Origin of the sequence: Caballeronia sordidicola, assembly GCF_000729995.1 — a bacterium.
GTDB classification, from domain to species: Bacteria; Pseudomonadota; Gammaproteobacteria; order Burkholderiales; family Burkholderiaceae; genus Caballeronia; species Caballeronia sordidicola_A.
On the sequence record NZ_JNFG01000020.1, the window covers coordinates 172124 to 229794 of the forward strand.

A 57671-nucleotide genomic window follows, 5' to 3' on the forward strand; every position below is an offset into this window, starting at 1 on the left:
AGGCTTGCAACGCCGACTGCCGATCTCGCATGCCGGCCGCTTTCACCGAAGATGTCGTGGAGCAGGGTCGAGGCCTCATCCATGACCTGGCTGTGGTTCACGAAGCCGGGCACGGCATTGACAAAACCGCGCAGGAACAGGATGCGTTCGACCGCGGTCGCGGCCGGCAGCGTTGCAACGAGCACGCTCAGGGCGCGCAGCACGCAGGTCCGTGCCGCGTGCCGGATGACGTCGGGCGGCGTATCGTGATCGACCGGCCCGGCAATGATTTCGTCGCCGACACGGCTGACCTGGCCGCTGATATAAGCGATGCCATCGTGGATCACGGCACTGACGTAGGAGCCTCGCGGCAATGGCGCAAACGGCAGCGTCAAGCCTAGTTGCGCCAGCCGGCCGGTGATATCGATCGTCATGACGGCGTTCCGGCGTGCGCTTCGAAGCAAACCGGGCCGCCGAGCCAGCAGCCGTCCGGGCGGCCAGGCTCGAGACCTGTGTCGAAACTGAAGCGCACCGAGATTTGCGACGGGCGTTTCATCGCGCGTCCCTGACGGATCGTGATGGTCCGTTCGGACGATTCAACCATGCCATTGGTCAGGAGGCCGAAAGAGAGCGCAGAGGCCGCGATTCCGGTGGCTGCGTCTTCCGGATAACCCGAGGCACGCGGAAACTGACGGGCGTCGAAGATTTGTCGGTCCGCGTCGAAAATGGCGTAGGGATAAAGGCCAGTGGACCCGATCCGCTCGCACAGTGTCTCGATCTTCTCGAAGCGCGGCTGAAGGCTGTCGAGATCGGCGGTGGTCGTGAGCGGAATCAGCGTCTTGACCCGGCTTGTGCAGGCGTTCTGGATTGGCAGGGGTGCCAGCTGGGCGCGGCTGATGCCGAGTACGTCGAGGATCTCGTCACGGCTGAGTTGCCCCTCCGTCAACGACTCGATACGGCCCGCGGGTTGGGAAATCTCGACCGCCGCGCCCTCGGCCGTGTGCCCGGTGATACGGACTCTCACCTTGCCGCTGCGGGTCTGGATGGTCAGGCGGTCGCGCTGCAATCGCCCGCTTCGATGGAGCAACCAGACCGCACCGACCGTGGCGTGTCCGCACATCGGCATCTCGTGATTGGGGACCCAGAACCGAAACTCGTAATCGCAGTCAGAGCCAGGCGGGGCCGGCAAGACGAAGCCGCTTTCGTGGCCGTAGCGCCGGGCCACCTCCTGCATTTGCGCGTCGGACATGCCGGCGGCATCGACCACGATGGGCGCCGGGTTGCCGCCGCCGGGACCGGCGGCAAACACGCTGACAAGTTCGACTGCGTGGCGGATTGTGTGGCGCTGAGGCATAACCGTTTGAGCCCCGCTGACCGGGGAGCGTGTTTCCATCCGGTCAGATTACGGGGATCGGCGCTGCGCCGCGCGCTCGAGCGGGCCCTACCTTTTGACCGAACGGGCCATGCCGGTACGCAGGTCCGAGGGAGAATGGTCGCCAATCCGGCGCATGGCGCGCGAGAGGGCTGCGCCGCTTTCGAAACCGACGCGGAAGGCTATCTCGCCGACCGGCAGGTCCGTCTCGGCGAGCAGCCGGCAGGCATTCTCGTAACGCGTGCGCTGCTGGAATTCGCCGATCGAGATGCCGGTGCCTTCGCGGAACAGACGCGTAATGTGACGGCGCGAAATGCCGAAGCGTTGTTCCAGGGCGTCGAGCGGGATGTCCTGATCGGCATGGCGGGTCACGAAGGCTTCGAGTTCAGCAACCAGCGCCATGCCGTGCTCTCGGGGTGACGTCGCGGGCACCGTCTCGCCGGCGATGACCTCGCCAATGCACTGCATCAGCAAGGCCGACGACAAGGCCTGGCGGATCGTCGGGCCGCCATAGGACCCCATGTCGTCGCGCAGCGAGATTTCCTGCAGGGCGCGAATTGCGGAGGTACGGCGCACGAGGATGGGGACGCGCGTGCGCCGGCGGAATTCACCGAGTGAGCCAATGCCGGTATCGAGCTTTTGCAGCGCGTCGTCCGTCACGTAGACGGCGACGTGCGTGTGCGTGGCGAATCCTGCGCGGGTTTGATGCGCCCGTCCCGAGGGCACCACCGCGAAGCGATCCTGCGACAGCCAGGTGCCCGCGCGCTGGTCTTCGTGCCGAAGCTCGACGGCGCCGTGGCTCGGCAGGATGAACATCAGGCAATCGTGCCAGTGCCACGGCATCGCGTAGGTGCCGCCGCCGGTGAGCGTCGCGTGGCCGTGGTCGGCAGCGACCAGCAGGCCCTTGTCGGCCGGCTGACAGACTTGGTCGAACGATCGCAGCATGGCGAACCTCCCATGCGATATTAAATGGGTGTCAACCCCTCTTGCCGGCCTTGAGACGAATGCGCAACGCGGTCAGGATGGCGCGGGCCCGGCATGAACGGGATGCGGCGAGGATAGCAGCGCAAAATACGGCGGGATATTCCGTTTGTCATCGATGCAGGTTGAACGCCCAGCGTTATCTGCGAACAACTATCCCTTATCCGTGAAATCCCCTACGGACCTTCCTCAATGATAGCGTTACCATTCGCCCATTCAAGCGCATTTGGTAGCGCTACCAAGGAGAATAAGCTTGTCCTCGAACCCCACGGCTCCCCGCAAGACCCCTGAACAATTACGCAGCTACCGCTGGTATGGCGTGAACGACCTGCGCTCGTTCGGACACCGTTCGCGCACGGCGCAAATGGGCTATCACCCGTCCGATTACATGGGCAAGCCGGTCATTGCCGTCGTCAATACGTGGAGCGAACTCAACTCTTGCCACACGCACTTCAAGCAACGCGTGGAGGAGGTCAAGCGCGGCGTCTGGCAGGCTGGCGGCTTCCCGGTCGAGATGCCCGTGATGACGCTTGCCGAGCCGTTCCAGAAACCGACCACCATGCTGTATCGAAACTTCCTCGCGATGGAAACCGAGGAATTGCTGAAGTCCTACCAGTTCGACGGCTGCGTGCTGATGGGCGGTTGCGACAAGACCACGCCCGGCCTGCTGATGGGCGCGATCAGCATGAATCTGCCAACAATCTTTCTGCCTGCCGGGCCGATGCTGCGCGGCAACTGGAACGGCCGCACGCTCGGCAGCGGTTCCGACACGTGGAAATACTGGGCGGAACTGCGCGCCGGGAAGATCACGGAAGAGGAGTGGAAGGGCATCGAAAGCGGCATTGCGCGCTCGCCGGGTCACTGCATGACCATGGGCACGGCATCGACCATGACCACCGCCACAGAATCGCTCGGCCTGACACTGCCCGGCTTTTCATCGATACCCGCAGTCGATTCTCGCCACGCACAGTTCGCGTCGTTGACCGGCCAGCGGATCGTGGAGATGGTCTGGACCGACCAGAAACCGTCGGACATCCTGACCGCGAAATCCTTCGATAACGCCGTCACCACCGTGCTTTCCATGTCCGGTTCCACGAACGCGATCGTGCATCTGGTGGCGGTGGCGCGCCGGGCGGGTATCGACCTGACGACCGCGCGCTTCGATGAACTCGCGCGCATCACGCCGGTGCTCGCCAACTTGCGCCCGGCCGGCAAATACCTGATGGAAGACTTCTTCTATGCAGGCGGTTTGCGCGCATTGCTCGTGGAGTTGGGCAGCCTGATCGACGGCACGCAGATGACGGTAAGCGGGTCGACGCTCGGCGAAAACATCGCAGGCGCGGAGATCTTCGACGAAGACGTGATCCGCAAACGCGCGAATCCGGTGGTGGAACGCGATGGCCTCGCGGTGCTGACCGGCAACCTCGCGCCGGATGGCGCGGTCATCAAGCCGGCCGCAATGGAGCAGCATCTGCTGAAGGCGCGCGGACCGGCCGTCGTGTTCAAGGATTACGCCGATATGGCGGCGCGCATCGACAATGAAGACCTCGACATCACCGCTCAGTCCGTGATCGTGCTGCAACACGCGGGTCCGGTCGGTGCGCCCGGCATGCCCGAGTGGGGCCAGTTGCCGATCCCGCAGAAGCTGCTGAAGCAAGGGGTAAGAGACATGGTGCGCATCTCGGACGCCCGCATGAGCGGCACGAGCTACGGTGCGTGCGTGCTGCATGTGGCGCCGGAATCCTTCGTTGGCGGTCCGCTTGCGCTGGTGAAAGATGGCGACATGATCGAGCTCGACGTGCCGGGCCGTCGCCTTCATCTCGATGTCAGCGACGAAGAACTCGCCGCTCGCAAAGAAGCGTGGAAGGCGCCGAAACGACCGTTCGAGCGCGGCTTTGGCGTGATGCATCAGCTTCACGTCACGCAGGCGAACAAGGGCTGCGACTTCGATTTTCTCGAAGAACCGGTGGCCGTGTCGACGTCTGAAACCGTGGCAGCAACGACGAGCGCGCAACGCGATGAACCCGAGATTCACTAACCTTATTCAGAGCACTACTTATGAACCCGTCCGATACCCCCGTCAGCGACGCTGCGCTCGAACTGTTGCGCCATGTCAGCACTGCCACGCTCACCACGCAGTTGTTCAAACGCGGCTTGCGCAACGTATTCCTGCAAGGCGTCGCGCCGCTCGTCAAGCCCGCACCGGGCGCACCGAACCTCGTTGGACCGGCATTCACGCTGCGCAATATTCCGGCGCGTGAAGACCTCGATCACGTGGGCGTGTTCCAGGACCCCGACCATCCGCAGCGCAAGGCGGTGGAGAGCGCGCCGCCGGGCAGCGTGCTGGTTCAGGATTGTCGCGGCGACCGCTCGGTGGCATCGGTGGGATCGATTCTCGCACTCCGGCTGGCGAAGCGCGGCGTAGCGGGCATGGTCTCCGATGGCGCCGTGCGCGACAGCGGCACGATTTCCGAACTCGGTTTGCCGCTGTGGTGCGCGGGCGCGAGCGCGCCGCTGAACCTCGCCAAACATCATGCGGTGGATATGAACGTGCCTATAGCATGCGGCGGCGTGGCGGTGTATCCGGGCGATATTGTCGTCGCCGATGTGGACGGCGTCGTTATAGTGCCGCGCGAAATGGCGGAAGACGTGGCGCGCGATGCGACCGAGCAGGAGCAGCTTGAAATCTTCATCTCGCAACGTATTGATGAAGGCAGGCCATTGCGCGGCACCTATCCGCCGAATGAAGAAACGCTCGCGGCCTACGCGCAATGGCGCGCGCAAAAACAGAGCTAAATGTTGGACCTATAACGGCTCGCTAGCACGCAGCGAGCGCAGGAGACACGGTGAATACTGTTCCGCAAGCGATAGATGAAACACCGCTGATCAACCGGCTGGCATTCAGGCTGATGCCGCTGCTTGGCCTGCTCTATCTGATCGCGTATATCGACCGGTCGAACATCAGTTTCGCCAAGCTGCAGATGCTGGGCAGTCTCGGTTTGAGCGAAGTGGCGTACGGGCTTGGCGCGTCGTTGTTTTTCATCGGCTACCTGATCTTCGAGGTGCCGAGCAATGTGCTGCTGCACAAGTACGGCGCACCGCGCTGGATCGCCCGGATCATGCTGACGTGGGGCATTGTCACCCTGCTGCTCGCGTTCACGAAAAACGCCACGATGTTCTACGTGCTGCGCTTCCTGCTCGGCGCTTCCGAAGCCGGGCTTTATCCCGGCGTGATCTATTACCTGACCTTGTGGTTTCCATCGCGGCACCGGGTGCGGATGCTGGGGTATTTCACGGTGGGCAGTAGCCTTGGCAACATGGTGGGCGCGCCTATTTGCGGCTGGCTGCTGGACAAGGGTGGACTCTTTGGTCTGCAAGGCTGGCAGCTTGTGTTTATTGTCACAGGCATACCGTCGATTCTTCTGACTGCCGTCGTGCTGTTGTATCTGCCGGCGTCCCCGCTGAAAGCGAAGTTCATGTCGGATGCCGAAAAGAAATGGCTCGCCGATACGCTCGATAACGAACGCGCCCTCGCAGCGCAAACGGAAGCGGGGAAGACGAATTTCCTGAGCGTGTTGACGGAACCGCGCGTGATTGGAATGGCCTTGTATTACATGATGCTGTCCATGTCGGTGTATGGCGTGAGCTACTGGCTGCCGACGCTCGTCAAGGGGTTCGGTGTCAGCAATACCGTCAACGGCCTGATCAACATCGTGCCGTGGCTGCTCGCGACTATCGTGCTCGCGTGGCTGCCATCGAAGTTGCGCGCAGCCGACCGCACGATGACCGCAATGCTCTGCGCGTCGATACTCGGTGTGATGTTCTTTCTCGGCAGCGTGTTCCTGCCGACGAATACGTTGCGCTTCATTGCATTGAGTCTCGGCGCGCCGTGCATGTATTTGCTGCTGCCGTGCTTCTGGACACTGCCGCCCAAGTTCCTGACCGGCGCACGTGCGGCAGCCGGAATCGCGGCGATCAATTCGCTGGGTAATGTGGGCGGTTTTATCGCGCAGAACCTGGTGCCATGGGTCCGGCAGGTGAGCGGCAGCACGAAGGCGCCCATGCTGATTCCTGCAGCGTGTCTGTTTACGTTCGGCGTCGTCACGCTGATTCTGATTCGCCGCAATCGTCATGACGGTACGCAAGAGGCGGGCGCTCGGAGGAGGGTGGAAGCGACGTAGGATCGTTCTTGCGACGACACGCGGCCGGCGTTGTCTACAATACCCGCGTCCAGCCTTCCTGCAACCACTCAAACCATGCCGAACGACAAGCCGACCGCTGACCCCATCGACACCCAGGACGAAGCTCCGCCCGTCCCGGTCAAGCGCTCGCGCGGCGGTCCGAAGGGGCTGCGCATCACCGACGTAGCGGCTGTCGCGGGCGTCTCGCCCATCACGGTATCGCGCGTTTTCAACAATCCGGAATCGGTCGCGCCGGAAACGCTCGAGCGCGTGCGTCAGGTCGTGCAGAAACTGGGTTATGTGCCAAACCGGCTCGCGGGAGGGTTGTCCTCGTCGAAATCGCGGCTAATCGCGGCGATTGTTCCGACCATCGCGCACTCGTTGTTCTCCGAGACTATTCAGGTGTTCAGCGAGACCATGTCGAAGGCCGGTTATCAGGTGCTGCTTGCGTTGAGCGGTTACAGCGATTCAAGCGAAGAAACGTTGCTCGACGCCGTCTTGAGCCGGCGTCCTGAAGGGGTGTTGTTGACGGGCGTGGCGCACACGGATTCGTTGCGCGAAAGGCTGCGCAATGTCGGCATTCCGATTGTGGAAACGTGGGACATGACGGAGACGCCGATCGATATGCTCGTGGGCTTCTCGCATTACCAAGTGGGCGTGGCGGTTGCAGAGCGGTTCCTGGCGAGAGGCGTTTCGCATCCTGGCCTGGTATCCGCCAACGATGATCGGGCGATTGCACGTATCAGCGGTTTTCGCGAGCGGCTGGCGCAGGCAGGGATCCACGATATAGCAGAGGTGATAGTTGCGCCGCCCAGTTCGGTGGCTATCGGCAAGACCGCATTGCCTATGCTTCTTGAGCAGATGCCCGCGCTCGATGCGGTTTTCTGCGGCTCGGATCTGCTTGCTATCGGCGTGCTCGGCGAGGCAAAACGGCGAGGTATCGACGTGCCGTCGCATCTGGCCATCTGCGGTTTCGGCGATCTGGAGTTCGCTTCGGAAACGAGTCCGCAATTGACGACCGTCGGCGTGGACGGCACGCGTATTGGCGTAAGCGCAGCGCGCTGTTTGTTAGAACGCTTGAAAGGCGTGACGGAAACGAACGTGGTGGATGTCGGGTTTCATATTGTCGAGCGGCAGACGGTTTGAGTTAGCGCCAACCGCCCTAAGCCCCCACCTTATCCGCCAGATCATTAAAGTCACGCGCGATCACGTCCCAATCTTCTTCTGCCTTCAAATCCGTCGTCTGCCCCGGCCCATGTTCCGTCGGGCGCGCAACAAACGCCGTCTTGTATCCGCATTGCCTCGCTGCCGCGAGATCGTTGTTATGCGCGGCGACCAAACACATTTGCTCCGGCCGCAGACCCAGTACATCGGCGGTTCTCAAATACGCTTCGGGCATCGGCTTGTACGCTTGCACGACTTCCGCGCCCAGAATTGCGTCCCACGGAATGCCGGCGCGTTTCGCCATGTCCAGCATCAGAACGATGTTGCCATTCGATAGCGGCGCAATGATGCGAGTGGCCTTGAGTCGCGTGAGGCCGCTGAGCGAATCGAGCCACGGATCCAGCCGATGCCATGCCAGATTCAGCTCATCCACTTCCTCGGCCGGAATCCTGGCGGCATCGATTCCATAGTCCGCCAGCACCGTCAGCAAGTTCTCGCGGTGCAACACGTCGAGCCGGACAAATGCTCTCCGGCCGCTGCGCACTTCCTCCATGGCAGGGCCATACTGGCGACGCCATGCATCTGCGAATTCCGCCGGGTCGATGCCGTTGATCGGATGCCGCGCCAGAAACAGCGCCGCGTCGCGCGCCACGCCGCTGCGCCAATCCACGACCGTGCCGAATACATCGAATACCAATGCTTTAACGCCGCTCAATGCCATCGCGTGTCCCTTCCTCTAGTCCCACCTGCGACGAACGCCACCGCCGTGATTAACGGCCCGAACCCATAGTTTGCACAACAAATTCACTGCGCGCCGTACGCGACCATCGCGCCACTGCGCTGTTCCGTTTCAACACGAATTCCGGCGCAGGTGTTCCGAAACGGAACGCCTGCTGATCCTCGTGCACAAGCGAGAATCCCGCACAACCTATGCCCATCTGCAAGACGCCCATTGGCACGCATCTCGCAAGCATGTATTCACCGGTCGCGGCAATCATAGTCGCGGCGGTCATTCTCACCGACATGCGAGGAGCACGCACATGAATCACGCCGAGATGCAATTTTTGAACACCGATTTCCCGTATAAAAAGCAGTATGGCAACTTCATCGGCGGTCAATGGGTCAAGCCGGTAGGTGGTGAGTATTTCGATAATATTTCGCCGATCACGGGCGAAGCGTTCACATCGATTCCGCGCTCGCGCGAAGCTGATGTCGAACTCGCGCTAGATGCAGCGCACAAAGCCAAGACCGCTTGGGGCAAGACGTCGCCCGCCGAGCGAGCGAACATCCTGAACAAGATCGCCGACCGGATGGAAGCGAACCTGACGCGCATCGCGGTGGCGGAAACCATCGATAACGGCAAGCCGCTACGCGAAACCATGGCCGCCGATATCCCGCTCGCGATCGATCATTTCCGCTATTTCGCGGGTTGCGTACGAGCTCAGGAAGGCTCGATTTCGCAAATCGACGAGGACACGGTCGCGTATCACTTTCACGAGCCGCTAGGCGTCGTGGGGCAAATTATTCCGTGGAATTTCCCGATCCTGATGGCGGTGTGGAAACTGGCGCCTGCGCTAGCCGCCGGCAATTGCGTCGTGCTCAAGCCCGCTGAACAAACCCCCGCTTCAATACTCGTGCTGCTCGAATTGATCGAAGACCTGCTGCCCGCCGGCGTGCTGAACGTGGTCAACGGCTTTGGGCTGGAGGCAGGCAAACCGCTGGCATCGAACAAACGGATTGCCAAGATCGCGTTCACCGGCGAGACGACGACCGGCCGCCTGATCATGCAGTACGCGAGCCAGAACCTGATTCCGGTGACGCTGGAACTTGGCGGCAAGAGCCCGAACATTTTCTTCGCCGATGTCATGAACGCCGACGACAGCTACTTCGACAAGGCGCTCGAAGGTTTCGCCATGTTCGCGCTGAACCAGGGTGAGGTCTGCACGTGCCCGTCGCGTGCGTTGGTCGAAGAGAGCATCTATGACCGCTTCATGGAGCGCGCGCTCAAGCGCGTAGCGGCGATCAGCCAGGGACATCCGCTCGACTCGAAGACGATGATCGGTGCGCAAGCCTCGCAGGAGCAGCTTGAAAAGATCCTGTCATATATCGATCTCGGCAAGCAGGAAGGCGCTGAATGCCTGATCGGCGGCGAACGCAATGCGCTCGACGGCGAGTTGAAGAATGGCTATTACATTAAGCCGACCGTCTTCCGCGGTCACAACAAGATGCGTATCTTCCAGGAGGAAATCTTCGGGCCGGTGCTGTCTGTGACGACGTTCAAGAATGAGGCAGAGGCGCTGGAAATCGCCAATGACACGCTCTATGGCCTCGGTGCTGGCGTGTGGACCCGCGATGGCACACGAGCCTACCGTTTCGGCCGCGACATCCAGGCTGGCCGCGTGTGGACCAACTGCTATCACGCGTATCCGGCGCATGCGGCGTTCGGTGGTTACAAGCAATCGGGTATCGGCCGGGAAAACCACAAGATGATGCTCGATCACTATCAGCAGACGAAAAACCTGTTGGTGAGTTATAGCCAGAAGCCGCTTGGTTTCTTCTGATCGATGAGGTTTTTTGATTGAAACGGCGGGCCGCTTTTGCGGCTCGTCATGTTGCGCGTTAAGTGGAAACCCTTATGACCGAACAAGAAGTTTCGCGCGTGGTGGTAACCCCAGCGGCAATCGAGTTGATCGATAAGCTGAAGGCCGAACATGGGCAGGTGTTGTTCCATCAGTCCGGCGGTTGCTGCGACGGCAGCGCACCCATGTGTTTCCCCGTCGCCGAATTCATGGTCGGTTCATCGGACGTCAACCTCGGCGAGATCGCCGGCGTGCCGTTCTACATGAGCGAATCGCAATTCGAGTATTGGCAACACACGCAACTGATCATCGATTGCGTGCCGGGGAACGGCGGCATGTTTTCGCTGGAGCGCCCCAGCGGGTTGCGTTTTCTCACGCGATCACGTCTTTTCGACGACACCGAATCTGCCTGGCTCGAACGCCATCCGGTCGAGCACGTCACTGGTTGAACACTGTAGCAGTGGTACATTGTCTCGATCGACCACGCGACGGGCGGAGCTGACGACCGACTCCCTCCGCGAATGTTGGCGGAGGAGACATTGCTTATGAACCCGGTTTCTGTCGACCGTTCAAGCGGATCAAGCCGACCTGCGCTGCTGGCCGACGATCACGCCGGCCATGGGGAGGGGCAGGACATCATTAGTCAATCGCACGAACGTTCCCGCAGCTTCGGCCTGTCGGACACCATGCGCCCCGACTACCGCGTGCTGGGCGTTGCCGATCTCGTCCTCAAGCGCGAGCAGAACCGCGCGCTCTGCTCGCATGCGCTGCCCGTCATAGAAACGCTCTACGGGCAGATCGCCAATACGCATAGCATGGTCGTACTGACCGACTCTGAAGGGCTGATCCTGCATTCGCTCGGCGACGACGATTTCCTCGCTCGTGCCGATCGTGTCGCGTTGCGTCCGGGCGCGCTATGGAGCGAACAGCACCAGGGCACCAACGCGATAGGCACGGCCATTGCCGCGCGCGACGCCACCATGGTGCTCGGCGACCAGCATTACCTGCGCGCGAACCAGTTCCTTGCATGCTCCAGCGTGCCGATTCTTGATCCATTCGGAGAATTGCTGGGCGTTCTCGACGTCACCGGAGATTGTCGCGGTCACAGCCGTCACACCATGGCGCTTGCCAAGATGTCCGCGCAGATGATCGAGAACCATTTGTTCACCAGCGCCTTTCCCGAAGCATTGCGAATCCATTTTCACGGGCGGCCCGAGTTTATCGGCACATTGATGGAAGGCATTGCTGCGTTCAGGGCCGATGGGCGCTTTCTCTCGGCAAATCGCAGCGCCCAATTTCAGTTCGGCTTGCCGCTTGCGTCGTTGCGTGCGCATACCCTGTCGTCGTTGTTTAACGTCTCGTGCGGCGAGTTGTTCGACCGGATGCGCAGTGGCGCGGGAACGCCTGTCGAGCGCACGATCTCGCTCTGCCTGCACAGCGGCGTTAACGTATTTGCTTGCGCAGATCTGAGGCGTTCGACCGCCGTCGCACTCTCGACGGACACCCGCGATGTCACCGATGTCGTGGCACGCAAACGCGTGTCCGAACCGCAGCCAAAGCTCTCCGGCCTGCGGTACCTGATGACCGGCGACGCCCAGGTTGCGGCGCTCGTAGAACGAGTGCGCAAGGTGATCGGTAAAAATATTCCGATCCTGATTGGCGGCGAGACAGGTACCGGCAAAGATGTCCTGGCGAGCGCGGTTCATCGTGACTCGCCGCGTAGCGACGGGCCGTTCGTTGCGGTGAATTGTGCGTCGATCCCTGACACGCTGATCGAAGCGGAGTTGTTCGGTTATGAAGAGGGCGCGTTCACCGGCGCGTCCAAACGCGGTGCTTGCGGCAAGATCCTGCAAGCCGACGGCGGCACCTTGTTCCTTGATGAAATCGGCGATATGCCGTTCTCATTGCAAAGCCGTTTGCTGCGTGTGCTGCAGGAGCGCACGGTGACGCCGCTGGGGAGCACGCGCGCTGTGCCCGTGGATTTCGCGCTGATCTGCGCGACCAATCGCAACCTTCGCGAACGCGTCACTGCCGGCGAATTCCGCGAGGATCTGTATTACCGGATCAACGGTCTGCTGGTGACGTTGCCGCCATTGCGCCTGCGTACTGATCTAGCCGTGACCGTCGAAAAGATCCTGCGTGCCGAGCGGGCAACCGGTGAGCCCATCAGGGTTTCACCCGAGGTGCTGGCGGCATTCATGCGCCACGCGTGGCCAGGGAATTTCCGGCAACTGGCGAACGTGCTGAGGACCGCGTGTGCGATGCTCGACGACGATGAGACATGCATCGACCTGGACCATCTGCCGCAAGATTTCTTCGATGACGAACGCGACGCGAAGAACACTCAAGCGGTCATGTCGCCGTCTGCGAAAGACAGCGCGCGCCTGGACGATCTCGCTTTGTCGGCCGTCGCCGCAGCGCTCGAGACCCACGCCGGCAACATCTCGGCGGCCGCGCGAATGCTGGGCGTATCGCGTAACACGCTCTACCGGAAGATGGCTGCGCTCGACGAAACGAGGCGTCGATAACCTCGCTGTTGATTGAGACAAATGTCTCATCAACTTCGATGGTGCACTGCGGTGTGATCTCCCGGAACACGCATGCTAAAACGTCACCATGCGTTTAAGTTTTCGGGTTGCAGCGTGTCGTGAATTGCGCGAGCGCACCGAATCTGCCGGAGGCTCTTCATGCCGTATGTTTCGCAGACCAGACACATCGATCGCGTGCGCAACGTGATAGAAGGCCGCATGAGCAGCCCCGGTGCTGATGCGTCGCGGCTGGCGTCGTCGTATAGGCGCTCTCTGGAGCAATATCACCTTGATCCAGGCGCGACTATCGGTCCGCGTATCCTGACCGTTCCCGAATTACGCGATGTCCAGCAGCGCCAGGAAACCGTGCTGCGTGCATCCGGCGAATGCCTGTCGCGGCTGCATGAAACCGTACGCGAAGCCGACTACTGCGTGATGTTGACCGATGCAGAGGGTGTGACCATCGACTACCGGGTGGATCGCGATCGCCGTCATGAATTCAAGCGTGCAGGTTTGTATCCCGGTTCGTGCTGGTCCGAGCGAGAAGAGGGGACATGCGGCGTTGCTTCAGTGCTGCTCGACGCCGAGGCGATCACCGTCCACAAGACCGACCATTTCCGCGCGGCGTTCACTACGCTGACGTGTAGCGCATCGCCTATCTTCGGCGTGCAAGGCGAGTTGATCGGCGTGCTGGATGCGTCCGCCGTGCGCTCACCCGAAGAGCGCGAGAGCCAGCGGCTGGTTAACCATATAGTGCGGCAAAGCGCGTTGCTGATCGAGGACGGTTTCTTTCTCAACGCTACCACGCATTGCTGGGTCTTGCTCGCGCATCGCAGCCGCCATTACGTTGAGGCGCAGCCGGAAATACTCATCGCCTTCGATGCACGCGGTTACGCGATCGCAGCTAATCGGCGCGCGAAAGAATGTGTTCCGGGATTGAACCAGTTGCCGTGCCACGTCTCCGAACTCTTCGATATCCGCGCCGAGCGCCTGCTCGATGCACGCCCTGGCCGCGATCTCATCTCGTTCAGGTTAGTGGGCTCAGGTTCACCGCTGCATGCGCGTGTCAGGCCGCCTGTCGTGCGCGCTTCCCGAAGCCCGGCGCCGACACCGACATCGCGCGAAGCCGCTAACCCTGTCACGCAACCCGCGTTGTCTGAAAGCGAAGCACTGGAGCGCACTCGCATACTTGCTGCGTTGACGGATGCGAAATGGCGGCCCGCCATGGCGGCGCAGGAACTGGGCGTATCGCGGGCAACGTTGTACCGGCGCATAGCGAAGTTTGGAATAGTGGCGCCGCACAGGCGCTAGCACTAAATAAGCGTTTTCATTTTAGCGGGCAAAGAACCCGTCTTTTTTAATCGGTACCAATCGATACTTAGTGATCCGTATCTCATGGAGGAGCGACCATGTCTGAGCAGAATCCGAACCAAACCATTACCCATATCCTGGAGACATTCGAAGCAGCGCTTAAAAGCGGCGACACAGCGGCGGCCGTTGCGCTATTCCAGCCCGATGGTTATTGGCGCGACCTGGTGGCGTTCACCTGGAACATCAAGACGATGGAAGGCCGCGAGCAGATTGCGGCGATGCTGGAATCGCAGCTGGACACGGTCAAGCCTTCCAGGCTGAAGATTGCCGATAACGAAACGGCGACCGAAGCGGACGGCGTCACGCAAGCGTGGATCACGTTCGAGACCGGTGTTGCGCGCGGCACGGGTTTTATCCGCGTGAAGGACGGGCAGATATGGACGCTGCTTACGACCATGACCGAACTCAAAGGCCACGAAGAACCAAAAGGCATCAAGCGCCCGATGGGCGCCGAACATGGCGCACGCAAGGACCGCACTAGCTGGAAGGAGAATCGCGAGGCCGAACTGGAGAAGCTGGGTTACGAGAAGCAGCCGTATTGCCTGATCGTCGGCGGCGGGCAGGGCGGCATTGCGTTAGGTGCGCGGCTGCGGCAACTGGGTGTGCCGGCAATTATTATCGATAAGAACGAGCGGCCCGGCGACCAATGGCGCGCTCGTTACAAGACCCTGTGCCTGCATGATCCGGTCTGGTACGACCACATGCCGTACCTGCCGTTCCCCGACAACTGGCCGGTGTTTTCGCCGAAGGACAAGATTGGCGACTGGCTCGAGATGTACACCAAAGTGATGGAGCTGAACTACTGGGGATCGTCCACGTGCACGTCCGCTAAATACGACGAGGCTGCAGGCGAATGGATCGTGGAAGTCGAACGCGGCGGTGAAAAGCTGACCCTTCGGCCGAAGCAACTTGTGCTCGCCACGGGCATGTCGGGCAAGGCCAATACGCCGACGTTCAAGGGCATGGATGTTTTCAAGGGCGAGCAGCATCATTCGTCGAAACATCCGGGGCCGGACGCTTACAAGGGCAAGAAGGTTGTCGTGATTGGCGCCAACAATTCTGCGCACGACATTTGCGGCGCGCTGTGGGAAGCGGGTGTTGACGTGACCATGGTGCAGCGTTCGTCCACGCACATAGTCAAGTCGAATACGCTGATGGACCTGGCGCTGGGCGATCTTTACTCTGAGCGCGCGGTGGCCGCGGGCATGACCACGATGAAGGCCGACCTGACGTTTGCATCGGTACCGTACAAGATCCTGCACGAATTCCAGATCCCGGTTTATAACGCGATCAGGGAGCGTGATGCGGAGTTTTATGACCGGCTGGAGAAGCGGGGTTTCATGCTCGATTTCGGCGATGACGACTCGGGCCTCTTCATGAAATACCTGCGGCGCGGATCGGGTTATTACATTGACGTGGGCGCGTCGGACCTTGTCGCTGACGGCAAGATCAAGCTGAAGAGCGGCGTGGACGTGGTCGAGTTGAAGGAGCATTCGGTTGTGCTCAGCGACGGCAGCGAACTTGAAGCGGATCTGGTGGTGTACGCGACAGGTTATGGATCGATGAACGGCTGGGCGGCAGATCTTATATCGCGTGAGGTGGCGGACAAGGTGGGCAAGGTGTGGGGATTGGGATCGAACACGACCAAGGATCCGGGGCCGTGGGAAGGCGAGCAACGCAACATGTGGAAACCTACGCAGCAGCAGGCGTTGTGGTTCCACGGCGGGAATTTGCATCAGTCGCGGCACTACTCGCAGTATTTATCGCTGCAGCTCAAGGCGCGGATGGAGGGGATTCCAACGCCGGTGTTCGGCTTGCAAGAGGTGCATCATTTGTCTTGATGGCAGGTCGTAACTGACGCTTTGCAACAGAGTGTCAGCCGTGCCCGGCAGTGGTCGATTCTTTATCGATTGCTGCCGGGCACGTGTGTTTTCGGCACGCCCTCACAACCACCCGCATCAGAGTCGTCGCGGCATGAAGGGCGACCGGCGCTCAATTTTTTCAAGTTTCCAAGCAGCGAGTCGTTATAGATAGTGCGTGAGCCGTTGCCGAGAGTTCGACTCTCGCACATCGGGCCGACTCTCATGGCCACTTCTTTTCCGTGCCTCAGGCGTTTGTTTTTACATGGGAGGCTAACGCTCGACCATCATTTGATGCTCACACTGTCGTGCGCGAACGCGGCGAGAGAGATCCACGCAGTTCGGATCAACACTTATGGAATACCCCATGCTTGCTGGTAGCTACAATAGTTTGCTCGTCTTGTTCTCGCTGCTCGTCGCGATTCTGGCGTCGTATACCGCGTTGGACATGGCGGGCCGCATTTCTACCTCACAGGGACGGGCAGCCTTTGGGTGGCTGGCAGGCGGCGCATGCGCCATGGGCACGGGCATCTGGTCGATGCACTTTGTCGGCATGCTGGCCTTCAGTTTGCCGATTTCGCTTGGCTATGACCCCACGATCACCGTTCTCTCACTTCTGATCGCCATTGCGTCGTCGGCGTTCGCGCTATGGCTCGTGGGCCAGAACGAATTGCCCGTGCCGCGATTGATCGGTGGCGCTGTATTACTCGGTGCCGGGGTCACGGGTATGCACTATACGGGCATGGCTGCGTTGCGCATGACGCCCGGAATCCGCTACATCCCGTTCCTTTTTATCCTGTCAGTGATCATCGCGATTCTTGCGTCAGGCGCGGCGCTATGGATTGCATTCAACCTGCGCCGTCATTCACCCGTGGTTCGGCCGATGCGCGCAGGCGCAGCGGTGGTGATGGGCCTCGCCATTGTCGCGATGCACTATACCGGCATGGCTGCAGCGCAGTTTCCGCTTGGGAGCGTGTGCGGCGCCGTGCGTGAAGGGGTGAGCGCGGGCTGGCTGGCGCTTGTGATCATTGTTGTCACGCTGTCGGTACTCACCATCGCACTGGTCATTTCAGTCCTTGACCTGCGGCTGGAGGCGCGCACCGCCGTATTGGCGGTCTCACTCGCTAAGGCCAACCAGGAATTGACCTACCTGGCATTGCATGACGCCCTCACCAAGCTGCCCAACCGCATGCTGCTGGAAGACCGGCTCGGCAGGGCGATCCAGAGTGCTGATCGTGAGCACGGCCGCTTCGCCCTGATGTTCATGGACCTGGACGGGTTCAAAGCGGTCAATGACGCCTACGGCCATCATCTCGGCGACCTGTTGCTGGTCGATGTCGCGCAACGCATCGGGGTGAACGTTCGATCACAGGACACGATCGCCCGTGTGGGGGGAGACGAATTCGTATTGCTCGCGGAGGTTGCCGAACCGGCGGATGCGGCGACCCTCGCCGACAAAATAGTGGCCGCCATGCGAGAGCCGTTTCAGCTTGCCGGCCGCGAGTTGCGCGTGTCGACCAGCCTTGGTATTGCGATGTATCCCGGCAATGGTGTTGATCAGGAGGACCTGCTGATCAATGCGGACGCCGCGATGTATCACGCAAAGGCGCTAGGACGAAATACCTACTGCTTCTTCGAAGCCTCCATGAACGCCAATGTGCATGAGCAATTGCAGCTTGTGCAAGATCTGCGCGCGGCGGTGGAGCGGAACCAGCTGATCTTGCAATATCAACCCAAGTTCGTTGCACCCCACGGGCCGGTCATCGGCGTGGAAGCGCTGGTGCGTTGGCGGCATCCCACTCGCGGGTTGATACCGCCGGACCAGTTCATCCCCTTGGCGGAGAAAACCGGCTTGATCGTGCCAATTGGCGAATGGATTCTTGACGAGGCCTGCCGGCAGATTGCGGTGTTGCGCAACGCAGGCCACGCCGACCTGACCATGGCGGTCAACCTGTCGGCATTGCAATTCACGCATGCGAGCCTGATTCGAACTGTCCGCGAGACCCTGGAGCGCCATCTGCTGGAACCGAGTTGCCTGACGCTCGAAATCACGGAGTCCACGGCAATGCACGATGCCGATGCAAGCCTGCGAATCCTGGAGCAACTGCACGATATGGGTGTGCGTATTTCCATCGACGATTTCGGCACGGGCTATTCAAGTCTTTTGTATCTGAAACGGCTACCGGCAAGCGAGCTGAAAATCGATCGCGGGTTTATCCGCGACCTGGCCCGTGACACAGAGGACGCAGCGATTGTCTCGGCAATCGTGGCGCTGGGTCAGACACTTAATCTGAATATCGTGGCCGAGGGTGTGGAGACGAGGGCACAGCAAGAATTCCTGACCCGTCTTGGCTGCGATTCCCTGCAAGGTTTTCTGCTTGGTCATCCGATGTCGGCAGATGATTTGATCGATGTGCTGTCGTCAGATGGTGTCCTGCAAGCAGCAACGCGAGGGCGCTTCGCCAGTGAGGCTGACGTGCGGCTGGCGCCCGTTGAAGGACACGCGGGTTGATCGGCGATGTTCAGGTAACTATTGTCGGTTAACGGAATTAGTTGGACTAACGCGCGGTTAGTTAGACTCGAAAGCACGGAATTGCTTGGACTACCCGGAATCGGCAGCGACAGTCAACAAATGCCGTAGCCGTAGGGCGTTCGTTTTGGGAAGGCGATCGGCACTTCACGACCCAACTCGGCCGTTCACTGGTGCGGGGCAGGAACGGAAGCTTCCGAGGCAGAGCGGACGGAGCCGGTGTGGCAGCCCGATGCCGCCGAGGCAGTCATCATTGGGCAGATGAGAGATTCGGCAGAGCGGCACCGACGGTCGACAATTCAATGTGTGTCCGGACGCGACCTGTGGCATTCGACTTGAAGTGACCGATATCGTCCTCGATCTAATTCGGCGTCAATATCAGGGTGCACTAATGTCCTGCTCAAGGATGGCCTGCGCATTCTTTCGGCCTATGCGATCAATCCGGCGAAGCCGAGCAAGGGATAAAGAAACTGTTTCTCGAGCATCGCCGAGGCCGCCATGCGCGCAACGACCTTCCGTTTGCCTCCGAATATTGACGTGACAGAGCACAAGAGGTCCAGCTGAGCCCGTCAAATCTACCGTTAAATCGAATTATTGACGATTTCTCGTTAAAAACGTACGATAGAGCGATGCGAGGTCGCCTATGCTCTACAAACTTGAAGTCGAGAATTTCTTCTCGGTCCGTGATCGCCAAGTGCTCGATCTCTCGATTGACGCCAAGGTCCCTGACCTTGAAAACCGCTTTGCCCCGATCTTCGAGGGTTCGGCGACACGCGCGCCCAAAGTAGTTGTTCTGTACGGCGCGAATGCGTCCGGCAAGACAACCGTTCTACGTGCGCTTCAGTTTATTGCGACCATCATGCGCGACAGCGTGCAGCGCCTAGCGCCTGGTTTTTCTAGCTGCGAACGCTTCAATGACGCCGAATCGGCCAACAGGCCAATGCGCCTGGCCATCGAGCTTGGCGGCGTCATGAATCTAACGCCCGAAATCCTGAAGCAGGCCCGGGATGGTGGGACGGTCGAACAGGGAATCTACCGCTATGAAATTCAACTTGAAGTCAAAGATGGTATCGCCACACGTTTCCTGAACGAGGCGTTGCATCAAAAACCGAACGCCCAAGGCAAATGGCAGCGCGTGTTCGACCGTGATGCCGACGGCAAGGTCAGAGGCTCGAAGTCCTTCAGCCTGTCAGGCTTCCAGCACCTAGTGAAAACGCTTGCCGTGCATCACTCGGTCCTTTCGTCTTTCGCGAAATTCCAGCATCCGACCGCACAACTTTTTGTCGAGATCGCAAGAAAAGCGATCTTTTCGATCGAGCCCGTCGCGCATGCGAGCGTGGACAAATTCGTCATCGATTTTTTAAAGGATCAGCCCACTATTCTCACGCGTCTCAACGAAGAGATGAGTCGGATCGATGTCGGGGTCGAAGGGATGCGATTCCAGGATGGGAAGGACGGCCCCTTCTTGATGTTCAAACATTCGGGGCTGGACGTCGAGATGCCGTGGATGCTCGAAAGCCACGGCACCAGAGCCTTTATAAAGATATTTCCATTTTTGGTGATGGCGTTTGATCAGGGCGGTGTCGTCGCGATTGATGAGATGGACGCAGCTATTCATCCGCTTGTTCTGCCAGAGCTATTGCGGTGGTTCTACGATCATGAAACGCGCAATAAACTCAATGCACAGCTTTGGCTTTCCTGCCATTCGGCATCGCTTCTGGACGATCTCATGAAAGAAGAGATCGTCATTTGCGAGAAAGACCGCCAGGGCCGTTCGAATTTCTTCAGCCTGATGGATGTAAGGATTCGCCGCGATGACAACCATTATCGGAAATATTTGAGCGGTGCCTATGGTGGAGTGCCCTTGCTCGGATGACCCGTCGACGCCCCGCTCACAGGCCCCTGAAACGGCAGATTTATGTCGGTTGCGAAGGTGCTTCCGAGGCCAGTTATGCCGCCCTGCTTCAGGATTTCGTTACGGAGGCGGCCCTGCCTTTTTATTTGAAGATTGAAGATTTAGGCCGGGGTGCTGGCGACCCGCTTGCGCGCGTTGAAACAGCTGTAAGGCGCATCGGGCAGCAGACTAAAAAACGCATCGCCCCCGACGCCTGCTTTCTTCTGCTCGACGCTGACCAGCTCGCTCTCGATCCCCTGCGGGCTGAAAGGGCGCGCCGTATGGCAGCCGATAACAACATTACGCTCGTTTGGCAGGACCCATGCTTTGAGGCCGTGCTGCTTCGTCATCTGCCGAACCGTGCTGCTCTCCGGCCGCACGACAGCAAACGCGCAGAAGACGTCCTTGTCAGGAATTGGCCCGACTATCGGAAACCGATGCCTCGTGCCGGTCTGGCACAACGCATCGATATCGAAGCCGTTATGCGGGCGGCCGCTGCGGAGCCCGATCTCGCCAAGCTGCTTCGTGCGCTTGGCTTGATCGCCGTCTGAGCCAACCAAGGAACGCAACATGCTTGAAAACGAGACTATAACGGCGTTAGATGACTGGCCGCACACCGCCTTCCGCAACGGGCGAACCGTGTGCCAATCTCACCCTCCCGCGAATCCAGCAAATTCGCGTCGCAAATTCGGCAAATCCAATTTATCCGCTTCCGCGTCATCAAACGCGTCATCGAATAAATTGGCGAGTCTTTGATTTTCAATGAGGCTCAGTCCAACTAATTCCGTTCTCCCGCACTATAGCAACCGTCCGAAGCGGACTGATACCGAAAGTCTACGCGCATGTTCAGCGAACGAGCGTTCCCGCTAAGGCGTAACGCAGGAATGACAGGCTGATCTTTCCTCGAGAGCCGGCCATACCAACACCTCGAATTGATCAGCCGGAACCGGTTCGGAATATAAAAAGCCTTGGGCAAAATCACAACCCACGGCGATCAGAAAATCTCGCTGCTCTGCCGTCTCCACCCCTTCGGCAATGACCTTCAATCCCATTTTGTGAGCCAGCACGACCATCGCTTCGCAAAGCGCCTGGTTGTTTTCATCAAAGGCGAGGTTCTGCACGAATGAACGGTCGATCTTGAGGTAATCGATGTCGAAGCGCCTGAGATACGCCAGGGACGAGTAGCCCGTCCCGAAGTCGTCGATCGAGATCCGGATCCCCGCATCACGGAAGGTCAGCAGTTTCTCGTCAATCTTCGATTCTGCATGCAGCAACAGTCCCTCGGTTATTTCAACCGCAACACTCTGCCCCGGCATCCCTTCCTGAATCAGATAGTCGGGCCATTGGGTACACAGCAGGCTGTCCTGACGAATCTGCACCGGCGATACGTTGACGCTGATCTGGAACGACGGATGGAACCGGCTGCGCCATTGCCGGGCCTGTTGCACGGCATGCCTGAACATCCAGTCGCCGATCGGAACGATGAGTCCCGTGTCTTCGGCCAATGGAATGAAATCCAGCGGGCTGATCGTGCCGCGTTCGGGGTGCAGCCAGCGGATCAATGCTTCGGCTTTGTAGATTTCCCCAGTCGCGAGGTCAACGATAGGTTGGTAATAGATCTGGAACTGCTTGCCAGGCAGCGCGGCGCGCAGGTCACTCGTGAGACGCAGGCGCTTTTCCGCCGCCACTTGCAGGTCGGGCGTGAAGTAGCTGAACCGATTGCGCCCGGCGTTTTTCGCCGCATACATGGCCTGGTCGGCATTCTTGAAAAGGACATCAAGTTCGCGGGTGTCGTCGGGGTAAAGCGTGACGCCGACGCTGGCAGATATGAAAGCCTCGTCGGGGCCGAGCTTGAATGGTACAGCCAGGTTGTCGATGATCGTCTTTGCGATCCGGTCAATGCTTTCGGTGTCGTCCAGGTTGGGCAGAATGACGGTGAATTCGTCGCCGCCGAGACGCGCAACAGTGTCCGATTCGCGCACGCTCGACGTGATGCGTCTGGCGGCCTCGATCAACAGGGTGTCCCCTGTGTCGTGTCCGAGGGAGTCATTGACCTCCTTGAAGCGATCCAGGTCGATCAGCATCAAGGCCATGCGCTTTCCGGAGCGACGCGACAGTCTGGCCTCGTAGTCGAGGCGGTCATGAAACATCTGACGATTCGGAAGATCGGTCAGCGCATCGAAATTGGCCTGTTTCCAGATCGTCGCCTCGAATGCCATCCGGTCCGATAGATCACGACCAACGGCCAGCACCGAGCTTACGTTGCCCGACCGGTCAATCTCCGGAGTCAGGCGGATATGCGTGCATTGTTCCTGTCCGTCGAGACTAAGCCATTTCAGTTCGAGCTGCGAACTTTCGCCGCTTGAAATGACGTCCAGAATTTTCATCTCGTAGATCAGCGCGTTAGCGCCGCCGGGGATCTCCGAGGGTCGCTTGCCGAGCGATTCGCCGAGGCTGCACCCCGCGGAGGCACAGAACGCGGGATTGGCATAAATGCGGTGGAGGTCCCGGTCGTAGCGCGTAATGGTGTCCGGGGAATTCTCGATCAACGTACGCGACTCGTGCTCCCGGGTCACGAGTTCCGCCGTGCGCTCGATGACGGTCTGCTCAAGGGAGGCGTTGATCTCGTTGATCTTCTGGATCTTCTGCTTGATCGCCTCGCGCATTCTTTCAAAACGCTGCGCCAGTCTGCCTAGTTCGTCCTCACCGTCGGCATGGGTGAGCGCTTGCGCACTGACCTCCGCCTGAGCTCCCGCATCGTTGCCGGTATCGTGCATCTTGCGCACCAGTTCCTTGAGCGGCGCCGAGATACTGTGGGAAATGAAGTAGGCGAGAAAGATCGAAAGCAGGAAGCCCAGGATGCCGACCAGGATGATCTGGTTGCGTACCGACTGTGCCTGCGCCGTCAGCTTCGCTTCCGGGATGGTGCTGACCACAAACCATGTTGTGCCGGGAATCTGCGAGTAGGCGGCCAAGTAGCGCGCGTGGCGCTCTCCCTCGAAGGGGACGAAACCGCTTGGCTTGCCATAGGGCTGGTTGTGCGCGATCTTATCGATCAGGCCGGGTTCGGCCGTCTCGCCAGCGGTCTCGTCCGCATTCGTGGAGGCGTCGTCGGCACGGACAATCAGCTTGTTGCTGCTGGCATCGAGAACGTAGATTTCCGTTCCACTGCCCAAGGCGACGTCATTAAAAATCGTCGAGAAATATTCGGGGCGAACCACCAGGACCAGATTGCCGATCTGCTGATTGTTGCTCTTGCTGATGATGGCCCGCACCATCCCCAGGTTTTGTTGCCCAACGCCGTTGTCGTAACTGCCCCAGTAGGGATGTCCATTGTGACCGGGAGCTTGCTCCACCAAGCGCGTCACACCCTGGGTCAGTTGCGCGAACGCCTGGGTGTCCATGATCCGGTTGTTCTTGTCGAGCAGATATTTCTGGTTGATGAAATCAATCGATCCGTAGTGCTCCAGGAGCAGCCGGGTCATATCCCGGCGCGCCTCGCTCTGCTCAGTTGCGCTGCCGTTTGCGACCCTTGTCAGCGCACTTTGGACCCGATCAGAGAGCACAAGGAAGCTGCTTTCCGTCTCGACCTGCTCCATCCGCAGCAAGACGTTCTTGGACAGCTGCTTGACCACCTCTTTCGAAAATATCTCCGCTTTCTCCCTGATCGCTGCAGTCGATTCTACATACGATAAGTATCCCGAAAGAAGTATGGGTAACAGTGAAAGCAGAATGAATGCGCTAATCAGCCGGTAACGAATCTCGACACGGCGCAACAGGTCCAGGGAGAGGTACTCGAAAATGCGTCGCAGCGAACCCATGATTGAGCTCATTTGTAGTGCATCTTTGCTTCGTTCTTGACAGATTCATCCAGGAGTTTTGCGGCCTGCCCGGGCGTGATCTTCTTGAACAGCACATCCTGCATCAACTGATGCAGCCGCTCGATCGAATTGGAAGGTAGAACCGAATAGTACGGGCTGGAGGTCACGGAAAAGCGACTTACCCTCTCCGTGTAGTCGGCAATCTTTGGATTGCTCACCATTGTTTCGTCGACCTGCTTGAATGGCGAAATGTTCTGGCGTTTTCTTTGGAGAATGGAGAACCCCTTCCCGGCGATGAACTCGAGGAAGCGCGTTGCCGCGACTTTATTGGGTGTCTCTCCCACAGCGAACCCGGTTTCGCTGCCAATCACAGGCACCACCCGCTTGCCAGGCGCGTTCCAGGGGGGAATAAACACGCCAACCTCGAAGGGGTTGCCATGAAGGAAAAGGCCGGCCGCCCAACTGCCGTGAAAAGCCATCGCGACCTTGCCTTCCTTGAACAGACGTATGCCTTCATCGTAGTCGGTCGCCATGAATCCCTCTTGTACATACCCGCGGTCCGCGATCAGCAGGATCTTGGCAAAAATATCGGCTACCTGAGGCGTGTTCAAATCCAGCGTGCCGTCAGACATCTTCTTCTTCCAGTCCGGCTCGCGTGCCACCACATTGTTGGCAAAGCCGAAACTGAAGGGACCGTTGCCGAGCATGTTCGGGAAGCCACCGTTCCACATGATAGGTGTAAAACCCGCTCGTTTGAGCTTTTCGCAAACCGTCAGGAACTCCTGGAAATTGGTCGGCAGTTCCTTGATCCCGGCCTTCGCGAACATGTTCTCGTTGTAATAAATCAGCGTCGTAGCCACTCCGCCGGAGATTCCGAATTTTTTGGACCGGCGACTCGTCCAGTCGCCCTTGAGAGGGTCGAGCATGTTGTTCCATGCAGAGGTTCCACCGATGTCCGCCAAAAAGCCTTGGTCGGCCAGTTCAGCCGAGTATGCGTTCGGGTTGACGCTGAGCAGGTCCGGCAAGTTGCCGGAGGCGATCCGGGGCTTGATATTTTCTTCGACCGAATTGCCGATCATGAACTGCACATTCACGCGTATGTCTGGATTGGCCTTGCTGAACTCGGCGGCAATCTGCAGCATCTCCTCGGGCCAGTCCGGGGCCCAGATCAACGCAGTGATGGTGGTCCGGGGCGGCGCGGCTGTAGTCGCGTTCGGAGATGCCTGGTTTTGCTGGTGACAGCCGTACAACGACATGAGAATGACGCTGACCAAGACAGATAGCAGGGAGGCAAGCTCAATTCGTCGCACTGGAGGTTTACTTTTTGGTTGCGGGATGGAACGACCCGGCTTCAGTCAGCGCTTTACACGCACCTGAAAGCTAACCGTTGGAACCTGCATCGCGAAACGGGCAATGGTATGACCACGGTGGCGACTCTGAAGCGGTAAAAACGCAAAGACAAGGCGAATTGAACGGGGACAGTACTTAGTCTGAATATCGGCAACAGGCGTAAATACTTTAGTTGGCGCGAACCCGGATATCTCCGATACGGCGCGTAGTCGCTGACGCGAATACGTGTTTGTAAACCCTTGTATGCGAAGGCCCGGCATGTGATGGCGTCACTGACCCTCAGCGACTCCTGACCGGTTCCGGCGTCCTGCCGATGCCCGCAGAGAACCGCGCAAACAACGTGTCTCAAGGCCGATGATCACAACCACGGCCGGGCACGACCAGGCACAGAAGCCTGGCCAAGCATTGCGAGTTTTGACTTGCGGCAGGGAAGCCATCAGAGATTACAGTTAAACTATTTGCCATGAACGAGTGCCGTTACTGCGGAAAAATGCGTGACGAATGGGATTGCCACGGGCAGGAGTGCCGCACGGCCATCGCCCGGGCCCTGCGAAGGCAGCGCCTTGGCCTGCCAATGGTGGCGAATCTCATCCGCAACGAAATCCCCGCTGGCGCGACTACGGGAGAGGTTATTACCGTCCTGTGGCGCCAGCGCGTGCGCGCTCGCCGTGCCAACGAAGAGCGCCGCAATCGCAAGGCCGAAGAGGATTTCGACGGCGACTAGCAGACGGCAGTGGGCGCTTCGGCTTCGGCAGCCGAAACGGCCGGTGTGTCTGCCTTAGGCAGGCACCCAATCCCGACCGCCTGAGACCCTTCAGGCGGCGCAATGCTCGCGGGATTTACGGGTGTATCGATACCGTCAGGCACTCCCCATGCACACGCGCACGCGGCATCGCAATCGCAACAATAGTCCTGCACCATTCGCGTATTGGCCGGCTCTCGGCCACATCAAGGCAAAATACGGGTTTTAGCCCCCAGTCGGGCTCACGAATTAAATGCCGGCACTTGCCCTTCAAGGCTTTCAACGAGCCTTGTCACGCGGCCGGCCGGATAGCTCGTTGTTCAAGCGAGCCTACAGGAGCCATTTTGTATGACCGAATCGAACATGTCTTTTCTCGGCAGGTTTTCCTTGGCCGTCGGAACTTTTTTCGCTGTGCTGGGTGACCGCGAATTCGCGGGCCAGGTGCGTCGGCTACGCGACGGGGCAGCCGTGCCCGGCCCCGTCACGCCGCCCCAACCCGCAGCCGCTCCCACGATCAAGGAAACAAGTCCGGAGGCTGCGCTTCAGCTTCTGGGACTGCTCCAGCGTGGCGCGCGCTTCGTTGACTTCGTCGAAGAGGACATCGCAGGTTATTCCGATGCGGACATCGGCGCCGCGGCAAGGCTCGTGCACGAAGGCTGCCGCACGACGCTGCGCGAGCATTTCACGATTCGCCCGGTGCGCCAGGAGCCTGAAGGCAGCCGCGTGACGCTCGCCGACGGCTTCGACGCAACCGCAATCCGGCTGACAGGCAACGTGGTCGGCAAGCCGCCGTTCAACGGCACCATCAGTCATCGCGGCTGGCGAGTCGAGGACGTCAGGCTCCCGATGTTGACAAAGACACACGATGCGACCGTGATCGCACAGGCCGAGGTAGAGCTATGACTGAACCGCGCTATTCGATCGGCATCGACCTGGGCACGACCCACTGCGCCCTCTCGTACGTCGACCTCTCCGCCAGTGACGGCGAGAAGACCATTCAAGGCGTGCTGCCAATCACGCAGCTCACCGCACCGGGGGCCATTGAAGCGCTCGAACTGTTGCCGTCGTTTCTCTACCTGCCCCATCCGAGCGAACTGACGCCCGGCGACCTCGCTTTGCCATGGACCACCGAGCGCGACTTTGCGGTGGGCGAAATGGCACGCAGCCGAGGCGCAGGGACGCCGATTCGTTTGGTGTCGAGCGCCAAGAGCTGGCTCTGTCATCCGGGTGTGGACCGCCGCGCGGCGATCCTGCCAAGCGACGCGCCGCCTGAAGTGACGCGTGTCTCGCCGCTTGAAAGCTCGGTTCGCTATCTCACGCATTTGCGCGAAGCATGGGACCACGCGCATCCCGATGCACCGTTCAGCGAGCAGGAAGTCACCGTCACCATTCCTGCTTCTTTCGATCCTGCAGCACGGGAATTGACGGCCGAGGCAGCGCAAGCGGCGGGCTACGCCCACATGACGCTGCTGGAGGAACCGCAAGCAGCGCTCTATAGCTGGATCCAGAAAAGCGGCGGCGCGTGGCGCAAGGAGGTGAAGGTCGGCGACATCATCCTGGTCGTGGACGTGGGCGGCGGTACGACTGACCTCTCGTTGATCGCGGTCATCGAACGCGAAGGCAATCTTGAGTTGCATCGTGTCGCGGTCGGCGAACACATCCTGCTGGGCGGCGACAACATGGACTTGGCGCTGGCGCACGTGGTCGCGCGCAAGCTGGCGGCTCAGGGAACGCAGGCCGATCCATGGCAGTTGCGCGCACTCACTTATGCGTGCCGCGCGGCCAAGGAAACGCTGTTGACCGATCGCAGTACGGAGACGGTGCCGCTGGTCGTGCCGAGCCGTGGATCGAAACTGATTGGCGGCTCGATCCGCACCGAACTGACCCGCGCCGAACTTACGCAGACGATTCTTGACGGCTTCTTCCCGCAAGTCGATGCATCGGCGCGGCCGGTGACCCGAACGCGAGCCGGCCTGACCCAACTCGGCTTGCCGTATGCGCAGGATGCGGGCATCACGCGGCATCTCGCGGCGTTCCTCGGCCGACAGGTCGCAGCGCTCGCTGAGCTCGACGGACTGCAGCACGTGCCGGCCGAGAACGCGAGCTTCCTGCATCCGACAGCCGTCCTGTTCAACGGCGGCGTGTTCAAGTCGACGCTGCTCGTCGAGCGAATTCTCGATGGCCTCAACGGCTGGCTCGCGGCTGAAGGCGCAGCACCTGCGCGCCTGTTGGGCGGCGCCGATCTCGACCTCGCGGTCGCTCGCGGCGCGGCGTACTACGGCTACGTTAAACGCGGCAAGGGCGTGCGCATTCGTGGCGGCACGGCACGCGCCTACTACATTGCGATCGAGTCGGCCATGCCGGCGGTGCCCGGCATGGAGCCGCCTATCCAGGCGTTGTGCCTCGCGCCCTTCGGTATGGAAGAGGGCACCGACGCGGCCTTGCCGCCTCAGGAATTCGGTCTCGTGGTCGGCGAACCCGTGCACTTCCGATTCTTCGGTTCATCAGTACGTAGGCAGGATCAGGTGGGTACGATGCTCGACTACTGGTCGCCCGACGAGTTGCAGGAGCTGGAGGAAATCCACGCTACGCTGCCGCCCGAAGGACGCACGCCCGGCGAAGTCGTGGCGGTGAAGCTGCATGCACGCATTACTGAAGCCGGCACGCTGGAACTCGAAGCCGTGCCGCGCGGCACGAACGAGCGCTGGAAAGTCGAATTCGATGTGCGCGGCAGCGCGAACGCCTGAGTGCGATGAAGCGCTATATCGTCGGTATCGATCTCGGCACAAGCAACACGGTCGTAGCGTACGTCGAGGCGGGTACTGACGAGATCAGGATCTTTGATATCGATCAGCTCGTGGGCCTCGGCGAGGTTGGCGCGCGAGAGCTGTTGCCGTCCGTGCGCTATCACCCGGCGCAGGGCGAGCTTGCGTCCGGCGATCTGCAATTACCGTGGAGCGGCGCGGACAAACGCGAGATGCAACCGGCCGTGATCGGACGGCTCGCCCGTACGCTGGGCGCGCAGGTGCCGGGGCGGCTCGTGACCAGCGCGAAAAGCTGGCTTTCGCATGCATCGGTCGACCGTCTCGCGCCGATCCTGCCATGGGGCGCGGACGATGAAGTCGGCAAGGTCTCGCCGGTAACTGCAAGCGCAAGCTATCTGGCTCACGTGCGGGCTGCATGGAACCACCGTTTCCCCCACGCGTTGCTCGAACATCAGGACGTGGTGCTCACCGTGCCTGCATCGTTCGATGATGGCGCGCGTGCACTGACGCTTGAAGCAGCGCGCATCGCGAAGCTGCCCGCGCTGCGGCTTCTGGAAGAACCTCAGGCCGCGTTCTACGACTGGCTGTTTCATCATCGCGCGACACTTGGCGCCGAGCTCGCCCAGACGCGTCTGGTGCTCGTCTGCGATGTGGGCGGCGGCACGACGGACCTCACACTGATCAAGGTGCATTTTGAGGATGGTGAGCCGCAACTGACTCGCATCGGCGTCGGCAATCATTTGATGCTCGGCGGCGACAACATGGACCTTGCGCTGGCGCATCTGGTCGAGACACGTTTGGCCAAGGAGCAAACGCGCCTGTCGGCGGCGAGCCTGTCGCAACTCGTCGAACGATGCCGCGCCGCGAAGGAACAACTGCTTGGCGCACACCCGCCCGACTCCGTTGCAATCACGCTGCTCGGTGCGGGAGCGCGGCTTGTCGGCGGCGCACGCACGACGGAGCTGAGCCGGGATGAAGTCGAGCAGATCATCGTGGAAGGGTTCTTTCCAACCGGCGGTCCGGACGAATTGCCTCGACGGTCGCGGGCCGCGCTCGTCGAATTCGGTTTGCCCTACGCGGCCGATCCGGCAATCACGCGGCACATCGCAGCGTTTCTGAAACGACTCGATGCGCAGTCGCGCGAGGCGTTGGGTGTATCGGATACGGCGCAAACATCGATGCCCGATACCCTGCTGCTCAACGGCGGCGTGTTCCGGGCCGAAGCGCTCTCAGGGCGTCTGGCGAGTGCGCTCGGCACATGGCGCCAGCAGCCTCTGCACGTATTGCAAAACGATCATCCCGATGTTGCTGTCGCGCGTGGTGCGGTCGCCTACGGCCTAGCGCGTGAGGGACATGCGCCGCGCATTGGCGGCGGTTCGCCACGCAGCTATTTCCTCGTCCTTGATAGCGACGCGCAGGACGAGGCCCAGGCATCGCGAGGCGTGTGCCTGTTGCCACGCGGAACCGAAGAAGGTCACGAGGTACATCTCGAGGATCGCGTGTTTGCGCTGCGGCTTGGGGCACCGGTGCGCTTCCATCTGGTCTCTACCGTCGCCGACACAGCCTGGAAGCCAGGCGAGCTTGTCGATCTCACGACGGGCGATTTCATCCGCTTGCCGCCGGTTGCAACTGTAGTATCGCAGCAGGATGCAAGCGGGCTCCGCGAGCGACCGGTCAGACTCACGACATCGCTGACGGAACTGGGCAGACTGGAGATGCACTGCATCGCAACCGACGACGCATCGCAACGATGGCTGCTCGAGTTCCAGTTGCGCCGTGACGATGCTGAACACGACGTCTCCGAAACCATACGACATCCCTCGCTGGACAAGGCCATTGAACTCATCGACCGCACGTTCGGCGCCCGCTCGGCGAATGTGGATCCGAAGGAAGTAAAGCGCCTGCGTGCAGGACTTGAACAGCTACTCGGTCCACGTCAGAGTTGGGATAGCGCGCTGCTTCGCGAACTCTTCGGGGCGCTCTGGGAGCGCGCCGGCCGGCGCAGGCGTTCCGCGGATCATGAACGTCTATGGCTGAATCTGGCGGGCTATTGTGTGCGGCCGGGATTTGGTTATCCGCTCGATGAATGGCGCATCGAACAGCTTTGGTCGCTCTTCGACGATGGCATTCAGTATGTCAACGAGGGCCAGGTGTGGTCGGAATGGTGGACGTTATGGCGCCGCGCGGCGGGCGGCTTGCCTGAGGATGCGCAGCAACAGGTGCTTGATGCCATGGCCTGGCTTCAGGCTGCTGCGGGCACGAAGCGGCACAAGCTGCCCTTCGATCCCACGAAGGTGGGCCAAGCGGACATGCTGCGTCTTTACGCGTCGCTTGAACGCATTTCTGTCGATCGTAAGGTTGAAATCGCGGAACAGCTTTTGGCTCGGCTTGAACGGCCCTCGGAAAATTTGCAGGGCTGGTGGGCGGTTGGCCGCATCGGTGCACGTCGGCCGTTCTATGGCAGCGCGCACGGTGTTGTGTCGGCGGACGTGGCGACCCGATGGCTCGATGCACTCCTCGCGCTGGACTGGAAAAAGATTGAGCCCGCCGTGTTTGCCGCCGCGCAAATCGCACGCATGACCGGCGACCGTTCGAGGGATCTGCCGGAGCCGATCCGCGAAACTGTCGTGCGGCGACTCGAAGCTGCGAATGCGCCGTCAGCGTGGGTCGACATGGTTCGCGAGGTCGTGACACTCGATAACGCCGACACGGGTCGCGTATTTGGAGAGTCGCTGCCTGCGGGATTAAAACTGATTGTCGGATGAAGAGTCTGGCGAGTGTTGCTGATGCAAACAACCGGTTACCTGATTCAATGCCGGGCTAGTGAAGCACGCTTCCCGCTCCGCAGCATTTCTTGAACTTCTTGCCGGAACCGCACGGGCACGGATCGTTGCGGCCGACCTTTGGAGCCGTGCGCTGGACGGTCGTTGCGAGTTCGCGTTCGAACACCGCTTGCCGGAACGGAAGCCAATAACGGTAGATCACGGCAATGCTGCCGGGAATCTGTTTTGAAAGCTCTTCCCGTTGATCGGGAAAAAGGACGAGTGACTCCTCTTCATCGCTAAGGTCCAGGGAGCCCAGCAATTGCAACGGCCTTAGCCAAACTTGCCCATCCGGGTCATCGAACAGCGGTTGCCAGGCTGAACGGCACAAGCCTAGACCCTGCATAAAACCAAGCGCCCAAGGTTCAGCGTCGGGATACACATGCGGATCGCCTCGAAACCTGTTCTCGCCGAAGACCGGCGCAAGTGAGTCTGGATCTTTCTCCAGCGTCTCGATAATGCCGTTGAAGAGTTGAATGATAAGACCCATGATGCGCTGGGCGTTTTCCTTCGACTCGAATGCCGGTGCGTCGTCAGGCTCCGGGCCCCAGATACCCGGAATCCATTGACTCGGCATCAACGTAATCGGACCGATCGCGATGGCGGTCAAATAGCCGTCCAGGGCATCGACCATCAATGTCTCATCCGAAACTAAATCGGATGTCAGGAACTGGTCGAGTTCGTTCAGCGCGTCGTCAGTCAGAAGGGGCATTTGGAGATCGGTCTCGAACCGGGTCGCATCACTGCGATGCAACTAAACGGACATTTTAACCGTGATTGGAAACAGCCCCTTCGGAACGAGAGTCGGCGATTCCTGCAATGCGCCAGACGTCTATTAGTGATTCCCCGGTCGCAGACCGAAACAGTATTTAAAAGCGTTTCAATAAATACCTATAGCCCCGGATTTTATAGACTATCCCGCGACACGGAAGTCAATCCAATGTTGCGAACGGGAGACACGGCAATAGAAAACAGATCCCCATTTAATTTGATGGAAATATGATCCCGCTTGCGATCATAAATCGCGCATGAGCTACCAGCGTTACATACGTCCGTAGTTTGCCCAGCAAATCAATAGGGGAGACACTCTGTGAAGAAAACTACCAGCGCAATCGGCGCAATCGGCGGCGCACTGATCGCCATTGCTGCTCAGTCCGCATTCGCGCAAAGTTCGGTCACGCTGTACGGCATCGTCGACACGAGCGTCCGCTACCTCACCAACGCCGATGCGAACAACGACAACCAGGTATCGATGGGCGTCGGCCCGATCACCGGCAGCCGATGGGGCTTGAAGGGATCCGAGGATCTCGGCGGCGGCCTGTCTGCAGTGTTCCGCCTTGAAAACGGCTTCAACCTCTGGAACGGCCAGCTTGCGAGCTCGGGCACGCTCTTCAACCGGATGGCTTACGTCGGGCTGTCGAGTAACCAGTACGGCACCGTCACCTTGGGTCGCCAGAACACGCCACTGTTCGATCAGTTAGGGAACGTCTACGACCCGTTGACCGTGGGTAACTACGATCAGGATGGCTGGTTGCCGGGCGCACTCGGCTACGGCCTGCGCGAGAACAACTCCGTCAAGTACAACGGCCAGTTCGGCGGCTTGAACGTGGAAGCCATGTATGGCTTCGGCAACGTGGCGGGCAGCACCGGCGCGAGCAATATGTACGGTTTGACCGCGTCCTACACGTTCGCTGGCCTGGCTTTCGATGCGGGCTTCCAGCAGAACAGCGACGTGCACAACAACAAGTTCAATGTTGTCAACGTAAGCGCGGTCTATTCCTTCAGCACGGTCAAGACCTTCGCGGGCTGGCTGCATTCGCAGGACAATACCGGCATGGTCGATATCTTCATGTCGGCTGCAAACTCACCGGCTGCCAACTTCGCGGCGCCTGTGACGAACACCAACCGCATCGACGACGGCTTCTACACAGGCGCCACGTGGCAGGTGACCCCGCCCTTGCTGCTGACTGCGGCGGCCTACTACGACCACTCACGCAATGCGCTAGACGCGGACGGGACTACGCTTAGCCGCGGCGTCCGCTACTCGGGCGTGCTGCTTGCCGAATACTCGCTGTCCAAGCGGACAGAAGTGTATGGCACGGTCGACTTCATCCATGGCACCGGCGCGGCGCAAGCAGACTTTCCGGGACGCAACAACCAGACCGGCGTTGCAGTGGGCCTTCGCAACGTATTCTGACGTGACGTGCCCGGTTTGCCGCCGTGCATGACACTTCGGAACGAACGGCGCGCACTCAAGGGTGCGCGCCGTTTTTTTTAAGTTAGTCAAATCAACAGTTCGACTGACTGCAGCACGTGGCGTGTTTCCGGCAAACTCGATTCGCATCCTTCGCGAATCGTTTCGATCATGCATTCTATAAAGCACTCGGACGCGGCACTCGCCGGATGACCGCTGCGCGAGATGACGCTGACCATTGCGTCATCGAGTTGCTCGCGCAACGGTATGGCGCACAGACCTTCTTTGGCCGCGCTGACCTCGACCAGTGGCCACGGAAATACGCTGACCATGTCGGTCTTTTTGAGCAACGCAATGGCTATAGAAAGAGAATGAGTGAGATGAATCTTTCGCGGCACGGGCACGTTGTATCGAGTGAACATGTTGTCGACAAGGGCATTTTCGTTCAACGGGTCCCACGTCAAGACCCAGTCCAGATCGCTGAGATCCGCCAATGAATGGCAATTCGCTCGCGGATGTCCCTCGCGAGCGACGAGCGCGCAAGTCGACGAAAACAATGGCCGATACTGAAATTCAACACCGAATGCTCCAGGCTCCGGCCGGCCGATAAAGAAGTCGAGGCTGCCGTCGCGCAGGCGCGGATTGGCTATCGATAACAAACCCTCGAAGAATTCGAGGCGAACATCAGGCATGCGCTCGCAAAAGCGCGTGACCGTGTCCGCCAGGAACGTCATCGCAATCCACGGGGTGACAGCAACCGTGAGCTTGCCCTGCGTGGCGCCTCGCAGGGCGCTCATGGCTTCCTGGGCGCGTGTCATTTGTGCGTAGATCAGTCGGGCGTGAACCAGTAGCGCCTGGCCGTTCTCCGTGAGCGTGACGCCTGAAGACGTGCGTACCACCAGCGACATCTGCACGCTTTCCTCGAGCTGGCGCAGGCTCTTGGTGATCGCCGCCGGAGAGGCTTTCAAAACGCGCGCCGCACCGCGTACGCCACCAGCTTCGGCAATGGCGATCAGCGTGCGGATTTGGTGAAGTTTCATACGCTCTCGATGATAAAGACGGGTTCGCCCGGAGTGTTCACCTCTGGTTGCCACGTTCACGATTCTAGCTCTCCCGCCCTGTTTTCTGTCGCGCTACGGTAGCGTCACCCGATCAAGTTCCAACGCTCATCACCGACCGCTCACATTGATTCAACACCGACGGGGAACTCCATGAAACACATGACGCTTTCAGCCCTTTGCGCACTGGCGATGTTGCCCCTTGCTGTTCTCGCACAGGATAAGCAGGCCATTCGCTTCGGCGTCGATCCCAGCTATCCGCCGTTCGAGTCGAAGGCGCCGGATGGATCGTTCACGGGTTTCGATATCGACCTGGGCAACGCGATCTGCGCGCAACTCCATCAGAAATGCGAGTGGGTCGAGCAGAACTTCGACGGCATGATTCCGGCGCTCCAGGCGCGCAAGTTCGACGCCATACTCTCGGCGATGTCGGCTACGCCGGCGCGGCGTCAGCAGATTGACTTCAGCAATCGGCTTTACAACAGCAGCTCGGCATTGATTGCGCGGGCGGGCTCGAACCTTCAGCCTACCGCGCAGGCGTTGCAGGGTAAACGCGTGGGCGTTGTGCAGGGCTCGACACAGGAGAGTTACGCGAAGGAAGAGTGGGCGCCGAAGAACGTGACGGTGGTGTCGTATCAGACGCAGGACCAGATCTACCAGGACCTCGTGACGAATCGTCTCGATGCGGCATTTCAGGCCGCCGTGCAAGCTGATTTCGGTTTTCTGAAGACGCCGCAAGGCAAGGGTTTCGCGCTGGTGGGCAAGCCGGTGGGGGACAGTCGCGTGGCGGGTGATGTCGCCATTGGCATACGAAAGGGCGACACGTCGATGGCAACGCAGATCAATCAGGCCATTGCCGCGATACGTCAGGACGGCGTGTATCAACAGGTCGCTGCAAAGTACTTCAATTTCAATATTTACGGCGATTGAGCGTCGATTGAGCGTCACGATCCAGCCCAATTTTTCTCGTAGGGAGTCAGGTATGTTGGAGACCGTAACCGCCCGTCTAGCGCGGGCCGTGACGCCGCAATTGATGGAAGACTATCACCGCGATGGCGCGGTTTGTATTCGCCAGATCTTCACGCAGGAAGAGGTGGCTTTGCTGCGCGAGGGTATCGATAAAAACCTGCAAGCGCCCAGTCCTCGCGCGAAGGTCGCGAGCCGTCCCGACGATCCGGGCTGGTTCTTCGAAGACTTCTGCAATTGGCAGGATAACGAAGCGTATCGCCAGTTCATTTTTCAGTCGGCGGCGCCCGCGGTTGCCGCGACGCTTTTGGGAAGCGAGACCATACGCCTTTACCACGATCATCTGCTGGTGAAGGAGCCGAATACCCGGCAGCGTACGCCGTGGCATCAGGACCAGCCTTACTACAACATCACCGGCCGCGATAACGTCAGCATGTGGATTCCGGTCGATCCCGTCTCGCAGGAGTCGAGGCTGGAGTTTGTCGCGGGGTCGCATCTTGGGCCGTGGTTGATGCCGCGTACGTTCATGGACAATCAGGCGAAGTGGTTTCCCGAAGGCAGCTTGGCAGATCTGCCGGATATTGAGGCTGACCGAGGAGCGTATCCGATCATCGGATGGGCGTTGGAACCAGGCGATATGGTGTGCTTCAACATGCTGACGCTCCATGCGTCCGGTGGTGTGAGCGGGCAGACACGGCGGCGTGCATTCTCGATTCGGTTTATCGGCGACGATGTTCGGCATGCGCCGCGGCGCTGGCATACCTCACCGGAGTTTCCGGGTCTCGCGGAGACGCTGGCGGAAGGGGCGCCGATGGACCATCCGCTTTTTCCTGTCGTTTGGAATGGAGCTTAGCGGGGTGCACAACCGGCTCTCAACCGTTTTGAAGTGTTTCCCGGGAAACCTTGTTGACGGGTTCATTTAGCCGCAAACCCCCAGCTTAAAAAAGTGTCTGGTGGCGATATGCGCGGAAGCGCACAGAGAGATTTGAGTTGCGGGCCATACTCTTTTCGCTACCGCACAAACGTTTTCGCCTGAGCTCCACGAACAATAATTCTGCAGATCCTTCATAAGCCGCAGCTCTGCGAGCAGTGGGGAATGATCCCTCACAACACTGGGCCGACATGGGGGAGTCACGCTGCGCGCACAAAGCAGCGCTTACGCAATCAGGTGCCACCGATGCGTCTCCAAGCCATCAGATATGCCTTGATTCTTGCCTGCGGGTGCATGGCTGTCGGCGATGCACTTGCCGCCGATGCTGCCGGCGTCGTCAAGACCGTCAAGGGCACGGTGCAGGTCGAGCGGGCCGGAGCAAGTTCGGGCGCGGCCATTGGCAGTGAGGTTTTCGGCAGCGATCGCATAGTGACCGGGCCGGAATCCTCGGTGGGCATCACGCTGCGTGACGACACCCAACTCTCGGCCGGCGCCAATTCCATCCTCGAGCTCAACAAATTCGCCTTCAATACCACGACCCATGACGGGGTGCTCGATGCCTCGATCAAACGCGGTTCCCTGGCAGTGATTTCCGGAAAGCTGGCGAAGGCGAATCCGGATGCTGTCCGTTTCAGCACGCCGACCACGACGCTGGGCGTGCGCGGCACTTCATTTATCATCGAAGTTGGCGGTAACGGGGAGGGCGCCCGGTGAAGGCCTTCATCCGACGTCACGGGCGAGCATTTGCAGCAGCATGTGTCACGCTGGTTTTCTTGTCCGCGTGCAGCACGCCTCCGGACAAAATTATTTTATTGCCGGATCCGGAGGGCAAGGTCGGAGCAGTCATTGTCCACAGCTCCACCGGAGTGCAAACAATAAACAAGGCTTACGCCGGGGTCGATGTTAGTCAGGGCGGCGCCATCGAAAAAACGATGGATAGCCAATCCGTCGTGGAAACTCGATATAGCGAGCTACTCGCGGCCCGGCCTCCTCGCCCCAGGACATTCACAATCTTCTTTCTCTTCGACTCTGCCACCGATCTGGCTCCGGAGTCGCTCGCCACGGTTAAAGAGTTAAAAGCCGTCCTGGCGACCTGGCCTGCACCCCAGCTCGTGGTAGTCGGTCACACCGATCTGGCGGGTGCGCAGGATTTCGATGACAACCTGTCCAAGCGGCGAGCGCAGACTGTTGCCGCGTTCCTGATCAAGCAAGGCATTCCTGCCCAGCAGATAGAGACTGCTGCCCGGGGCAAGCGCGAGCCACTGGTCCACACCGCCGATGGTGTCCCCAACCACATGAACCGGCGCGTAGTCATCACCGTCCAATGATCAGCGACAGTCATCGACGGTGAACGGCCTTCCCCTTGATGAAACGCTACTACGACCTATGGCATGCCCGCATCAAGAGTCTGGTTAAGGCGGTTCAGGGGCGTCCGGTGGCATTTCTGGTGTTGTTCGGCCTGAGCCTTATCAACCTGTCCAGTGAATGGCCCAGCGACATAACACGTCCGGCTTTCGTGACCGAGCTTGACGATGCGCTTCCTGATTCCTTTAAAACGGCCCGGCAACTTCTGTTCGACCAGTATCAACGTCGCTTCCCGCGAGTTCCGACTGCTCAACCCGTGACCATTGTCGAGATTGATGACGCGACGCTGGCAGCCGTCGGTCAATGGCCTTGGCCGCGAAATCGCCTCGCGACCCTGATCGATGCCATTGCGGCGCTGAAACCGCTGGCTATCGGTCTCGACATCTACATGCCTGAGCCGGATCAGACCTCTCCCGACAAGGTGGCCGGCAATCTGCCGGAAACGGCTGGGGCGCTCGCCGCCAGCTTGCGGGCGCTCCCCAGTCACGAAGCCATTCTCGCGAACGCGTTGCGCGCAGCGCCGACCATACTGGGTGCTGCGGCGCTTGACCATCCCACCTTCGCGGCCAGCACCGATATGCGAAGCGCTCCGATCCTCGTGCATGGCACCGACCCGCTGAGCCGCGTGCAACGGTTCGACTATGTGCTTGCCAGCCTGCCGGAATTGCAGGCGGCGGCCCACGGGCAGGCGATGCTGAGCGTCGCGCTCGAGCAAGGCGTGGTCCGGCATATTCCCTTGATCATGGGTTTGGGGGAGAAGCTGGTTCCCGGTCTGCCGATGGAAATGCTCCGCCTCGCTACGGGGTCATCGGCGATCGATGTTTATGCCGACACGTCGGGCGTGCAGGCTGTGGGTGTCGCGGATGCGGAGGTGCCTACGCAACCCGGCGGTGATATCTGGTTGCATTTTGCGTCCATTCGATCGACGTTGAGCCGCTACGTGTCGGCACGCGACATCCTGCAGGGAACAGTTGATCCGGAACGGTTCAGGAACAAACTGGTGCTGGTCGGACTGACGGGTACCGGGGTGACTGATATGCGCACGACCCCGTTGGGGGAACTGGTGCCTGGGATTGAAATACAAGCGCAGGTTATAGAGACTATTTTTGAGGGGCGGTTTCTGCGTCGACCGACCTGGCTGAAATGGGCGGAAAGTGCATTTATCATGATGTTCGGATTGCTGATTATTTGGTATGTGCCGCGGACTCAATCGCGGTTTGCTTTGTTTCTGAGAGCGGTGCCTAAGGGGTCTACTTTTTTGGGGCTTTTTTTGCACCTGTCGAATCTCTTATGCTGCTTCTTTATTTTCGTGCGTTTCGGACTTCTGGTCGATGCGGCTTCGATTTTTATTATTCTTTCTGCGGTTATGGGGTGTTTCTTTGCGCCTGCGTTGTTGCATGCGGGCGAACGGGGTAGGACAGAGGTGACGCCGGCGAAGGGGCGTGAAGCGGATAGCGACGGTACCGGTAAGGCACCGGGACCTTGAAGTACGGGCGCGCGAATGGGCGTTGCGGATCGGTAAGACTCATTCGACTTTCTCGTCACCCGACATTCGCAGCGGGGTAGATTCGGGGCACCAGAATGGCGGGAAAGGCCGAGGACCCGCCGATAGTCGATGCGAAGTAGAGGGCGGGTCGTCGGCCAAGACGGACGTCGGGCGAACATCGCCCCGGTCGTCGTGAATGTTAGCTTCAAAGACGTTGGTTAAAAGGTGCCATCGGCCAGCGGAGCGGTCGATCGACAGTTACGTCCGAGTGCAGACATCTGTCGACATCCTGTTACCTTATTGATAGGCGATGCAACCCCTCCGTTGCTCTGTTTGCATCCCCATAAGGGACCCGCGCTCAGGGAAAAGCGGCGTTGATGAATCTTGGTCGGTTAGGTCCTCAGGTGGCCGTCGGCCAATCTCCGAACAATAGTTCCGGACCGCAAACAGGACGCGCCATGCACACAACGCTGACGATTGATGGAATCGATGTTCTTGTGGAAGGTGAAGGGAGCCAAACCATCGTCATGATCCACGGGTGGCCCGACACCTATCGACTATGGGACGAGCAGGTCGAGTTCTTCAGGGCGCACTACCGCTGTGTTCGGTTCACACTACCCGGTTTCGACATCGATAAACCTCGCCAAGCGTTTTCGTTGGCTCACTTGATTGGCACGTTCAAGCAAGTAGTCGAGAAGACGTGTCCGGGCGAGAAAATTATCCTGATGCTGCATGACTGGGGCTGCGTATTCGGCTACCAGTTCTACATGAAGCATCCCTCACTGGTATCAAAGATCATTGGGGTGGACATTGGCGACGCGCCTTCACGTCGATACGTCAAGTCATTGCCCGTAAAGGCTAAGGCCATGATCGTCAGGTACCAAGTGTGGCTCGCCATTGCGTGGCGTATCGGAGGGAGGCTCGGTGACCGGATGACGACGTCCATGGCGCACTGGCTGAGAGCTCCTGCGGATCCACAATTCATCTGTTCGTCCATGAACTATCCATACTATATCCAATGGACGGGCGTTCATGGATCGTACAGACACTTGGCCGAAGTTGTACCGCGCTGCCCGATGCTGTTCATCTACGGATCGCGCAGACCCTTCATATTCCATTCCCCGCAATGGGCCGAAGATTTGGCAGCACGAGAGGGTTGTCAAGTGCTTGCCTTTGACACGGGGCACTGGGTTATGCGAGAGGAGCCGCAGCGGTTCAATGCGACCGTGCAGGTGTGGCTGACCACAACGTGAATGACCGACGGGGCTATAAGGCACGTTCGAATTTATTGAAAGCGACCGTTCGCATTGGCCTCAGTCCGCGATTTAGCGAATGACGGCCAAGGCCGATCAACCGCCAATTGCCGAAACTACGCGAGCGGCGGTTCGTCGGCCTGAGCGGACGGTCGACTATCTATCATTGATTGGCTGAAATCGGCAGCAATGTGGACGTTGTCGGCGTCGCGACGTGAAGCCAACATGACGGTCTCATCTCGCACCAATCTTTGTCACTCAGCCAACTGATGATCAATCCAGAGACCTGTCGTTCGTGTTGGTGCTTCCGCGAACTAGATCGTGCCCGCAAGCGAAACTTCTCCGGCAGTCCGTCTCGAATCAACGCGATACAGATATCCGTCAGTTGCGGTTCTGGGGCGACCAAGGTGTGGGCTGCGATTATTCCTGCGCATCGTCGTACTCCCGCCGGCACTGCTCCATGTGCGGCCAGTTCTCGCGGATCCATGACGTAAAGCCTTCAAGGGCAGGTAACATGCTGGCGCCCATGCTGGTCAGTTCATATTCGACGCGTGGCGGCACTTCCGGGAAGTAGTGCCGTGTCAGAAGCCCATCGCGCTGCAGATTGCGGAGCGTCAGCGTAAGCATGCGTTGGGTAATTCCTTCAATGCCATGCTTGAGCTCGGAGAAGCGGAGACGATGTCCGTGGGCGATGGCGAGATGCGACATCACGAGGATCGTCCATTTGTCGCCAAGCCGGGAGAGCACTCCATGAGGAGCGCAGGACTGGAAGCGCGGACCGTCTTCTGTCTGCTCGTAGGGCCGCCCGTGTATGGAGTGTTTCAACAGTATCATCCCTGTGCCTGAGGTTGAAAAATGTGCCGTCTTCCGGCATTTTCCACGTGAGTATATATTAGTAACTCACGTGTATGGACAGGAGGAAGTTTATGTTGAATAGCAAGCAATCGATCGTGGTCTTCGGCGCAACGGGTCAACAAGGTGGATCCGTTGCGAAAGCGCTTCTCAACGCGGGGTGGCGGGTAAGGGCGCTGGTGCGCGATCCCACCTCAGCGAAGGCAATCACGCTTCGTGACGCGGGTGCTGAGCTTGTCCAGGGCAGCTATGCCGACACCAATGCAATCCAAACGGCGATGCGCGGTGCTTATGGCGTATTCAGCGTTCAGCAGAGTTCGCCTAGCGGTGAAGTGACGGACGAAGAGGAAGTGCGCTTCGGCATCGCGATCGCGGACCTTGCTGTCGCATGCGGCGTGACTCATCTCGTCTACAGCTCGGGGGGCGCGGTCAGCGACAGGCCTACTGGAATGGGTCACTTCGATAGCAAGATGCGTATAGAAGCGCATATTCGCAAGCTGCCGATTAAGGCGACGATCATTCGCCCGGTGGCCTTTATCGATATGCTGGTAATGCCGGGCTTCGGACTTGACGAGGGGCGCTTCAACTTTTTCATGCACCCTGAACAGTCCATCCAGCTTCTGGCTGTGGAGGACATCGGCAAGTTTGTCGAACCGATATTTGCAGACCCGAACCGCTTCGGCGCCCGGACCTTTGAGATCGCCAGTGATACCGTGACCGGCAAGGATCTCGAGGCTCTGTTCAGCCAAGCGGCAGGACGCCCGATTGCGTATTCGCGGTTCACGGACGAGGTGCTGGAGGCCAGCCCTTTCCTCGCCAGTCTTACCGCTCTGTTGGATGAAGGGCCGCTTGCGGGGCATGCCGACCTAAACGCGCTGCGGGAAATCAATCCTGCGATGCAGTCCGTTCGTGAATGGCTCGCCGGAACTGGCCGAGACTCCTTCGTCCGTGCTTTGGGTACCGAGGGCACATGGGCGTATGGTCGCGGTTGATCCCTGCTTCCCTTACCCGGACGGCAGGCTGCAAAGCACCGCGCTTTCTTCGATGGCATCCGTCGCTAATCACGGCCATGTTGATCGTCAATTGCAACGCGACCGCGTTCGTCCGAGCTCCGCGCGATAGCGAACGTACCCTTTGCAGGTTGCGAACGGCCGCTTAGGCCGATGACCCGCCTTACGAGCTGCAAGAGCGAAGGGCGGTTGTACCTTGCAAGTGCTCGTTCCAACCACCCAGCAATCTCCGTCAGTTGTGGGGTCGACTTCTGCCCGACATTGCCCGATCTATGACGGGCTTCTCGCCAGTTTATCTTCAGATCGGCGTCGGCCGCATTGAGACGTTCGACAGCACGGGAAAGATCGTTAACAATCGGCAGAGCAACTTCAGATAGCGACCGTCATCGGTCGGTTCTCTCGTCGTTCGGTATTGCAATTTCCCTTTCTCCCCGCTTCTCCTGCCATGATTATTGCCCTCGAATCACCCGATCAACCCGACGTGATCGCTCTCATTGCCGAACTGGACGCATACCAGGACTCCCTTTACCCGCCAGAGAGCCGGCACTCCCTGGATCTGGCGTCGTTGAAGCAGCCCAATGTCCTCTTTGCCGTTGCGCGGGACCGTCTGGGCGAGGCAATTGGCTGTGGGGCGATTGTCCTCTGCCCTGAATTCGGCGAACTCAAACGCGTGTATGTCAGTCCTCGCGGCCGAGGGCAAGGCATCGCCAAGAAACTCATCACTCTGCTCGAGTTACGGGCAGTAGACTCTGGCTGTAAGTTGCTCAAGCTTGAAACCGGACCGTACCAACATGAGGCGCTGGCTTTGTATGCCGCAGCCGGTTATCGGCGCCGGGGACCGTTTGGTGATTACACGAACGACCCAATGAGTGTTTTCATGCAGAAACACATCGCGGCATGAGACGTGGATTCGGCCGGACACACAAATCGTCGCGGACAAACCGCCCACGCCGGCCTGAATAGCGTGAGCTGCTTCACTCCCGAACCTCTCCCTTCCCGGAGCGCAACCATGTCTTCTCTTGCCAATACTTTCCGCCAACTGCACACAGCCTCCGAGCCGCTGCGCCTGCCAAACGCATGGGACGCCGGTAGCGCGAGGCTGTTCGAAAGTCTCGGTGCCAAGGCGATTGCGACCACCAGCGCAGGCGTCGCCTGGGCCAACGGCTATCCCGACGGCCGCACCATGCCTGTGGACACGGCCGTCCAGGTTGCGGCGAGCGTTGCGCGCGTGTTGCACGTGCCGCTGACCGTCGACATCGAGAACGGTTATGCCGACGAACCCGCGGCGGTGGCGCGGACGGTCCTGCGATTTATGGAGGTCGGCGTCGTCGGCATCAATATCGAGGACGGCCGGGATGCGCCCGAGCTGCTCGCGGCAAAGATCGAAGCCATCAAGAACGCCGCTGCCGGCGCGGGTGTGGACATCTTTGTCAATGCGCGTACGGACGTCTATCTGGGCTCGCTGGTCGAGGACGACAAACGCGTCGGCGAAGTGCTGCAGCGCGCCGCGCGCTATCGCAGTGCGGGCGCCGATGGCTTATTCGTGCCGGGGCTGTCCGCGCCCGCAGACATCAAGGCCGTCGTGGCTGCCGTCGGACTGCCCCTGAACGTCATGGCATGGCCGGGCTTGTCTGACGCATCGGCGCTCGGTCAGCTAGGCGTCCGGCGACTGAGCGCCGGGAGCGGGATTCCGCAGGTGCTGTGGGGCCATGCCGCAAGACTGGCGCAGGATTTCCTGGAAACTGGAAGCTCGACTCCCATGGGACGCGATGCCATGAGCTATGCGCATCTGCAGGCGCTGTTTGTTGGCATCTGAGCTACCAGGGAGACGCCGCACATATCTCGCGAAATTATCCGCATCGAAGCGCTGTCGACGTACCTGCATGGGGAGAATGGGAATGGTCGTGCGCTGGAGACTACCGTCTCACAGCGGCAGCCGTTCCCGACATGCAGTCAGCGTCAGTTGTCTGAGCCAACGATGAACAGGATCGACCTCTGAACGAGGATGCCACATCTGCGAGACCGTTATCTCCGCGGTTTTCACAGGAAGCTCGAAGGCATGCAACGTGGCAGATGCGGCCAATCCTTGCTGTTCAGCCTGACCCCCCATCAAAGACGCAGGCACGAGCGCTATCAAGTCGGAGGCTCGGGTCACAGCCAGCGCGGCGGGAAAACTCGGAACGACGGCGACAATCGTTCGTTCCAGCCCTAAAGCGGCCAGCGCCGCATCGACCGGTCCGCTTGCGCGACCGCGTCGTGAAGCGACGACATGGCCAAACGCGATGTACCTATCGGCCGTCACCTCACGCTCCATTGCGAGCGGATGCCCCTGTCTGACAACACCAAGAAAGCGGTCCCGGAACAATGCCTGCACGCGGACTTCCGGTCCCATTTCGCTCAATACACCGATTTCAAGATCAGCGGAGCCATCGCGCAAATACGCCGCCGTCTTCTCAAGCTTGGGCGCAAAACGCAGACGCACGAGTGGCGCATCCGCAATAGCCGCAGCGATCAGCGAAGCGGCGAATGCCTCCACGAAACCGTCGTTGGCGCGAATGGTAAAGGTTCGCTGCAACGTCGAAAAATCCGGCTCCGTCGTTGAGGGACGAAGTACCGCACGCGCCTCGTGAACCGCATTCTGAGTGCGTTGGCGCAGTTCCTCCGCATGGGGCGTCAATACCATCCGGCGCCCCGCCCGAACCAATAACGGGTCACCGGTCGCTTCGCGAAGCCGGGTCAAGGTCCGGCTCATGGCCGAGGCACTCAATCCCAGTCGACGTGCAGCACCGGCCACGCTGCCATCGGCAAGCAATACGTCGAGCGCAATGAGTAAATTCAAGTCGGTTTCGGGCATGCCTGATCGTAGCAGGACCCGCTGAAACATGGCGTTTGATGCAGGTTATAAGTGCAACTGCTGCGTCTTCCGCCATGTCTCTCCCATCGATATATTTCCTGTATCGACCCATGACTATCGGGTCTTATTCATAGGGAACTATCAATGCAAGACAACTCTCTGCAGAAAACCGTCCTCCTCGTCGGCGCATCCCGCGGCCTCGGATTCGCCATGGTCGAGGAATACCTCAAGCGCGGCTGGCGAGTGATTGCCACCGGGCGAGAGAGCTCAACAGAAAAGCTGCGCCAACTCTCGGAAAGCACTCAAGGCGCGCTGGAAGTTGAAGCAGTCGATATCACAATTCCCGACCAAGTCGCCGCATTACACGATCGTCTTAAAGATCGGCAAGTGGATCTACTTTTCGTGAATGCGGGCGTCAAGAACGACGATCGTGAAACGATCGCCGATGTCTCGACCGAGGAATTCGTGCGCGTCATGGTGACGAATTCGTTGAGTCCGATGAGAGTCATCGAGGCGTTTCAGGACCTCGTGCGGCCGACCGGAACGATTGGTGTCATGTCGTCAGGGCAAGGTAGCCTCACCAACAACACTAACGGCAATTACCAGGTCTACCGGGCCAGTAAGGCTGCTCTCAACATGTTCATGCGTAGCTTCGCAGCGCGCCACCAGGACGACGCGAGAACCCTGCTATTGATGGCGCCTGGATGGGTACGAACGGACATGGGCGGTCCTGGCGGACGTCTGAGTATCGAGGAAAGTATCCCGAACTTGCTGAACACGATGGAGGCTTACGAAGGCCGTTCCGGATTGCATTACCTGGACTACCTGGGAAGAGTCGTTCCTTGGTGAGCGGTGACGAAATTCCAAAGTCACCGCATCCGCCAAAGAGCGCAATACATCGCGATACCCCCGGCAAGTCCAACGAGATCTAAGGACCCGCCGAGGTTAAAAAATGAACCGAAGATCACCCACCAACCAGCGACTTTCCTTGCGAAAGAATCTTGTCACAAACCTGCTTGGTGACTTGCTGCTTCAACCCGCCGCCACTCAGATCAACCTGTTTCCCATCGCCACTTTTCAAAAGACCTGCAGCCCCTGAGGTATACCCGCTATCCGACGACGCAGCCGATGTCCCACCTATCTTGCTCATCAGCGAGTCTTTAACCGACGACGCCCCGTTGCCACTGAGATAGTTGTTCTTGATACAAAACTGCAGCACGCCTGCAACATTACTTGTACTACCCGATGTCAGCGATGACCCGGTCAACCCGCCGGTCATGCCGCTCATGCTCCCCAGGCTGCTGAGCCCGCTGGACGAGGATCCATCGGAGCTGCCGCCTCCTTTCAACAAATTGCCAAGCTGCGCGTGAGCGGCTGAAAAGGGTAACAACATTGCAATTGCGATGCCTGCAACGGTGCGGCGATATGTGCGGACTTTCATGCTCGGACTCCTTCAGTGACTAAAACCAGCCTCTAATATAGTGCGTTTCGCGCCAGACGTTGAATAAGAACGTTCCCGGCTTGCGCTTGGACAATTTAGATGGAGTGCTGATGATCAAAGATGGTCAATGAAGATCAAAGAACGGCAGCCGAAAATCAATGAAAGTCCCGGCTCACGCTCGTCAACCCACCCAGCAGATACGACATATCCACCAGCCGCTGCGCGACAAGATGTCGAACCTCACCCTCGCATTGCCACGTACCGTACACAGCCAGCAACGTCGAACCAAGTGCCTCGCGGCGCTGCTTCTCCAGCAAGCTCGGCCACACGATCACGTTGACGTTGCCGGTCTCATCTTCAATGGTCACGAACATCACACCCTTCGCCGTTCCAGGCCGTTGACGCACGGTCACGAGTCCGCATCCGCGCGCTAACTTCCCGTTCCTGTAATCACGCAACGTAGCAGCCGACATCAAGCGCAGTTCAAGCAACGCCGGCCGCAACAGTTCAAGCGGATGACGTCCGAGCGACAGACCCGTAGCCTTGTAGTCGCTGACAATATCCTCAGCTTCAGAGGGTGCGCCGAGCAGAGGCGTGACATCTTCCACGTGTGTATCGTTGAGCATGTCTTTATCGGGCACGGCCGCCACGGATTGCCATAACGCTTCCCGTCGATTGCCGGCAAGCGTAGTCAACGCGTTGGCAGCAGCCAGCGCCTGCAAGTCATGACGGTCAAGTTGTGCCCGTTGCGCGAGGTCACCCACGTTGTCGAACTGACGCACGCTACGCGCCGTTTCAATACGCTCAGCCGCACCATCGCGCATTCCGCGAAGCAGCGATAGCCCCAGCCGCACAGCAGGCCTGCTGTCATCGCCGCGACATTCATCCGGATATTCAAGCACCGAGTCCCAGCCGCTTACTGTCACGTCGGCGGGAAACACGACCACACCATGGCGCTTCGCATCCTGCACGAGTTGCGAAGGGGAGTAGAAACCCATCGGTTGCGAGTTCAGCATGGCCGCGAGAAACGCCGCCGGTTCATGTCGCTTCAACCAACTGCTGACATACACCAGCAGCGCAAAACTCGCCGCATGGCTTTCAGGAAAACCATATTCACCAAAGCCCTTGATCTGCTCGAAAATAGCTTCTGCAAAAGCCTTTTTATAACCGCGCTCGATCATGCCGTTCACAATCCGGTCATAATATTTCCCCAGACCGCCTTTGCGTTTCCACGCGGCCATTGCCCGCCGCAATGCATCGGCCTCACCCGCTGTGAACCCGGCTGCGATCATCGCGATCTGCATGACCTGTTCCTGAAATATCGGTACGCCCAAGGTTCTTTCGAGCGCGACCTTCAGATCGTCGTTTGGAAAACTCACCGGCTCCAAACCCTGACGCCGCCGCAAATACGGATGCACCGCGCCACCTTGAATAGGACCAGGCCGTACGATCGCAACCTCGATCACCAGATCGTAAAACTCCTTCGGCCGCAGTCGCGGCAACATCGACATCTGCGCCCGCGATTCAATCTGAAACACGCCGATAGTGTCCGCCTGCGAGATCATCTCGTAGGTCGCTTCATCTTTTGGCGGGATGTCCTGCATCTCGAAGCGCTCACCGCGTTTCTCCGAGACAATATCGAGCGTGCGTCGAATGGCCGACAGCATGCCGAGCGCGAGCACATCGACTTTTAAAAGCCCCAGCGCTTCCAGATCGTCCTTGTCCCACTGGATCACGCTGCGATCCACCATAGCCGCATTTTCGATAGGAACCAGCCGCGTCAGTTTCTCCCGGCTGATCACAAACCCGCCGGAATGCTGCGACAGATGCCGCGGAAAATTCAGCAATTGCGCAGCCAGCGACGCCCACGATTGAATCAACGGATTCTCCGGATCAAGCCCGGATTCGGTGAAGCGCTGCAGCAGGTCATGACTGGTATCGAACCACTGATGCGACTTCGCGACGCGATCCACAATCTGCGGATCGACGCCCAGCGCCTTGCCCGTCTCACGCAATGCGCCACGCGGCCGATACGTCGACACCGCCGCTGCAATCGCCGTGCGATCACGCCCATATTTCCGATAGATATACTGGATCACTTCCTCGCGCCGCTGATGCTCGAAGTCGACATCAATATCCGGCGGCTCACCACGCTCCTTGCTGATAAACCGTTCGAACAGCATGTTGCCGCGCGCCGGATCCACTTCGGTCACGCCGAGGCAATAACACACGGCGGAGTTCGCCGCGGAACCACGCCCCTGGCAAAGAATGTTTTCGCTGCGGGCAAAGCGGACGAGGTCATAGACGGTGAGGAAATACGCCTCGTATTTCATATGCTCGATCAACTCGAGTTCATGTTCTATCTGCGCCTGCACCTTGTGCTCAATGCCGAGCGGAAAACGCCGATGCGCGCCAATATAGGTTTCCTGCCGCAAATAAGCGGCGTGGGTATAACCGGCCGGCACGATCTCGTCCGGATAGTCGTAACGCAAATCATCGAGTGAAAATGTGCAGCGCGTGAGCACGTTGAGGGTTTCGCCAAGCGTGTATTCCGGATAGAGATTCGCGAGCCTCAACCTGGAGCGCAGATGTTGTTCGGCGTTCGGCGCGAGATCGTAACCACATTCCGACACCGGTTTGCCGATACGAATTGCCGTCATGGTGTCCTGCAGCGGCTTGCGCGAACGCACGTGCATCACCACGTTGCCGGTCGCCACCACGGGCACCTTATGAAACGCAGCCACGTGCTCGACGGTCCCCCGATGCATGTCATCGAGTGCGCGCTGGTGCAGCGTCAATCCAACCCACGCGCGCTGAGGAAACGTGGTGTCGAGCCATTCAATCTGGGCATCGAGCGCAGTCTGCTTTGCGGGGAAATCGGGTACGAGGATCGCGAGACAATCGGGCATGCCGCGCAGATGTGTGAACTCTTTATCGGGGCGTGCCAGATCGTTCGGCGTGAGCAGGTATGCGCCTTTTTTCGACCGCATGCGGGCAATGGTGATGAGCTCGGACAAATTGCCGTATCCATTGCGGTTCGTCGCCAGCAAAATGAGTCCGAAGGCCGGCGAAAGATCCGCGTTGACGAGCTTGAAATACGAGCCGATCACCAGTGGAAAATTCAGATTCTTCGCCTCCACATGCGCGCGTACGACACCCGCGAGCGAGCATTCATCGGTGATCGCCAAGCCGGCATAACCGAGTTGCGCCGCCCGCGCGACCAACTCCTCTCCACGCGATGCTCCGTGAAGGAACGTGAAGTTGGAAAACGCGAAAAGCTCCGCATACGCGGGCAGCATGGAGAAGGTTGTATCCACGATTCATCATCCAAACAGACCGTGGAGAAACCAGCGCGGGTCTTCGGCCTCCGCACTGCCGGGCCGCTCGCGATAAATCCAGTAGCAACTTTGATCGCTGGCTTGCGCGACGAAATAATCGCGGCTGGTCAAACCGCCGTCGAACCATCCTGCCTCGATGCGTTCAGCCGGCGACACCAGTTTCAGCGACGACCCATAAAACGGCCGATGGCTTTTCATCATCAATTGCAACGGCTTTTCAAGCAGCCACGCCGGGCGCGGCAGATCGGACGGCACGGCTTCAAGCTTTTGCGGAAGGGTGGTATCGGTGACGGAGATCCATCGGTTCGCCTGTTCCGGCCGGTAATCCGATGAAGGCGCCGCACGCAGCACGTTCTCGGCACCCAGCCGCGCCACCAGCAATTCGAGCAACCGATTGTGGTCTTCAGGCGAGCCGCCGGGTTCGGGAAAGAGCGTCTCGGTAGGCGGTTCGGCAGGCTGTATTTTTGCGGCGCTCAGGCGCAGCGCGATCACAGGCGCCACGAGTTCCGTGCGGCCAAGCCGCTCCTTGAACAAGCGAACGAGATGTTCTTCGTGCCAGGTCGGTTCGGCGAGGGCGATCTGGATAACGGTGGGATCGATGGCATCGCGGCCGCGCTCGTGTTCCAGCGTGAGCGTGGCGTGCGTGAGCGCCAGTTGCTGCGTGCTCAGCCAGCCGCACAATTGCACGATCAACCGGCGCGCGGCAAACAACATGGCTTCCGCATGCTCAATGCGATCGGGCAACTCGATGCGCGCGCTGAAAGCCGGCGGCACGGCCAGCCATTCATAGAGTTCGGGCGCGAGACCATAAGCGCGATCGAGCGAATCCAGCAGCGCGACACCGCAGCGTTTCTTCAAGCCGGCACGCGGCAGGCGGCGGATGTCGTTCAGCGTCTTGCAACCGAGTCCCGTGAACCAGTCCCTGAAAGCCCGCACTTCCGGCGCGGCGTGGAACGGCAGCGTTCCGAGCTTGCGTTCGAGCGACGTCATTTTCAGCACGCGCCGCTTGCCGAGGTGAGCGCTCTGGGTGCTTTTGGCCAGCAGCCACGCGCCCTGGCCGGTCGGCGCCGTACTTAAACGCGCCGTCACGCCGATGGCATCGACAATGTCCCGCATCTGATGACACAGCCGCACGATGCCGCCGAAGAGCCGCAAGCTCGCCGTGACGTCGATAACAATGGTTTCCTCATCGCAGAGCGTGACCATGGGTGAGAATTTCATCAGGGAAAAAGCTACCTCGCGCATCAAGTCGTTTTCCCGGCTTAACTCGCGCTCGAACATGAGGGTGTCGGGCGAGAGGGTGAGGACGCCACCGCGTTTCATGCCGATACACACGCCGGCCTCGCGAGCGCCCACGTCAGCGATAGAGACCGTGTCGCGGTCGAGGACGACGCAGCCGTGCTCAGCACTACGCGACCAGCGTGGACGAAACACTTCCAGCGACAACCGGGGTAGATGTATGCCGACGTACACGGGCATAGGGACTCAGCAGGACGGGGGAGGGTTGCAAAATGACGGACAGTCTTTCGGCGCGGATCGGGCCTTTGCGCTTGATGATGTCGACAGCAATACCGTCGCCGGCCGGCCGCACGCACAGCCTCAACGTGGCCGGTGACGAATCCGCCGCGCTCGCGAGCGGGCGCACCATCAGGAATAGCGTTTCAGAGGATTGCGCGGCCATATGCAGGCGCCGTAGCGACTCCGTGCGCGCGTATTGCTGCCAGAAGATAAGCGCCCCGCAACTGCCGGTCTTGAGGATTTGCTCGGCTGACCACAACGCGTCAGCCAGTTTCGATGCACGCACCTGGAGCAGCTTGTCGAGCGGTACACCTAGATACGCAAAAGCGAGAGAGTTCGGCATGTGAGGTGGTTGCACGAAGGCGATAGGGCGGCGGCTTACCGCGGCGAGCGCCGGGCGTAACAGCCTGACTTCGCCCACGCCCGGTTGCTGCACCAGCAACTCGATCAGCGTTCCCAGAGGCCAGCCGCCACCCGGCAGTTCGGCCGACAGCACGGCATAACCCGTGTCGACCGTTTGCCCATGCGAGCGCGCGAGCTGCGACCCGCGCCACAAGGCGGGGTGGATGTCTTCGACGTTCTTGAGCAGGGCTGACATGGTAAATTTAACTGTATGGATGTACAGTACTTTACCTTGAATTGATCGATTCTGAACTGCCCCTTTTTAAACGTCGGCGACGAAAACCGAGAGGAAATTATGACCGGCGAATGGTGCGAAAACGGTAGGGAGAATGCGCGGTGAGCATCCTGGTTGGCACGGCTTCATGGACAGATCCCACGCTGATCAAGTGCAAGCGTTTTTATCCGCCTGGCTGTTCGAGCGCGGAGGCGCGGTTGCGTCATTACGCGTCCGTGTTCCCGTTGGTGGAGGTCGATTCCAGCTATTACGCCATGCCTAACGCCGCGAATTCGGTGTTGTGGGCTGAGCGGACACCGCCCGGGTTTGTGTTCAACATCAAGGCGTTTCGCTTGTTCACGGGGCATCAGACCGCACGAGACATGTTCCCGCCGGACATCCAGCCACTTCTGCCGCAGAACGGCAAGACAAGCCTGTATTACAAGGATTTGCCGGGTGAGTTGCAGCAGGAATTATGGTGCCGGTACTTCGAAGCCGTTGAGCCGCTTCGTGTTGCCGGCAAGCTCGGCGCGGTGCATTTCCAGTTCGCGCCGTGGGTGATCTGCAATCCCCACGGCATCCGGCATGTCGAGCACTGTGCAGACGTCATGAGTGCAATGGACGGCTACACTATGGCGGTTGAATTTCGTAACCAGACCTGGTTCGACGAAAAGCGCCGCGACTCCACGCTCGCCATGGAACGTGAGCGCGGGCTGGTGAATGTGGTGGTGGATGAACCGCAGGGGGCGAGTAACAGCATCCCCGCCATTTGGGAAACAACGCATCCGCGGCTGGCGCTGATTCGCATGCATGGACGCAATCAGGACACATGGAATATCAAAGGCGCGGTTGCATCGTCGTCGAGATTTCACTACGAGTACAACGACGATGAACTTGATTCGCTAGCTAGTCAGATCATCGAAATTTCGAAAGCGGTTGAATCGACGCATGTGGTTTTTAATACCAACTACGAGGACCAGGGGCAGAGGAATGCGACGAAGTTGATGGGTATTCTCGGGGTTGCGGCGTAGTTGCCATGAGCGTGAGGCGTTGATCTACATGCTTCCAACGTCCTCCGAAGAAGATGGTGGTTGAGAGGAAGCGGGAGGAGTACGAAGCTGAAGTCTCGGCGGCAGATCAGACCAAGGATATAGAAAACGGAATGGTTTACGTTCGACGCATCCGTAATAACCTTTTTCATGATGGGAGCGTGTCAGTCACGATGAGTCAAATTGTGACGAATTAATTGTAGATTCGTTTATGGTCTTTCGCGCTAGCGGATATACTTTCTAGCCCGTGCGAACGAACAATAGTGTTTGACACAAGACAGTAGAGTTTGACATGGGCGTTGTGCTGGCCAGTTGCGAAAAACCGGAATTGACCTGACCGGGTCGTTGCGCCAAGGCTCCGCTCGGTCTGCGTGCCTACGGCGTTAGGTTACTTTCAACGTTAAGATTCATGAGGCCCACTGTGCGTCACGATGCGGAGATTTCAATTCAAGAGTCAAAAGGAATGAATGGCATTTACCCATGCCTTGAGTGCGGTAGAGATACTTCACACTCGGTTCAGTCGATTGTGAACTCCAACCACTTCGAGGGGCTTGCTCAGTTTTGGGACCACTACCTTACTGTGCGCTGTAATGGATGTGGAACGGTAAGCTTCTGCCACGTTTCAAAGTGCAGCGAAGAGGAAGATTACGATGAAAGAGGCCAACCCATTCTCGTTCAGCATAAGACGCACTATCCCGGTTTCCCAGAAACATGGCAGTCACAGATCGAGCATTTTGTGGAAGTCAGCCGAATTCAAGAGCTAGAGAGCTTCCAACCAAATCGCCCGCTCGACACCGCCAGGCTGACGCAAATGTTGGCTGAGCTGAATCGCTCATATGAAAGTCACTCGTTTCTCTCGTGCATTTTTTTGATTCGCGCGATCCTTGACCACGTTCCTCCTATTTTTGGTTTAGGAAGTTTTGCGGAGATCGCGAACAATTACGCTGGCGGTGGCAAGTCGTTTCGGGAGTCTATGCAACACCTGGGGAATTCCTCGCGAAAGATTGCGGATTCATACTTGCACACTCGAATCCGTCCCAAAGAGTCTTTGCCGACGAAGACGCAAGTGGAATTCAGAGCAGATATCGATGTTCTGGTTGGCGAAGTTATCCGCATCTTGCGAGCAAAACCTTAACAAGTCCGGAAACGCGGACTTGTGTAATCGGCGCATAGCACCGTATGCACGACTGGAGAGCCTAAAAATTTGTGCCAAATTCTTTTGCCGCAAGATCGCTGCTCCGATCGAATTCAATTATGTTCGTGTCGACCTCTATTTCGTTGGAACGCAATCGCGTGTGTCGCTAGATATTTGATTTTATTTGGAGGCGTTGTGTCAACTCTATTGTTCCTTCACAGATCGCTGACGGCGGGATCATGACGACGCAACGAGTACGTAATCACGAACTAGAGGATCGGTCACTGGCCGCACTTCGTTTGGCGGTGCCCGCCAAGTGGGTTGTCCATGACTTCCAGTCCGACTACGGGATCGATGTCCAGTTTGAGTTGTTCGATGAAAGTGGTCTGGCAACAGGGCTTAGGTGCTATGGACAGTTGAAGGCGACCGACAGCGCTGAAGAGGAGGACACGCTATCTCTGGATCGCGATCACTTTGAATATTGGTCGTCGCACATGGATCCCGTATTGCTATTTCGCTACTACGAGGAAAACCAGACGATCCATTGGTGCTGGATACATGAGGTCGCTTGGTCCCTGAAGCCCCACGCAAACAGTTTGTCGGTGGTGCGGTTTCTTCGCCTTTGGAATCGGAATACTTCCGCAAAGGATATTCACGACTTCCTCGCAAAGAGAGGACAAGCGCTGGCCTCCCGCCTGCAACCGCCATTTGCAGTGGCAATCGTCAGCGCGTCGCTGCCGCGACCGGAGCTCTTTGCGTTTGCAGAGGCTCTCGGAAAAGCGGTGAACCGACACCTGTTTGAGGTAATAGCTGGTGACCAGCCGGACGCCGCCTTCAAAGTCTTCGTCGAAAACACGACCATTGCTACGACCCACCTCGGGCTGCCTGGGCTCGTGGTCTCCCTTGAAGATGCGCCACACGATCAGCATTCGCTCGTGTGGCTGCTGATATTCCTGACTGCCTGCCGATATGACAGGATACTTGCCGCTCGACCCTTGGCGCAGAGTCATGCTGCACTCCTAGTGCAAGAGGCACGCGGTCCGCTATTGGCGCATGTGGTAGACGCCATGGCTTATGCGCTAGGCGTTAAGGAAGCGGCGGCAAAGTTAGAGCCATTCAAAACTGCTACCTCCGCGGAGGCGCAGATGGACCAGCCTCTTCTTTTCTGCGCGCTATTTACAGCGGCCGATCGTTACGGACAGATTGACGAGTGGGCTGAGATGCTTAAGGAGGCTCGCGAGTCGTCCGATGACGCAGGCCAGAAAGCTGCCATCTCTTATAGCTTGGGAAACACACTTGCGGCCATGAAGCGATGGAAGGAGGCGGCAGATGCATTCAGGGCCGCATCTTCGTACGACGCGGACTACCTTGTACGTCCGTACTTTCATTGTGACCTGGGCGCCTCCCTTTTTGAGAGCGCGGACTATACGGGCGCTGTCGCTCATTATCGGCAGGCGCTCGAATTGGACGACGATAAAGAGACACGCTACTTCTTAGGCGACTCGCTTTTCTGTATGGGTAACTTTGCTGCCGCCCAGTGCGAACTGCGCAAGGCCATGGAGCAGGGCATCAATCCCGACTCACAGGCCCATGCAATCCTTCTGGTGCTGCTATGCACTGAGATGATAGAGCAATGGCACGTCGATATGGTTGTTGCTCCAAGTCACTATGAGGGCGGACTCGAGGACGTTGAGAGACTAACGCAAAAGCGGGAGGCGGATTTCGACGCCCTGCTCACTGAGTTACTAACCGAGCATGGCGGCAGCGGACTCTTCAATTTCAATGCGGGGCATGCGTCTATCGTTGCAGGAAGGCACCAAACCGCAGCTTTGAGGTACTTTCACTGCGGTCTTCGCCAACGGGGAGACGCTGAAGCATGGGCGCTGGGAATTGTCTGCGCGATGCAAAGCGGAGATAGCATGCTTATGGCGCTAGGTATGACCGTCGGCTACTCTTTTTGTGGCGAAAGCGTCATACACGAGTATTTGCAGCACTGCCGCCCACAGGGATTGCGGCCGCAGGATCTTCAGCAGTGGCATCAACAAATAATTGACGCGTTCCGCACCGCGAGACGAGACGCTCGGCGCCCACTGACTATTCGTTTGTGGGGTGACGAGGGGATGCACAGCGTGGACGTCATGCTATGACACGCCGATAGATCACTCAACGGTCGGCGGTATGGGTTGGAGGGTCGCCTTTTGGGTCGACCGCTCCACGAGAACACGTCCGGCAATTGCTTGGGGCAATTCTCGAATGTGGTTAACGACCCCGGGCATAAAGGAGCCGGCGCGACGAGCCAACCTGGTATTCGTTTCGTCACTTTCAAGACGTGTCATTTGGAAAGCAATCGCGAAAATAAATCCCGTAGGTCACGCAAAATCCACGATGACTTTCATCGCTTTCGACCGGTCATTTGCGGTTTCAAAAGCCTTGAGCGAATCGCGATAAGAGAAGATATCGGATATCAGCGGCTTGGTATCGATCAACCGCTTGTTGAGCAGTTCAACTGCAATAGCAAATTCCTCATGAAACCGGAATGCGCCGCGCAAATCAAATTCCTTGGCCACAATCACATTCATCGGCAGCGGCACATCGCCCCCGAGACCCACCTGAACGATAACCCCGCGCGGCCGGATCGAGTCGAATGCGCCACGCAATGCGGACGCA

Annotated in this window: 45 protein-coding genes (2 of these 45 running past the window's edge); 30 read left to right on the forward strand and 15 right to left on the reverse strand. The window is 59.2% G+C overall.

Going from position 1 to position 57671, the window contains the following annotated elements; all coding sequences use genetic code 11:
• The 3 genes in view from FH08_RS0120040 to FH08_RS49540 are tightly spaced (at most 48 nt apart) and all read right to left on the reverse strand, a layout consistent with a single transcriptional unit that may run on beyond the window.
• Positions 1-413, reverse strand: the 5' portion of a protein-coding gene (locus FH08_RS0120040; RefSeq protein ID WP_081889520.1) for a RidA family protein. The gene continues 118 nt to the left of window position 1, outside the view; the window shows 413 of its 531 coding nt (coding positions 1-413); it begins with the start codon at positions 411-413; the stop codon falls past the left edge of the window.
• A complete protein-coding gene (locus tag FH08_RS0120045; protein ID WP_326928968.1) occupies positions 410-1372 on the reverse strand; it encodes a PhzF family phenazine biosynthesis protein in 963 nt (320 codons plus the stop codon). The genes FH08_RS0120040 and FH08_RS0120045 overlap by 4 nt, the downstream gene beginning before the upstream one ends.
• A 48-nt stretch (positions 1373-1420) precedes the next feature.
• Positions 1421-2296 (reverse strand): helix-turn-helix domain-containing protein, encoded by an 876-nt coding sequence (locus FH08_RS49540; RefSeq protein ID WP_031360055.1) that lies wholly within the window; start codon positions 2294-2296, stop codon positions 1421-1423.
• A 289-nt stretch (positions 2297-2585) separates the two neighbouring features.
• Between FH08_RS49540 and araD the strand changes: the two genes are divergently transcribed.
• The 4 genes from araD to FH08_RS0120070 all read left to right on the forward strand — a co-directional run bounded on the left by araD (position 2586) and on the right by FH08_RS0120070 (position 7659).
• The gene (araD, locus tag FH08_RS0120055; RefSeq protein WP_031360056.1) at positions 2586-4370 is read left to right on the forward strand and encodes an L-arabinonate dehydratase; all 1785 of its coding nucleotides are present in this window, start codon (positions 2586-2588) and stop codon (positions 4368-4370) included.
• 20 nt (positions 4371-4390) lie between these two features.
• On the forward strand, positions 4391-5128 hold the full coding sequence (locus tag FH08_RS0120060) for a ribonuclease activity regulator RraA (RefSeq protein ID WP_031360057.1): 738 nt from the start codon (positions 4391-4393) through the stop codon (positions 5126-5128).
• 50 nt (positions 5129-5178) lie between these two features.
• Positions 5179-6513, forward strand: coding sequence for an MFS transporter (locus FH08_RS0120065; RefSeq protein ID WP_031360058.1), 1335 nt, complete (start codon positions 5179-5181; stop codon positions 6511-6513).
• Positions 6514-6588: 75 nt separating this feature from the next.
• Positions 6589-7659 (forward strand): LacI family DNA-binding transcriptional regulator, encoded by a 1071-nt coding sequence (locus FH08_RS0120070; protein ID WP_031360059.1) that lies wholly within the window; start codon positions 6589-6591, stop codon positions 7657-7659.
• 16 nt (positions 7660-7675) lie between these two features.
• Here FH08_RS0120070 and FH08_RS0120075 read toward each other — a convergent pair whose 3' ends face one another.
• The gene (locus FH08_RS0120075) at positions 7676-8398 is read right to left on the reverse strand and encodes a haloacid dehalogenase type II (protein ID WP_031360060.1); all 723 of its coding nucleotides are present in this window, start codon (positions 8396-8398) and stop codon (positions 7676-7678) included.
• Between the two features lie 319 nt (positions 8399-8717).
• On the opposite strand from FH08_RS0120075, the gene adh reads away from it, so the two are divergent.
• The 8 genes from adh to FH08_RS54160 all read left to right on the forward strand — a co-directional run bounded on the left by adh (position 8718) and on the right by FH08_RS54160 (position 20989).
• Positions 8718-10238 carry an aldehyde dehydrogenase gene (gene adh, locus FH08_RS0120085; protein ID WP_031360062.1) on the forward strand — a complete coding sequence of 507 codons (1521 nt, stop codon included), beginning with the start codon at positions 8718-8720 and terminating at the stop codon, positions 10236-10238.
• Positions 10239-10312: 74 nt separating this feature from the next.
• Positions 10313-10705 (forward strand): DUF779 domain-containing protein, encoded by a 393-nt coding sequence (locus FH08_RS0120090; protein ID WP_031360063.1) that lies wholly within the window; start codon positions 10313-10315, stop codon positions 10703-10705.
• A gap of 96 nt (positions 10706-10801) precedes the next feature.
• Positions 10802-12784 (forward strand): sigma-54-dependent Fis family transcriptional regulator, encoded by a 1983-nt coding sequence (locus tag FH08_RS0120095; RefSeq protein WP_081889521.1) that lies wholly within the window; start codon positions 10802-10804, stop codon positions 12782-12784.
• Positions 12785-12943: 159 nt separating this feature from the next.
• Complete coding sequence (locus tag FH08_RS0120100) at positions 12944-14095, forward strand: sigma-54-dependent Fis family transcriptional regulator (protein ID WP_031360065.1); 1152 nt, start codon at positions 12944-12946, stop codon at positions 14093-14095.
• A gap of 98 nt (positions 14096-14193) precedes the next feature.
• The gene (locus FH08_RS0120105; RefSeq protein ID WP_031360066.1) at positions 14194-15996 is read left to right on the forward strand and encodes an NAD(P)/FAD-dependent oxidoreductase; all 1803 of its coding nucleotides are present in this window, start codon (positions 14194-14196) and stop codon (positions 15994-15996) included.
• A 385-nt stretch (positions 15997-16381) separates the two neighbouring features.
• Positions 16382-18526: a putative bifunctional diguanylate cyclase/phosphodiesterase gene (locus FH08_RS0120110; protein WP_051888383.1), complete on the forward strand. Its 2145-nt coding sequence runs from the start codon at positions 16382-16384 to the stop codon at positions 18524-18526.
• Between the two features lie 661 nt (positions 18527-19187).
• Positions 19188-20420, forward strand: coding sequence for an AAA family ATPase (locus FH08_RS0120115; protein ID WP_031360068.1), 1233 nt, complete (start codon positions 19188-19190; stop codon positions 20418-20420).
• A complete protein-coding gene (locus FH08_RS54160) occupies positions 20417-20989 on the forward strand; it encodes an RloB domain-containing protein (RefSeq protein ID WP_075583353.1) in 573 nt (190 codons plus the stop codon). The genes FH08_RS0120115 and FH08_RS54160 overlap by 4 nt, the downstream gene beginning before the upstream one ends.
• A gap of 315 nt (positions 20990-21304) precedes the next feature.
• Here FH08_RS54160 and FH08_RS0120125 read toward each other — a convergent pair whose 3' ends face one another.
• Together FH08_RS0120125 and FH08_RS0120130 are read right to left on the reverse strand one after the other, a co-directional pair.
• Complete coding sequence (locus FH08_RS0120125; protein WP_031360070.1) at positions 21305-24271, reverse strand: EAL domain-containing protein; 2967 nt, start codon at positions 24269-24271, stop codon at positions 21305-21307.
• The gene (locus tag FH08_RS0120130) at positions 24268-25515 is read right to left on the reverse strand and encodes an ABC transporter substrate-binding protein (RefSeq protein WP_031360071.1); all 1248 of its coding nucleotides are present in this window, start codon (positions 25513-25515) and stop codon (positions 24268-24270) included. The genes FH08_RS0120125 and FH08_RS0120130 overlap by 4 nt, the downstream gene beginning before the upstream one ends.
• Before the next feature lie 557 nt (positions 25516-26072).
• Between FH08_RS0120130 and FH08_RS0120135 the strand changes: the two genes are divergently transcribed.
• The 4 genes from FH08_RS0120135 (at position 26073) to FH08_RS0120150 (ending at position 31881) form a co-directional block, all read left to right on the forward strand.
• The gene (locus FH08_RS0120135) at positions 26073-26333 is read left to right on the forward strand and encodes a hypothetical protein (protein ID WP_031360072.1); all 261 of its coding nucleotides are present in this window, start codon (positions 26073-26075) and stop codon (positions 26331-26333) included.
• A gap of 366 nt (positions 26334-26699) precedes the next feature.
• Positions 26700-27254 carry a DUF2760 domain-containing protein gene (locus FH08_RS0120140; protein ID WP_031360073.1) on the forward strand — a complete coding sequence of 185 codons (555 nt, stop codon included), beginning with the start codon at positions 26700-26702 and terminating at the stop codon, positions 27252-27254.
• Positions 27251-29098 (forward strand): Hsp70 family protein, encoded by a 1848-nt coding sequence (locus tag FH08_RS0120145; protein ID WP_031360074.1) that lies wholly within the window; start codon positions 27251-27253, stop codon positions 29096-29098. The genes FH08_RS0120140 and FH08_RS0120145 overlap by 4 nt, the downstream gene beginning before the upstream one ends.
• Positions 29099-29103: 5 nt before the next feature.
• On the forward strand, positions 29104-31881 hold the full coding sequence (locus FH08_RS0120150) for an Hsp70 family protein (RefSeq protein WP_031360075.1): 2778 nt from the start codon (positions 29104-29106) through the stop codon (positions 31879-31881).
• 55 nt (positions 31882-31936) lie between these two features.
• Here the strand turns inward: FH08_RS0120150 and FH08_RS0120155 are convergent, their stop codons facing one another.
• Positions 31937-32650 (reverse strand): UPF0149 family protein, encoded by a 714-nt coding sequence (locus FH08_RS0120155; RefSeq protein WP_031360076.1) that lies wholly within the window; start codon positions 32648-32650, stop codon positions 31937-31939.
• Between the two features lie 378 nt (positions 32651-33028).
• Here FH08_RS0120155 and FH08_RS0120160 point away from each other — a divergent pair, with 378 nt between their 5' ends.
• A complete protein-coding gene (locus tag FH08_RS0120160) occupies positions 33029-34135 on the forward strand; it encodes a porin (protein WP_031360077.1) in 1107 nt (368 codons plus the stop codon).
• Positions 34136-34221: 86 nt separating this feature from the next.
• Here FH08_RS0120160 and FH08_RS0120165 read toward each other — a convergent pair whose 3' ends face one another.
• Positions 34222-35172: a LysR substrate-binding domain-containing protein gene (locus FH08_RS0120165; protein ID WP_031360078.1), complete on the reverse strand. Its 951-nt coding sequence runs from the start codon at positions 35170-35172 to the stop codon at positions 34222-34224.
• A 171-nt stretch (positions 35173-35343) separates the two neighbouring features.
• Between FH08_RS0120165 and FH08_RS0120170 the strand changes: the two genes are divergently transcribed.
• The 6 genes from FH08_RS0120170 to FH08_RS0120195 all read left to right on the forward strand — a co-directional run bounded on the left by FH08_RS0120170 (position 35344) and on the right by FH08_RS0120195 (position 41191).
• A complete protein-coding gene (locus FH08_RS0120170) occupies positions 35344-36120 on the forward strand; it encodes an ABC transporter substrate-binding protein (protein ID WP_031360079.1) in 777 nt (258 codons plus the stop codon).
• Between the two features lie 52 nt (positions 36121-36172).
• Positions 36173-37009 carry a phytanoyl-CoA dioxygenase family protein gene (locus FH08_RS0120175; protein WP_031360080.1) on the forward strand — a complete coding sequence of 279 codons (837 nt, stop codon included), beginning with the start codon at positions 36173-36175 and terminating at the stop codon, positions 37007-37009.
• 324 nt (positions 37010-37333) lie between these two features.
• A complete protein-coding gene (locus FH08_RS0120180) occupies positions 37334-37801 on the forward strand; it encodes a FecR family protein (protein WP_031360081.1) in 468 nt (155 codons plus the stop codon).
• Positions 37798-38415, forward strand: a complete 618-nt coding sequence (locus FH08_RS0120185; RefSeq protein ID WP_031360082.1) for an OmpA family protein — start codon at positions 37798-37800, stop codon at positions 38413-38415. The genes FH08_RS0120180 and FH08_RS0120185 overlap by 4 nt, the downstream gene beginning before the upstream one ends.
• A gap of 38 nt (positions 38416-38453) precedes the next feature.
• Positions 38454-39938, forward strand: coding sequence for a CHASE2 domain-containing protein (locus tag FH08_RS0120190; protein WP_035566684.1), 1485 nt, complete (start codon positions 38454-38456; stop codon positions 39936-39938).
• 458 nt (positions 39939-40396) lie between these two features.
• Positions 40397-41191, forward strand: a complete 795-nt coding sequence (locus FH08_RS0120195) for an alpha/beta fold hydrolase (protein WP_031360084.1) — start codon at positions 40397-40399, stop codon at positions 41189-41191.
• Positions 41192-41611: 420 nt separating this feature from the next.
• Here FH08_RS0120195 and FH08_RS0120205 read toward each other — a convergent pair whose 3' ends face one another.
• On the reverse strand, positions 41612-42016 hold the full coding sequence (locus tag FH08_RS0120205; RefSeq protein WP_152602874.1) for a winged helix-turn-helix transcriptional regulator: 405 nt from the start codon (positions 42014-42016) through the stop codon (positions 41612-41614).
• Between the two features lie 125 nt (positions 42017-42141).
• Here FH08_RS0120205 and FH08_RS0120210 point away from each other — a divergent pair, with 125 nt between their 5' ends.
• From FH08_RS0120210 to FH08_RS0120220, 3 genes are all read left to right on the forward strand, one after another.
• Positions 42142-43035, forward strand: coding sequence for an NmrA/HSCARG family protein (locus tag FH08_RS0120210; RefSeq protein ID WP_200878769.1), 894 nt, complete (start codon positions 42142-42144; stop codon positions 43033-43035).
• A 463-nt stretch (positions 43036-43498) separates the two neighbouring features.
• Positions 43499-43954 (forward strand): GNAT family N-acetyltransferase, encoded by a 456-nt coding sequence (locus FH08_RS0120215; protein ID WP_031360087.1) that lies wholly within the window; start codon positions 43499-43501, stop codon positions 43952-43954.
• Between the two features lie 108 nt (positions 43955-44062).
• On the forward strand, positions 44063-44869 hold the full coding sequence (locus FH08_RS0120220) for an isocitrate lyase/PEP mutase family protein (protein WP_031360088.1): 807 nt from the start codon (positions 44063-44065) through the stop codon (positions 44867-44869).
• Positions 44870-44977: 108 nt separating this feature from the next.
• Here FH08_RS0120220 and FH08_RS0120225 read toward each other — a convergent pair whose 3' ends face one another.
• Positions 44978-45907, reverse strand: a complete 930-nt coding sequence (locus tag FH08_RS0120225) for a LysR family transcriptional regulator (RefSeq protein ID WP_031360089.1) — start codon at positions 45905-45907, stop codon at positions 44978-44980.
• A 144-nt stretch (positions 45908-46051) separates the two neighbouring features.
• Between FH08_RS0120225 and FH08_RS0120230 the strand changes: the two genes are divergently transcribed.
• Complete coding sequence (locus FH08_RS0120230; protein WP_031360090.1) at positions 46052-46756, forward strand: SDR family NAD(P)-dependent oxidoreductase; 705 nt, start codon at positions 46052-46054, stop codon at positions 46754-46756.
• 115 nt (positions 46757-46871) lie between these two features.
• Here FH08_RS0120230 and FH08_RS0120235 read toward each other — a convergent pair whose 3' ends face one another.
• The 4 genes from FH08_RS0120235 to imuA form a co-directional block, all read right to left on the reverse strand.
• Positions 46872-47348: a DUF2501 domain-containing protein gene (locus tag FH08_RS0120235; RefSeq protein ID WP_031360091.1), complete on the reverse strand. Its 477-nt coding sequence runs from the start codon at positions 47346-47348 to the stop codon at positions 46872-46874.
• A 155-nt stretch (positions 47349-47503) separates the two neighbouring features.
• Positions 47504-50665, reverse strand: a complete 3162-nt coding sequence (locus FH08_RS0120240; RefSeq protein WP_031360092.1) for an error-prone DNA polymerase — start codon at positions 50663-50665, stop codon at positions 47504-47506.
• A 6-nt stretch (positions 50666-50671) separates the two neighbouring features.
• On the reverse strand, positions 50672-52165 hold the full coding sequence (locus FH08_RS0120245; RefSeq protein WP_031360093.1) for a DNA polymerase: 1494 nt from the start codon (positions 52163-52165) through the stop codon (positions 50672-50674).
• A complete protein-coding gene (gene imuA / locus FH08_RS0120250; protein WP_031360094.1) occupies positions 52095-52802 on the reverse strand; it encodes a translesion DNA synthesis-associated protein ImuA in 708 nt (235 codons plus the stop codon). Before imuA ends, FH08_RS0120245 begins: the two co-directional genes overlap by 71 nt.
• A 140-nt stretch (positions 52803-52942) precedes the next feature.
• On the opposite strand from imuA, the gene FH08_RS0120255 reads away from it, so the two are divergent.
• The 3 genes from FH08_RS0120255 to FH08_RS0120270 all read left to right on the forward strand — a co-directional run bounded on the left by FH08_RS0120255 (position 52943) and on the right by FH08_RS0120270 (position 57151).
• Complete coding sequence (locus FH08_RS0120255; protein ID WP_031360095.1) at positions 52943-53851, forward strand: DUF72 domain-containing protein; 909 nt, start codon at positions 52943-52945, stop codon at positions 53849-53851.
• Between the two features lie 439 nt (positions 53852-54290).
• Positions 54291-55004 carry a hypothetical protein gene (locus tag FH08_RS49545; protein ID WP_160172485.1) on the forward strand — a complete coding sequence of 238 codons (714 nt, stop codon included), beginning with the start codon at positions 54291-54293 and terminating at the stop codon, positions 55002-55004.
• A 239-nt stretch (positions 55005-55243) separates the two neighbouring features.
• Entirely contained in the window at positions 55244-57151 is a 1908-nt protein-coding gene (locus tag FH08_RS0120270) for a DUF4365 domain-containing protein (protein ID WP_031360097.1), read from the forward strand.
• Positions 57152-57373: 222 nt separating this feature from the next.
• On the opposite strand, the gene FH08_RS0120275 is transcribed toward FH08_RS0120270, so the two are convergent.
• Positions 57374-57671, reverse strand: partial view of an L-idonate 5-dehydrogenase gene (locus tag FH08_RS0120275; RefSeq protein ID WP_031360098.1) — the final stretch only. The gene runs 737 nt beyond the window's last position; the window shows 298 of its 1035 coding nt (coding positions 738-1035); the start codon falls outside the window, past its right edge; it ends in the stop codon at positions 57374-57376.

What these genes read in the sequence shown, in the direction of transcription:
- FH08_RS0120140 (WP_031360073.1), top strand. Translation starts at nt 26,700, where the DNA reads ATGACCGAATCGAACATGTCTTTTCTCGGCAGGTTTTCCTTGGCCGTC.
- FH08_RS54160 (WP_075583353.1), top strand. Translation starts at nt 20,417, where the DNA reads ATGACCCGTCGACGCCCCGCTCACAGGCCCCTGAAACGGCAGATTTAT.
- FH08_RS0120135 (WP_031360072.1), top strand. Translation starts at nt 26,073, where the DNA reads ATGAACGAGTGCCGTTACTGCGGAAAAATGCGTGACGAATGGGATTGC.
- FH08_RS0120150 (WP_031360075.1), top strand. Translation starts at nt 29,104, where the DNA reads ATGAAGCGCTATATCGTCGGTATCGATCTCGGCACAAGCAACACGGTC.
- FH08_RS0120215 (WP_031360087.1), top strand. Translation starts at nt 43,499, where the DNA reads ATGATTATTGCCCTCGAATCACCCGATCAACCCGACGTGATCGCTCTC.
- FH08_RS0120165 (WP_031360078.1), bottom strand. Translation starts at nt 35,172, where the DNA reads ATGAAACTTCACCAAATCCGCACGCTGATCGCCATTGCCGAAGCTGGT.
- FH08_RS0120130 (WP_031360071.1), bottom strand. Translation starts at nt 25,515, where the DNA reads ATGTCGTTGTACGGCTGTCACCAGCAAAACCAGGCATCTCCGAACGCG.
- FH08_RS0120230 (WP_031360090.1), top strand. Translation starts at nt 46,052, where the DNA reads ATGCAAGACAACTCTCTGCAGAAAACCGTCCTCCTCGTCGGCGCATCC.
- FH08_RS0120270 (WP_031360097.1), top strand. Translation starts at nt 55,244, where the DNA reads ATGACGACGCAACGAGTACGTAATCACGAACTAGAGGATCGGTCACTG.
- FH08_RS0120235 (WP_031360091.1), bottom strand. Translation starts at nt 47,348, where the DNA reads ATGAAAGTCCGCACATATCGCCGCACCGTTGCAGGCATCGCAATTGCA.
- FH08_RS0120100 (WP_031360065.1), top strand. Translation starts at nt 12,944, where the DNA reads ATGCCGTATGTTTCGCAGACCAGACACATCGATCGCGTGCGCAACGTG.
- imuA (WP_031360094.1), bottom strand. Translation starts at nt 52,802, where the DNA reads ATGTCAGCCCTGCTCAAGAACGTCGAAGACATCCACCCCGCCTTGTGG.
- adh (WP_031360062.1), top strand. Translation starts at nt 8,718, where the DNA reads ATGAATCACGCCGAGATGCAATTTTTGAACACCGATTTCCCGTATAAA.
- FH08_RS0120125 (WP_031360070.1), bottom strand. Translation starts at nt 24,271, where the DNA reads ATGAGCTCAATCATGGGTTCGCTGCGACGCATTTTCGAGTACCTCTCC.
- FH08_RS0120110 (WP_051888383.1), top strand. Translation starts at nt 16,382, where the DNA reads ATGCTTGCTGGTAGCTACAATAGTTTGCTCGTCTTGTTCTCGCTGCTC.
- FH08_RS0120245 (WP_031360093.1), bottom strand. Translation starts at nt 52,165, where the DNA reads ATGCCCGTGTACGTCGGCATACATCTACCCCGGTTGTCGCTGGAAGTG.
- FH08_RS0120190 (WP_035566684.1), top strand. Translation starts at nt 38,454, where the DNA reads ATGAAACGCTACTACGACCTATGGCATGCCCGCATCAAGAGTCTGGTT.
- FH08_RS0120060 (WP_031360057.1), top strand. Translation starts at nt 4,391, where the DNA reads ATGAACCCGTCCGATACCCCCGTCAGCGACGCTGCGCTCGAACTGTTG.
- FH08_RS0120095 (WP_081889521.1), top strand. Translation starts at nt 10,802, where the DNA reads ATGAACCCGGTTTCTGTCGACCGTTCAAGCGGATCAAGCCGACCTGCG.
- FH08_RS0120170 (WP_031360079.1), top strand. Translation starts at nt 35,344, where the DNA reads ATGAAACACATGACGCTTTCAGCCCTTTGCGCACTGGCGATGTTGCCC.
- FH08_RS0120070 (WP_031360059.1), top strand. Translation starts at nt 6,589, where the DNA reads ATGCCGAACGACAAGCCGACCGCTGACCCCATCGACACCCAGGACGAA.
- FH08_RS0120115 (WP_031360068.1), top strand. Translation starts at nt 19,188, where the DNA reads ATGCTCTACAAACTTGAAGTCGAGAATTTCTTCTCGGTCCGTGATCGC.
- FH08_RS0120175 (WP_031360080.1), top strand. Translation starts at nt 36,173, where the DNA reads ATGTTGGAGACCGTAACCGCCCGTCTAGCGCGGGCCGTGACGCCGCAA.
- FH08_RS0120045 (WP_326928968.1), bottom strand. Translation starts at nt 1,372, where the DNA reads ATGGAAACACGCTCCCCGGTCAGCGGGGCTCAAACGGTTATGCCTCAG.
- FH08_RS0120105 (WP_031360066.1), top strand. Translation starts at nt 14,194, where the DNA reads ATGTCTGAGCAGAATCCGAACCAAACCATTACCCATATCCTGGAGACA.
- FH08_RS0120225 (WP_031360089.1), bottom strand. Translation starts at nt 45,907, where the DNA reads ATGCCCGAAACCGACTTGAATTTACTCATTGCGCTCGACGTATTGCTT.
- FH08_RS0120075 (WP_031360060.1), bottom strand. Translation starts at nt 8,398, where the DNA reads ATGGCATTGAGCGGCGTTAAAGCATTGGTATTCGATGTATTCGGCACG.
- FH08_RS0120220 (WP_031360088.1), top strand. Translation starts at nt 44,063, where the DNA reads ATGTCTTCTCTTGCCAATACTTTCCGCCAACTGCACACAGCCTCCGAG.
- FH08_RS49540 (WP_031360055.1), bottom strand. Translation starts at nt 2,296, where the DNA reads ATGCTGCGATCGTTCGACCAAGTCTGTCAGCCGGCCGACAAGGGCCTG.
- FH08_RS0120155 (WP_031360076.1), bottom strand. Translation starts at nt 32,650, where the DNA reads ATGCCCCTTCTGACTGACGACGCGCTGAACGAACTCGACCAGTTCCTG.
- FH08_RS0120145 (WP_031360074.1), top strand. Translation starts at nt 27,251, where the DNA reads ATGACTGAACCGCGCTATTCGATCGGCATCGACCTGGGCACGACCCAC.
- FH08_RS0120180 (WP_031360081.1), top strand. Translation starts at nt 37,334, where the DNA reads ATGCGTCTCCAAGCCATCAGATATGCCTTGATTCTTGCCTGCGGGTGC.
- FH08_RS0120090 (WP_031360063.1), top strand. Translation starts at nt 10,313, where the DNA reads ATGACCGAACAAGAAGTTTCGCGCGTGGTGGTAACCCCAGCGGCAATC.
- FH08_RS0120195 (WP_031360084.1), top strand. Translation starts at nt 40,397, where the DNA reads ATGCACACAACGCTGACGATTGATGGAATCGATGTTCTTGTGGAAGGT.